The organism is Streptosporangium sp. NPDC020072, from assembly GCF_040631445.1.
Lineage (GTDB): Bacteria > Actinomycetota > Actinomycetes > Streptosporangiales > Streptosporangiaceae > Streptosporangium.
This window is the reverse complement of the sequence record NZ_JBEYAB010000025.1, coordinates 1-57,671: the sequence shown is the minus strand read 5'-3', so window position 1 is coordinate 57,671 and position 57,671 is coordinate 1. Positions and strand designations below refer to the sequence as shown.

Sequence of the window (57,671 nt, the reverse complement as noted above, 5' to 3'; positions counted from 1 at the left end):
TCCGCGGCCGTCACGCGGCGCAGGCGGATCCTGACCTGCTCATCAAGCTCGACCACCCGGGGGCGGCCGTCCCGTCCCGTCTCGGTGACGCGTGCCCACTCCTGGGCGGCCAGGCCGTCGAAGACCGCGTCGGGGTCCAGGCCAAGGCGCAGCAGGGCCGGGCGGACCTGTGCCCGGTCGAACCTGCCCAGCTCGGCGGCGACCGCCAACGCCCGGGTCACCCCCTGGTCGGCGAGACGGCCGATGATCCGGTGCTCGACGTACGGATCGCCCTCGGCGTCGCGCAGCCGCAGAGGGTCGAGCCCGGGTTCGCTCAGCGCCCACTCGGTGTAGGCGGCCAGGTCGAAGGGGTTGAAGACGTCCCCGTTCACCGACCGGGCGAGCACGGCGGACCTGAGCGGCGGCGGCACCTCACGGGCCGTGAGGTAGTCGTCCGCCTCGGCGCGGGTGAAGCCGTGCGTCCTGACCACCCGCAGGTACGGCCTGGGCCGCAGCAGGGGCCCCGCGGACGTCCCGGTCTCCCCGGTCTCCCCGGTGGCGTCGTACGGCGTGGCGAGCCACCGGCGCCCGGCCAGCAGGACCCGGATCGAGGGCGCCCGTTCGCGCAGCCGTTCCAGCAGGCCGAAGGTCATGTCGATCGCCGGTGCGGGCGCCCCCGGCGGGTACAGCTTGGCCAGCTCCTCGCAGGTGTCCAGCACCAGCACCACCGGAGCCGGAAGTTCCCCGACGAACCGGGCGAAGGCCCTCACCATGTGGTCGAGCATCGGGGCCGCCCTGCCGGACAGGCGCCTGCCGCGCGCCAGCTCCTCGTGCAGGCCGGTGACGGAGTCGACGAACCTGCGGTGGGCGTTCTCGGCGTCCCTTCCGGCGCCGAACCCCAGCAGTTCCTCGCCGAGGGCGAGCAGGATCTCCCCGGGACGGTCCTGCGGATAGCGGGGGTCGAGGTGGTCGAAGTCGACCCTGGCCACCGGAACGGGCGCCGGCCCCCGGTCCCGGGCGTAACGGCCGGAGGCCAGGTGGCGCACGACCATCGTCTTGCCCGTCCCGCCCGCGCCCAGCAGGTGCAGCGCCCAGTACGGCGGGTCGTCGCCGAGCAGGTCGGCGAGGGCGGCCTCGATACCCGCGCGAGGCAGGTAGTGGCGCAGGAAACGGGCGTCCTCGGCCTCGCGGGCCGCGCGGTCGACCCGGCGCCGCGCCCGCCGCGCGGCGCCGGCGAGCGGCTCGCCGAGGACCTCACCGAGCATCCGGGAGGTCGCGACGAGCTGGGCGGCCTCGCTCACCGCGCCCGACTCGACGAGGCCGGAGACGTCCGCCATGAGCGTGGCGCCCGAGCGGTCCCCGCGGTAGACGGTCGCGGCGCGCCGCCAGTCGCCCAGCTCGGCGAGGCGGTACGTCAGCTGGAGCAGCTCTCCGGTGACCTCGTCGAGCAGCCGCCCGTGCGCCTGGCGCAGGTGGGAGCCGAGTTCCGGCCGCCTGCTCGCACGCACCCAGAACGCCTCCCGCCCGGTCGGCAGGGTCCGTGACTCGACCAGTCCCAGGTCGTCGAGGTCGTCGAGGAACCCGGGCAGTTCCTCCTCGGGGGCCAGCGAGAGCCGTACGGCCAGCTCCGTGGTCCACTCGGGCAGCAGCACGAGCCTGGCCAGCCGGGCCGGGTCGAAACGGCCGAACTGCTCGGCCCGCCACGCGGCGGCGTGCCGTTCCAGCTCGGCGCCCAGGTCGGCCGGGTTCACGGCTCGTACCTCAGGCCGTGGGTTCGGGCGTAGACGCTCCAGCCCTCGGTGTCGTCGTGGGTGAGGAACACCTTGTGCAGGGCCAGGAGCTGCGCCATCCGGTACAGCTCGGTCTTGATCAGGCCGGGACGCCCTTCGAGGTGGAGCCTGAAGCTCTCCCTGAGCACCGCCGGATCACTGCCCGGCGCGGCGTAGTAGGCCAGGCGGAAGCGCTCCCTCGGGTGCCACGGCTGCAGCAGAACCCACTGGAAGCCGAGCGAGGCCTCCTCGTCGGACAGCGGTTCGAGGTCGTGGAAGGCGCACCACGGCATTCCGGCCTTCTCCTCGCGGAAGCTGCGCAACGGCGGGCACTCACCGAGGGCGGCGGTCGCGACCACGGGGACCGGCCTGGCGGCGGTGCCGAGACCGTCCGGGGTCAGCAGGTCGAGCAGCCCCTGCGAGGGCTCCGTCCAGCCCAGGGCCCCGACCCACAGGTGCAGCGCCTCCGCCAGGACGACCACGCGGGTGTGGGCGCCGAACGGCGGACCGAGCGTCTCCGCCGCACCGGCCAGGTCGGCCAGGTCGGCGGCGAGCAGCGTGTCGACCGCGCTGGGCGCGAGCGGCGCCGCCGCCGTGGCGAACCGGGCGACCGCCGACTTCACCCGCTGCCGTGCCACCGCCTCGTCCTCGTCAGGACCGTGCCGTCCTCCGCTCCGCGGCGGTCCGGACCGCAGGGACCGCAGCCGTGGCACCGGGAGCGAGAGACGCTCGCCCGTCCGCACGACCTGCGCGAGGACCTCCCCGACGACCTGGCGCAGACTGTGCGGCGCGGACTGGACGTCGTTGAACGGCGCCAGCAGCAGGGGGAGGTGACCCGCCTGCAGCAGCCGGAACCCGATCTCCCTGAGCAGCCGGGTGCCGCCCATGCCGCCGAAGGCGCCGCCGCTGGTGACGCCGAGGAAGGTCCGCTCGCTTCCCGGCGCGATCAGCCCGTCGAGGGTGTCGAAGATGGGTCCCCTGCCGACGTAGGCGGGTCCTTCGAGGAGTTCGAGCCTTCCCGCCATGCTCCTGGTGCGGTTGACCTCCCCGGGATCGACGGCCCTGAAGTCCGCGGGCAGCGTCTCGGCGAGGAACAGGGTCGGCATCGCCCAGTCGAGACGGTCGTCGGGGTTCGGCTCGCCGAGAAGGGCGGCCCTGCGCCCGTGCGCGGCGGCCTCGGCGACCGCGTCCCCGTGCAGAAGCGCCTGGACGAACCGCCGGGAGAACAACCGGCACGCGTACTCGGTCACCTCCCCGGCGACGGCGACCACGATGGGTACCCCGCCGCGCACCAGGGTCTCCACCAGCCCCGAGGTGCGGTCGAGGCCGCCGTGCGCGCCGCTGTGGCAGACGCTGAGGACGGCGGCCAGCGGCGGGGGAGCGTCTCCCGAGACCAGCGCCGAGGCAAGGCCGCCGCCCCTGGTCCACTCACCCGCCAGCTCGACCCAGGTCTGCCCGTCCACCGGGTCGGGCCTGCCGTGGGCGACCAGGTGCACCAGGTCGGGCCGGAGGGACGCGCAGCGCCGCCGAAGCCGGTCCGCGGTCGTCTCCTCGGAGATCCTGGTCATCGCGAGCCCCTGCGACTCGCACTCCCTGACCAGGCCGAGGAACATCGCTCCCGGGCGGATCACCGGGTCGGTCAGCTTCGCGCCGGAGGCGAACAGGATCCTGGGCGTTCCCCGCACGGTGCGGTGCCCGCCGGGCCCCGGGGCGGGGATGAGCCGGGTGACGGCCACGAGCAGGCGGGGGTGGGCGGCCAGCGGGCCGTCCTCGGTGTACATCGCCTCCCAGATCAGGGGTTGCAGTTCCATCGGCAGCCGCAACGCCAGCTCGATCCCCCGGCCGTTCCCGGTCAGGCCGGTGACCGCCCGCCAGACGGGACGCAGCAGGGCCTCGAACAGCGCGGTGCCGTACGAGCGGGCGTCGGGGCAGGCGGCGGCCCTGGCCGTCAGCGACGGCCCGGCCCCGCGTTCCAGCGGATAGGAGACGGCGCCGTCGTCGCAGGGCAACGGCCTGCCCTCGTGCAGGACCGTCACCGTGTTCTCCGGACCGGTCACGCTGACGAGCAGCCGGGCGCTCATCGCGTGCTCCCGAGCAGTCGTCCCGTCAGTTCCTCGGCCAGCCGGGCGACCGGCGGTCCGGTGGGGGAGGCGCCGAGCCTGCCCGGCGGGCCGCACCGGGGCAGGTGTCGCAGCAGGTTGGCGTGGAGCGCGGATGGAGCGGCCGGGCCCGCGTCAACGACCGTCGCCGCCGCCGCGAGGAGCAGCCGCGCCGAGTACGGCTCCGCCAGGCGGGGCAGGAACGGGTCGGATCCGGCCAGTGAGCGCGCCTGCGCCCGCACCGTGCCCCGTTCGGCGAACCACCCGGGGGACAGGCCGCTGAGCTCGACGAGCGTACGGCCACCGGCCCGCAGGCCGAGCAGCGCTCCGGCGGCCCCGGCCAGCCCGGGGGCTCCCGCGCCGCCGAGGCCCGCCTGCCTGGCGACCTCGGCCATCAGCGCCAGCCGTACCGGGAGGGGCGGGTAGCCGCCGTGGGCCCGTGTCAGGGACTCGGGAGGGCCGTGGCCCAGTTCCTCGACGATCCACGCGGCGGCGGGGCCGAGCATCAGGACCGAGTAGGCGTCGGCGAAGGACTCCAGCGCCCAGCGGCGCCACCTCTCGTCACCCGTCGCCTCGGCGAGGGCGTCCCTGCTGGCGTTCTCAAGCCCGGGGTCCAGGTCCTTGTGCACGTGGTGGCCGACCTCGTGGGCGGCCAGCGTCAGCCACCACGCCTGGACGGCCGTCCACTCGGGCAGGCAGACCACCGGGACGGGCAGCCGTCCGACGAACTCGGCGACCAGGGAGTCGGCGGGCAGGCGCAGGTCGGGCGGCACGGAGACGCGCGGAGTCGCGAAGGCGTCGAAACGCGGCTCGACGTAGGCGAGCGGCCCGGTCGGCGGCTCACGCCCGAGATCCTCGAACGGCTGCCGCCAGCAGCTGAGCACGACCTCGTCGGCGCAGGCCAGGATCCCGGCCAGGACGGGGTCGCGGCGCTGGTCGTACTTGGCGGCGTACCAGTCGAACAGGCGCCGGATCGTGAACACGGCCCCGTCGAGCTCGCCGCAGCGCCGGTAGGCCTCCCCCGAGGCCGCGCGGGGGTCGATCGCCTCGATCTCACGGACGACGGCGCCGAGCATCCGCGACAGGACCCCGTCGAGCACGTCGAGGTGGCCGGTGAAACGGTGGAGCCGCCGGTCGTCGTGGCCGCGCCGCATCCAGCCGCCGATCTCGTGGCCGAGGCGCAGGGCCGTGGTCGCAGACCGGTCCAGCCTGGCCCGGACCCGCTCGGGATGCACAGCAGCAAAATATGCCGGGGGAACGCGTTCCCGGGGCCGGATGGAAATTCGTGACCGGGTCGTTGCGGGTGCCCTCGCCCGCCCGTTCTCACCTGCCGGGAAAAACCCATTTTGTGCCGTTATTTCGGCTTTTGGGTGTGTAAATGGCCTTGCTTACGGGGCTCTGGAGAAAAAGGGAACGGACCCGCGTCCTGGTGAGACGCGGGTCCGTCCGAAGAAACGACCAGAGGGGTCAGATCTTCTGCCAGAGGCTCGGCACGTTCGCCGGCTCCCAGCCGGGCAGGGCGGTGTGGCCCTGCAGGCAGCGGTAGGTGGAGCCGCCGTAGGTGACCTGGTCACCCGCGCGGTAGGCGGTGCCCGCGGCCCAGGTGCCGCCGGGGTTGGAGGTCGGGGTCACCGTCGGCGTCACCGTGGGGGTAACGGTGGGCGTGGCGGTGGGGGTGGGGTCGGGGTTACCGCCGCCCACCTGTACGTCGACACACGCGTAGAAGGCGTTGCCCGTGTCGGCGATGTTCCAGATGGCGAGGACCTTCTGGCGTCCGGTCCTGCCACCCAGGCTGACGCTGTGGGAGACGGTCGAGCCCGGCTGCCTGCCGCCGTCGTTGAACGAGGCGATCTTGGAGCCGCCGATGAAGTACTCCCACGTGCTGGTGGCGTGACGCGCGGTCAGCGTCCAGGTGAAGTTCACCGTGTTGCCGACGCTGGTGACCGGCCACGCCCTGCTGTCGTCGTCGAGCTCGGTGAAGCGGGAGCCGCCGCTGCACTGCCTCGAACCCTTGGGGGCCTCGACGCTCTGCGGCTCGTACTTGACCTGCCCGCAGGAGATCTTGCCCTGGGCGCAGAACGCCTGACGGCTCGGCGGGGAGGAGATGTAACCGTGTGCCTCGGCAGGAGTCGCCATGAAGACGGTGGTCACCATGGCCAGTATCGAGGCCGATGCGAGGGTTGTCGTTCTCCGCATGTGGTGCTCCTTTGCTGGGGGGTGACTCCGAATATAAAGGAAAGTTTCCTAACAGTAAATCCTCGTGTGGAGTGAGGCCCGGGACGAGGCCGTGACGGGGAGCCGTCACGCGGGGGGTGCTCGCCCCGGGCCGGGGGAGTGTCACGAGGACAGGAGTCCCGCCTGGGAGAAGCCTCCGCCTTTCTCACGTATGTGCAAGGGGTGTTGAACGCTCGTTGAGTGCCGGTTAAGGGATCGTTAAGGGAATCGGGGAACGTTTCGGGGATAGCCGGGAAACCCCTGGGTGGCGCCGGTCGCTCCCGCCGTCCGGTGTGCCCCGGGCGCGAGCCGTACGGTCCGGCGAAGTCAGGCATCCATGGCCATCTCGGGATCTTCCCTGTCAAAGGGTTGTCAGAGATGGCTCTGCGGGCGTAAGAATCCCGTTTGGATCACTTTTTCCGATCGATGGCCGCCATAGCGTGCTTCTCGCGCGGCCACCGCGCCTCGCTACCTGAAGGAGAAGGAGTCCATGGAGATCTCGCGCCGGAACGACCCCCCGCTGCTGGTGCCCGTACGCGCTGGCCGGGGGAGCCTGGCCCTGCGCCTGTTCCGGACGGCGACCGGGGAGAGGACGGCGGTCGCGTTCACCTCGCGGGACCGGCTCGTCCGGGCACTCGGCGACGGCCACGCCTGGATGTGGCTCACCGAGCGCGCGTTGCGGAGGATGCTGGAGGACCTCGGCGTCAGCGGCATCGTGATCGACCCCGCGGGAACCGAGGGAGACCCCAGCCTGCAGGCGGCGTGAGACGGGCCCCGCCCGGAGGTTCCGGGCGTTTTCCCGTCGCTCTCCGCCGGGCCGACACGGGAACAACGGGGAGGGCGGCCGAACGGCCGCCCTCCCTCACGGATCGGACCGCCGGGTCCCGGAGACGTCAGGGCGTCGTCCGCCCGGCCTCCCGGATCCCGCGGGGGCGAACGGGGACGCGGAAAGAGCGGGTGGTCGGAATCGTCCCCGTCGCGGTCCCCACCGGCTGATGCGCTTGCTCGCCACGCCGCTCCTGCCTCGCTCGTATTCCGTCCGCGCGCCGAACGAGCGCACGGGCGGGCCGCTCCCACGGCGCAGGCCGGCCTCTTCCGCCGCGCGGGGGTGAGGCGAGCCCTACCCCAGGCGTTCCGGCGTGTGGCCGGGGAAGGACCACCCACATCGGCTGTACGGCGCGAGGGAGGGTCCAAGGAGGGGCGGATGCCGGAGAAGAGACTCACCAGAGCACGCTGGACGCACGTCGCCCTGCCCAGCGGCGATCTGGACGAGGCGATCGAGTTCTACACCACGATGACCCCGCTGGTCGTCGTCTCCCGGCACGAGGACGACCAGGGACGCAACGCCTGGCTGTCCAACGAGGGGCAGGTCGAGACGCCCTTCGTGCTCGTGCTGGTGGAGTTCGCCGCCGACCGGGGCAGGCGGCAGCCACAGTTGTTCCCGTTCGCGCACCTCGGCATGGAGGTGCCCGAACGTGAGGACGTCGACCGCGCGGCGACCGAGGGGAGAAGGCGGGGCTGCCTGCACTGGGAGCCCATGGACCTGCCCCCGCCGGTCGGTTACGTCTGCGCGTTGCGCGACCCGGACGGCAACGTCGTGGAGATCTCCCACGACCAGCGCGTCTTCGAGGAGGTCCGCACCGTCTGGGGGGACTGACCCTCTCCGCCGGTGTCACCGGTCTGGCATCGTGGCACCGGACAACCCGGGCGAATCAGCGGGAACGCCGGAGCCCGGCGGGGGAGAAGGGGAGCCATGACAGGCGGCGTGGAGGAGACGACGGCTCAGGAGGGGGTCCACGGAACGGCCCGGGGGAGGGGCCGGGCGGAGATCGTGACGACGGTGGTCGCGGTGACCGCCGTCGTCGCGCTGTCCCTGAACCTGCGCCCCGCCCTGGCCGGGTTCTCCCCGCTCGCCGGGGAGGCCGGGACCGAGCTGGGGCTGGGCGCGGGCGCGATCTCCCTGGTGACCACGCTGCCGCTGGTGTGCTTCGGGGTCTTCGCCCTGTTCGCCCCCGCGCTCAGCCGAAGGTTCGGCGCCGAGCGGGCGCTCATGGCGACGATGCCCCTGCTCGCGGCGGGCATCCTGCTGCGCGGCGCGGGCGCGACCACGGCCCTTCTCCTCGGGACCGTCCTGGTCGGGATCGCCATCGCCATCGGCAACGTGCTGCTTCCCGGCGTGGTCAAGAGGCGCTTCCCCACGGCGACCGGGGCGATGACCGGCCTGTACGCCTCCGCGATCGGCGGCGGCGCGATGCTCGCCGCCGCCCTGGCCAAACCGCTGGACGACCTGACACACGGCTGGCGCCCGGCCCTGGCGGTGTGGGCGCTGCCCGCCCTGGCCGCCGCGGTGCCCCTGGCGCTTCTGGCCCGCGCCACCCCGCGCGGCGCCGTGACCGTACCGGGCTCCCAGGTCACGCAGGAGGCGGACGCCGGTCGGCGGCCGGTGCGGCGGCTGACCACGGCGGCGCTGGCGGTCTTCTTCGGGCTGCAGTCGGTCGTCTTCTACGTCGTGCTCGCCTGGCTGCCCCGCGTCCTCACCGAGGCGGGGACCGCCCCGGCCGACGCGGGGTTGCCGCTGTCGTTCGTCCAGCTCGTCAGCCTGCCCACGGGCCTGACGGTGTCGATCCTGGCGCGTACCTCCCGGAGCCAGGCGTGGTACGCCGCGGCCTGCGGGGTCGCGGGCGCCGCCGGGTTCACGGGGCTGCTGGTCGCACCGGGGGCGGCGCCGTACGCGTGGGCGCTCCTGCTGGGGCTCAGCGTCGCCTCGTTCCCGCTGGCCCTGGCCATGATCACAGCCAAGGCGGGCGGGCCCTCGCACGCCGACCGGCTGTCGAGCGTGGTGCAGGGCTGCGGTTATCTCATGGCCGCCGCCGGTCCGCTGGCCGCGGGACTGCTGCGGGACGCGACCGGCACGTGGACGGCGTCGCTGGCCTTCCTGCTCGTCATGGCCGTTCTCCTGGCGCCCGTCGGCTGGTTCGCCGCCAGGCTCTGACCCGCCGCCGGGCCGGCGTTCCTGCGTCCAGCGGGCGGTGAACACACGACCGTCATCGTGGCCGCGTGTTCAGGCCTCCGCTGAAATTCCCGCGGAGGCCGTTTCACGGAAGACACGCTCTAATCGAATGACAAAAGGTTATGGTCACGGCCCCCTCCGGGCCCGGAGAACACTCCCTTCCTCTCACACGCGCGCATTATCATGCGGCAATGACAGACATGAGAAACGGCGTCTGCGCGGCCTGCGGAGGCGAGGAGATCTACACCGCGTCGACCCGTCTGGAGACTCCGACCGCTCTGTTCGGGATGCTCCACACCGAGAAGGTGGATCTCTATGCCTGTGTCTCCTGCGGATTCCTCCAGACCTTCCTCGACCGTACGGACGACCAGGCCCGGTGGATGCGCAACTCCTGGAAACGGGTCTGAGGTCAGGAGCAGTTCAGGCCGGGGTCGTTCCTGGGGCCGCACGGGCCGTGGTTGCCTCCGCCGTCGGTCACCTCGCCCGCCCGTCCCCAGATGAGGAACCCGCCGTTGTCCGTGCCGTCGTTGCGGGCCAGTTCGACCGGCGCCTGTTCGGTGCCGGAGACGTGGACACCGTCCTTGATGGGGTCGCCGTCCCTGTCGACGGCGCCGAGCGGTGCCAGGCCGTTGTGCACGAAGGTGTTCCCGCTGACCGGGTAGGGGGTGACCCCGGTGAAGCGGATGGGGTCGATGAGGATTCCGGCCACCCGGTTGCCCTCGAACTTGTTGCCGCTCACCGACACGTTGGAGAAGCTGACCCAGAAGGTCATGCCGTAGCGGTTGGCCTTGAAGACGTTGTTCTCGACCCTGTTCGGGGCGCCGGTCGAGTGCTCGGCACGGAAGCCGACCTGGGCGTTGGTGAAGACGTTGTCGGTGTAGAGGTTGTCGTTGCTCCGCTCGGTCAGGTTCACCGGGAAGCCGTCGAAGAGGTTGCCGCTGAAGACGTTGGAGCCGCTCTCGGCGAGTTCAAGGTAGCCGTTGCTCAGCACGCTGCCCTTGACCGTCCACCCGTGCCCGTTCGTCCCCTGGAGCCGTCCGTGCACGGTGCACCGGTCGATCGTCAGGACGGAGGAGCCGGTCACGTCGATCCCCTCGGCCAGGCAGGCGGAACGCGGGCCGACCAGGGTCAGGGAGGCGGCCTGGTCCGCGCTCAGCGCGTTGCCTGCGAACCTCACCCTGGAGAAGACGGCCGCGCCGCCGACGACCTCGGCCCCCAGGCGGAACCCGCTGATCACGCCGTCGTGTACGGCGACGCCCTTCCTGTCGCCGACGGCGACACCCCTGCCGGTACCGTCTCCGGCGATGCTGTGGCCCGCGAGGTCGACGGTCACGCCGTCCGCGCCGATCGTCAGCCCGTCACCGGCGCAGTTCAGGTCTCGGGTGAGGGTCACGTCCGAGGTCAGTACGGCGCCGCAGCCGACCTCCTCGTCGGCCGCGGCCGAAGGCGAGGGCACGGCCAGCGCGGCCATCAGGGCCAGGGTGAAGGCGGCCGTTTTTAAAACGTGCCTTTTCCCCGGTTCTTTTCCATAATTCACGGTGGTCTCTTCTCTTTTTTGGGCGGATCGTCCGGGCGTTTTGGCCGGGCCGATGCGAATTCCTTGACCGAAGAACGCGCAAGGCCAAAGACTGCATGATCCGCGCTGATTCGAGAAGTCAGAAAACCTGTGCCGCCAATGCCGTCGTTAAAGCTTTTCCGCTACTGGATCGGAAACGCCGGACGCCTTCTCCCGGCGGGCGACGCGGTAGTGGTAGGCGCACACCTCCTCGAAGCCCGCCCTTCCGTACAGTCGCAGGGCCGGGGCGTTGCCCGGCTCGACCTGTAGGTACATGCGGGCCGTTCCGCGTTCTGCGGCCCAGCGGGCCAGCGCGGCGAGTACCCCGCGGGCCGCGCCCCTTCCCCTGGCCCCGGGGAGGGTGGCCATCCCGAACACCCCGGTCCAGCCGGTGTCGGCGACAGCCCTGCCGACCGCGACGACCCCGCCGCCGGTCACCGCGCAGGCGTAGGCGCACGGCAGGTCCAGGCGGGTGAGCATGTCCCACTCGGCACGGGAACCGCCCCGGCCGTTCACGGCCTGCCAGGTTCGGAACCACTCCGCTGTCGGCCGCTCGTCCAGCCGTATCCGAAGCGGGGCGTCCCCGAGGCGCTCCAGTACCCGTGTGGTGGGCGCGGCCTGTAACGACACCGCGTTCACCCTGAGGTAGCCGCGCTCAGCCAGGAGGGGGTCGAGGTCTCCGGGACACGCCGGGCTGATCTGGAAGCGCGATCTCGTACGGTGACCGGCGTAGAACGCCTCCGCCTCGACGATTCCCCGTGTGAGGTCACCGGGACCGGGGTCGCCGTGGGGCAGCACCGTTCCCGCCCACCAGGAGGGGCCACGGGTGTGGCGCAGCGACCACTCTCCGAGGGGTCTGACGTGCTCGACGGGCAGGGCGCGGGCCGCTCTCTCCTGCAGCTCCCTCACCGGCCTCTCACCGTCCACGGCGACGCACCTCCTCGCCGCGACACCTTAACCGGGACCGTCCTGGCGATCAGTCGTTCGCGTTTCTCAGCAGGGTCAGGTTGTGTTCGACCTCCTGCCGCATGATCTCGCTCGCCCGTCCGGCCTCGCCTCGCCGTACGGCGTCGACCAGGGCGGTGTGGCTGTCGGCGCCGGGGTCGGGGCGGTCGTGGCGCAGGGGGAGCAGCCTGACCAGGTCGACCAGGCCGTCGCGCAGCGCGGGCTCGAAGGCGGAGAACAGCTCGGTCAGCACCGGGTTGTGCGCGGCGGCCACGACCGCGGCGTGCAGTGCGACGTCGGCGGCGACGAACTCCTCGTCGCCGCCGAGGGCCGCGGCGTGCCGGGCGGCCAGCGCGTGGTCCAGGGCGGTGAGGTCGTCGTCGTCCCTGCGCAGCGCGGCCAGCCCCGCCGCCTCGACCTCCAGCAGCGCGCGGACCTCGAAGAGGTGGACGGCCGAGGCGCGGCGCAGTGTGGTCCGCAGATCCTCGACCGGCCGGACGGCGACGACGAACACCCCGGACCCCTGCCGGGTCTGCAGCATCCCGGCCCCGGCCAGCGCGCGGATGGCCTCACGCACGGTCGAGCGGCCGACGCCGAGCTGTTTGGCCAGCTCGTTCTCTCCGGGGAGCCTGGTGCCGACCGGCCAGCGCCCCGAGGCGACCTGTTCGCGCAGCGTCCGCGCCGCCTGGTCGGCCAGCGGGCTGCGGGTCAGGGGATTCAGTGTCACCTGTCCAAACCTCTCAGGTTGTCTGAGGAGTTGTTTCGGGGTTAGTCTACCCGGCATGACACCGCGTGCTCTCCTTCTCGGCCGCCGCGGCGGGGCCTGACCTGACCGGCACCCCGTCGCGGAGTGCCGCTGTGCCGCCGGTCACCACGACGGCCCAAAGGAAACCCCCGTGATCTGGAACACCCAGCGCCCCAGCGCGATGCCCTCCTTCCGTTACCGTCCGGCGCACAAGCGCGTCCCGCTGCCGCCGGTCGAACGCGCCTGGCCTCTTCGCCGGATCGAGCACGCCCCCCTGTGGGTGCCGGTCGACCTGCGCGACGGCAACCAGGCCCTCGCCGAGCCGATGGACCCCGCCCGCAAGCGCCGCATGTTCGACCTCTTCCTCGCCATGGGGTTCAAGGAGATAGAGGTCGGCTACCCCTCCGCCAGCCAGACGGACTTCGACTTCGTCCGCCACCTGGCCGAGGAGGACCTGGTGCCCGACGACGTCACCGTGGTCGTCTTCACGGCCGCCCGCGCCGACCTGATCCGGCGGACCTACGAGTCCGTCGCGGGCCTGCGCCGCGTGGTCGTGCACATGTACACCGCGACCGCGCCGACCTGGCGCCGGGTCGTCCTCGGCCGGGAGCGCGACGAGCTGCGCGACCTCATCCTGGCGGCGGGCCGGGACGTCGCCAGGGGCGCGGACGCGATGCCGGAGGGCTCGGTGCGCTTCGAGTTCTCCCCCGAGGTCTTCAACCTCACCGAACCCGACTACGCGCTGGAGGTCTGCAACGCCATGTCGGAGCTGTGGGACGCCTGCCCGGACCGGCCGGTGATCCACAACCTCCCGGCGACCGTCGAGATCGCCACCCCCAACGTCTACGCCGACCAGATCGAGTACATGGACCGCAACCTGGCGCGCCGTGACGGCGTCATCCTGTCGGTCCACCCCCACAACGACCGGGGCACCGGCGTCGCGTGCGCGGAACTGGCCCTGCTCGCCGGGGCGCAGCGCGTCGAGGGATGCCTGTTCGGCAACGGTGAGCGCACCGGCAACGTCGACCTGGTCACCCTGGCGCTCAACCTCCACGCCCAGGGGATCGACCCGATGATCGACCTGTCCGACATCGACGGCGTCCGCCGTACCGTCGAGCACTGCAACCGCATCCGGGTCCACGAACGCCACCCGTACGGCGGGGACCTCGTCTACACGGCCTTCTCGGGAACCCACCAGGACGCCATCGGCAAGGGGCTGGCCCATCACGCCAGGCGGGCCGCCGAGCTGGGCGTCCCCGTGGAACGGGCCCCCTGGGACGTGCCGTACCTGCCGATCGACCCCGCGGACGTGGGCCGCGACTACGAGGCGGTCATCCGGGTCAACAGCCAGTCGGGCAAGGGCGGCGTCGCCTACGTGCTGCGGACGGCCCACGGCCTGGACCTGCCCCGCCGCCTGCGGATCGAGTTCTCCGGGGCGGTGCAGCGCGCGGCCGACCGCGACGGCGGCGAGATCGGCGCGGAGGGACTGTGGAACCTCTTCCGGGCCGAGTATCTCGACCGGCGGGGACCGGTGACCCTCGGTTCCTGGCGGGTGAGCGAGCCCGAGCCGGGCACGCACCTCTTCACCGGGGAGTTCCGCGTCGGCGGGAAACGGGCCGAGCACACGGGGACGGGGCAGGGGCCGCTGTCGGCCCTGACCCGGGCCCTGGCGGAGGTGGGGATCGAGATCGACGTCCTCGACTTCGCCGAGCACGCGCTGGGACAGGGCCGTGACAGCCACGCCGCCGCCTACGCGGAGTGCCGGATCGGCGGGGTGACCCGCTGGGGGGTCGGACTCGACGCCTCGGTGCTCACCGCGTCCGTGCTCGCCGTGCTCTCCGCCGTCAACGCCGTGCTCTCTCCCGAGGGCGCCCGGGACGGGGCGGCCGCCGGGAGGTGAGCCGGGCCCCGAGGGGGGGGTGGCCCGATCGGGCCACCCCCCCTCGGGACCGGGACGAATCCTTACGGACGCGGCTCTGCGGGGGCGCGGCGGGCGAGGTCGCGCTCCTCGGGGCGGGCGCTTTCGGCTCCGGCCGCTCCCCGGAAACGGGTTAGAAGTCGGTGATCCTGCGTTCCTCCGGCGGCAGCAGGAGCACTTCGAGCGCCCTGGCGCAGGCCCGCGCGTGCATGGCGAACCAGCCGATCCGCGTGTCGGTGATGACCTCCGGCGTCGAGCGCACGGCCAGCGCGTACCTGACCTGCTCCGCCCGGTCCAGGACCGGGACCGCGAGGGTCCTGATCCCGTGGGAGGACTCGCCGTCGTTGAGGGCGTATCCGGCCTTGCGTACCCGCTCTATCTCGGCGCGCAGTTCCTCCGGGTCGACGATGGTGCGTTCGGTCTGCGGACGCAGCGGGCCGAGCGCGGCGATGTCGTCCTCTCCCGGCGGGGCCCAGGCGAGCAGAACCTTCCCGAGCGCGGTCGAGTGCAGCGGCCTGCGCAGGCCCGTTCCGTCATCCGGGTCGACCGAGCCGCCGATCAGGATCACGGCGTGGGGGCCGTTGCGGATCGCCAGGTCGACGGTGGCGGAGGTGGCGTGGGCGAGCTGGCCGAGCTCCGGCGCGACCCGGTGCAGACCCCGCTGGTGGAAGGAGAGACGGCCGAGCTCCGTCATCGAGGGGCCGAGACGGTACCTGGAGGTCCGCGCGTCCTGTTCGAGGAAGCCGGTCGACACGAGCGCGCGGGCCAGCCGGTGCGCGGTCGAGGTGGACAGTCTTGTCCTGCGGGCGAGGTCGGAGGCACTCAGCGTGGGACCTCCGTCCCTGAAGCAGGCCAGCACGCTCATGGCCCGCTGTACGGCCTGCGTGCCGGACGGGACCCCGCTCTTCTCCATATTCCCACGATATAGGAAATATCCGCATGTCACCGGGTTGAGGTCCGGACTTATCGCCTGCTTTGCGTGGTTTTGTTCCCATATTATGGGATAAAGCGCATTTCCTGCTACTTTAGTGGTGAAAAACGGGAGGGTTGGTCCTCTCCTCCCGGGCATGTCCCAGGGCGGCCTGCGCGTGAGGGTGTCTGCCGCGGCAGGATGCTCAAGAAGGTATGGCGTAATGAGATGGCCCGCCGGTGACGACCGGAATCGGACGGGGCGTCCGACCCCATCAGCCATGTTTCAATGCCCCGTCGTTCTATATCGCGAAGTTATGGAAATTCGTGGGGTACTCCGCCATACCTCCTCGGTGTCAGCTTTGGTCCAGCCCAACTGTCAGGGCTCCTTGCATCCCTCTAACCCCCCAAGGGACACCGAGAGGAGTCACCCCGCGTGAATCCCAAGGTCAAACTGGGCGCGGTGGCCATGCTGGCGGCCGCAGCCATGACCACTACGTCGATCGTGAGCGCCACGAGCGCCACCGCGGCACCGGCGAACACCGCGGCCCGCACTATAACGGCGGAGGCACCCGGCTTCACCAAGCCGACCCCCCAGGGGCAGAAGAACGCCATCGCCCTCGCGGGCAAGGCCATCGCCGCCCAGGAGAAGAGCCTCGCCAAGAGTGAGGACGATGTCTTCACCCTGGAGAAGGCGACCTCGGTCGGCGGTGCGCAGTACCTCGCCTACAACCGCACCTACAAGGGGCTGCCGGTCTACGGCGGTGGCGTCGTCGTCGCCACCGACGGCGCGGGCCTGACGGTCTCGACCCTTGAGACCGCGCAGAAGACCGAGCTGAACCTGGACGTCAAGCCCTCGCTCTCGGCGCGCAAGGCCGCGAACAAGGCGCGCACCCTGGTGGCCAAGGTCGAAAGCGTCACCACGCCCAAGCTGGTCGTGCACGCCCTGGCTGAGACGGGCGCTCCCCGCCTGGCCTGGGAAGTCGTCGTCAGCGGCAGCTCCAAGACCGCCCCGAGCGTCCAGCACGTCTACGTCGACGCGCTGAACGGCTCGATCCTGAGCAACTGGGACGCGGTCAAGATGGGAACCGGTAACGGTTTCTACAACGGCCAGGTCACCATCGCCACCACCCCCTCCTACACGATGCGGGACAACACCCGCAGCGGTCTGGCGTGTGGTGGCCAGGGCGGCACGCCGTACACCAAGAGCACCGACAGCTGGGGCAACGGCCAGGGAACCAACCTTGAGACCGCCTGCGTGGACGCCTACTGGGCCGCGCAGAAGGAATGGGACATGCTCAAGGACTGGTTCAACTACAACGGCTTCAACGGCCGTGGTGGTGGCTTCCCGGCGCGGGTCGGCCTGAACCAGGTCAACGCGTTCTGGAACGGCTCCTACACCAACTTCGGCCACAACCAGGCCAACACCCAGCAGGCGACCCCGATGGACGTCGTCGGCCACGAGTACGGTCACGCCATCTACCAGTTCGCCGGTTCCGGCGGCGGTGGCGGCGGCGGCAACGAGGACGGCGGCCTCAACGAGTCCACCGGTGACATCTTCGGCGCCCTGCTCGAGCACTACGCCAACAACCCCAACGACCCCGGTGACTACACCGTCGGTGAGGAAGTCAACCTCGTCGGCCAGGGGCCGATCCGCTACATGTACAAGCCGAGCACCAACGGTGACCCGGACTGCTACAGCTCGCGGATCCCGAACACCGAGGTGCACGCCGCGGCCGGCCCGCAGAACCACTGGTTCTACCTGCTGGCTGAGGGCACCAACCCCGGTGGCGGCAAGCCGGCCAGCCCCGTCTGCGCCGGCCCGTCCAGCCTGACCGGCATCGGCATCCAGAAGGCCGGCCAGATCTACCTGGCCTCGCTGCAGCTGCGGACCACCTCCAGCCTGACCCACGCTCGCGCTCGCTCGGCGACGCTGGCCGCGGCCAAGCAGCAGTTCCCCAACAGCTGCACCGAGTTCAACGCCGTCAAGGCCGCCTGGACCGCCGTCAGCGTTCCGGCCGTCTCCGGTGAGGCCACCTGCACCATCCAGAACCCGAACGACTTCTCGATCGCGGTGAACCCGGCCACGGTGAGCGTCCAGGCCGGCGCGTCCGGCTCGGCGACCGTCAACACCGCGGTCACCGCCGGTAGCGCGCAGAACGTCGCGCTGACCGCGACCGGTGCCCCCGCCGGGACCACCGTGAGCTTCAGCCCGGCCAGCGTCACCGCCGGTCAGTCGTCCTCGGTCAGCATCGCCACCTCGGCGAGCACCCCGACGGGCAACTACACCATCACCGTCAACGGTGCGGGCAGCTCGGTCAGCCACTCCACCACCTTCAAGCTGTCCGTCACCGGCCAGCCCGGCCAGGACGACTTCTCGGTGTCGGTGAACCCGGCCTCCGCGACGGTCAACGCCGGTGGCTCGACGAGCGCCACGCTGTCCACCGCGGTCACCTCCGGTAACGCGCAGAACGTCGCGCTGAGCGCCAGCGGCGCCCCCTCCGGGGTCACCGTGAGCTTCAGCCCGGCCAGCGTCACCGCCGGTGGGTCCTCCACGGTCAACATCTCCGCCTCCTCCAGCGTCCCGGCTGGTAACTACACCATCACCCTCACGGGCACGGGTGCCTCCGCCGCCCACGGCACCAGCTTCGCGCTGACCGTCAGCAGCGACCCGGGCGGCACCACCTGGCAGGAGTGGAAGCAGTACAACGCCGGTGACGTCGTCACCTACAACGGCGCCAGCTACCGCTGCCTCCAGAGCCACACCTCCCTGCCCGGCTGGGAGCCGCCGAACGTTCCGGCCCTGTGGCAGGCGATCTAGTCTCTGACTGATCGTTCACACAACTGAAGACCGGGTACGGCGGGCGGGCATGGCCGCCCGCCGTACCTCTTTTCCAGGAACGGTCACACGCCCCAGGGCGGGTGACCGTTTCGCGTGGGCGGGTCAGCGCAGCAGTACGGCGGCGCCCTCGACGCGGTCGGCGGCCAGGTCGGCGAGCGCCCGGTCGGCGGCCTCGAAGGGATAGGCGACGGTCGTCACCTCGGGGGGATGTCCGGCGGCGAGCTCCAGATAGGCCCGCGCGTCGGCGCGGGTGTTGGCGGTGACGCTGCGCAGCGTCCGCTCCTGGAACAGGTGACGCCGGTAGTCCAGCACGGGGATGTCGCTGAGGTGGATGCCCGCGACGGCGAGGGTGCCGCCCCGGTCCAGGGCTTCGAGCGCGACCGGCACCAGCTCTCCGGCGGGTGCGAACAGGATCGCCGCGTCCAGTGGCTCCGGCGGGGCCTGCGCCGCCCCGGCCGCGGAGGCGGCCCCCAGCCGCAGCGCCAGCTCGCGGGCCCGCGCCGAGCGGGTCATGACGTGCACGGTCGCGCCCTGCGCCACGGCCAGTTGCGCGGTCAGGTGCGCCGAGGCGCCGAAACCGTAGACGCCGAGCCTGCCGCCGGGGGGCAGGTCGCTGCGGAGCAGGGCACGGTAGCCGATGATCCCGGCGCACAGCAGCGGGGCGAGTTTCTCCGCGGACGGCCCCTGCGGCAGCGGGTGGACGTAGTCCTCGGGGGCGGTGAGGTATCCGGCGTAGCCGCCGTCGGCGTCCCAGCCGGTGTAGGTGGACGACGGGCAGAGGTTCTCCGCCCCTCTGAGGCAGTGGCGGCAGCGCCCGCAGGTCGAGCGGAGCCAGGCCACGCCGACCCGGGTGCCGAGTGGCAGCCGGGAGGCCCCCTGGCCGTGCCCGGCCACCCGGCCGACGACCTCGTGGCCGGGTACGGTCCCCGGCCGCCTGGGGGGCAGGTCCCCCTCCGCCAGATGCAGGTCGGTACGGCAGACGGCGCACGCCTCGACCTCGACCAGCACCTCACCGGGACCCGGTTCCGGGACGGGCAGCCGGACCCGCTCCAGGGGGCGCGTGGCCATCGGCCCAGGGCGGGAGACGATCCAGGCGTCCATCTCGGCCGGGCTCCCGCCCAGGGTCACGGGGTGTTCCTGATGCGCCGCCCGGTGATCTCCACTGGGACGATCTTGATGTACAGGTCGCGCTCTCCGCCCGCCCAGGGGGCGACGCCGGACTTGGCCGCCGCCTCCCGTTCCTCGCCGGTGACGTGGTGGGCGCCCCCGCGGGCCAGCACACTCCAGCCCTCGTGGTTGACGTCGTCGATCCGGTCGACCTCGAACGCGATCTTGAACTCGACGCCCCGGACACCCGTGCGCAGGCTCTCGTCCAGGGTGCCGCCCAGGGAGGTACGGAAGATCACCGCGCCCTCGCGCAGCACGTAGTTGACCGGCAGGATCGCGGGACCGCCCGCCTCCTCGAAGGCCACCCTGCCGACGCCTCCCGGGGCGATGAGCCGCAGGCACTCCTCGGTCCCCAGGGGTTCGAGACGGGCATGGGGGCCGGGAGCCCCGTGGCCGGGCGGCAGGTCGACGGTGCCGCCGAGCAGTTCCTCCGGGCTCGTGTCCAGGGCGGCGGCCAGCCGTCTGACGGTCTCCGCGGTCGGGGAGGCGGTCGTCTCCTCCAGATAGCCGAGGTATCCGGAGTCGATCCCGGCCAGCGCGGCCAGCCGTTCGCGGGTCATGCCGAGCTCCTCGCGTCTGCCGGTCACCCGTCGGCCCAGGTCGCCGGGTGCCGTCGCACGTTCGGTCATCGCAGTCTCCAATGGCAGGTGAGGGGCGTCCGGGGCTCCGGCGCGCTCTTTCTGCCTGCCTCCCCCCGGTGGGCCGCCCTAATCCGGCCCCGGCTCCGTGGCAGGGGGCATGGGGGTCTCGCAAAATCTACATTGTAAAGCGAGGGGGTCCTGTCGATTGGAGAAAGGCCGCCGGGGTCGCGCCCGGAACGCGACGGCCGGGTATCCTGTAATGCCACTTTTGGTAATTATGGTGATGTACGTTCTTTTTGAACGGCTTCGTAGTGCCAGGCATGCGGTGTGACCTGCGTCGTGAGGCTTCTCCGCGCGTCCCGGCCCTCTTGGGGGTAGAGTCCGGAGAAGTGGTGATTTGCGGCTTTTGGTGAGCAAGGTTCTGGGCCACGCCCTGGAACTCTTCCCGGGGGTCCCTCGTTTGGGGTAAATGTGGGCCGTACTATAAACCCTCATATATATGCATTAGATCGGTGGGCATATTGCATTGTTCCGGCATGGGCCCCGGGGCGGCCGCACGGAGCGGTGACCGGGACCGGCAGGTGCCTGGGCAGGGCGAGGGGCGGCCTCCGGCGAGGACGGCCGGGGGCCGGACGCCGGGAAGCACGAGACCGGGCCCCACGATGGATTCGACACCGGACCTGAGGTGCTGCTGAGCCGATGACGGAAGACAACCGGTTCCGTGACTACGCCGCGCCGGGGGGCGACTTCACCTGGTCGCCGCCCTCGCGCAACGGTCAGAGCCCCCCGAACCCCCCGGCCTCTCAGGAAGACGAGACCCAGCCCGTGCGGGTGGGCACCGTGCTCACCGGCGGCGACTCCGGCGTCGAGCCCGCGGACGGGAACGGGCCCGCGGACGGGAACGGGGACGGGCGGGAGAGCGGTCCTGAGCATCCCCTGCCCGGCGGTCCCAACGGGACACGCGCCTACCGGAGCCCGGCAGGTCGCCGGGCCGCCTCCGGCGTGGGCGAGCCGGACGACGCGGTGCCGGGCGCGGCGCAGGCCCCGACGACCCCGGAGCCGAGCCCGGGCTCCTACTACAGCGAGTGGACCGCCAACGACCCGACGGACGTGTTCTCCGCGATCCGCGGCGCAGACCGCGATGCCGGCCGTGACCGTCCCGGCACGCGTGAGCCCGTCCACGAGGACGAGGAGGAACGCCCCCGGGGACTCGGCGCCGCCTACGAACGCCTGTCGGGATCGCTCTCCGGGAGGTTGTCCGGGCTGAGACGGCGACGGGAGTCCCCGCCGCCCACAACGCCGCAGCCGGCGCCGGTGCGTGCCCCGTCCCGGCTCGACACCGACTTCACCGGCATCACCGCCTACCGGGTCCCCCGCCTGTCGCGCCCCTTCCTGTGGTGCGCGGGCGCCGACCCCGCCCTCATCCCGAACCGCAGCGAGCTGTACCGGTACTCGACGATCGGCGTCTTCGTCTGCCTGGTCTCCTTCGTCGCCGCCACGATGTTCGCGGTCTTCGCCTCGGTCATCGGCGGTGGCTTCTCCCTGGCCGTCCTGCCGTTCGCGGCCATCTGGGGCGTCCTCATCTTCTGGGTCGACCGGTCGATCGTCGCCGAGCCGAGCTACGGCAAGGTGCTGTCCGGCACCGACGCCACCGGTCTGCTCGACCCGGTCGGCAAGGTCAGGAAGCCCGGCTGGCTGACCTACGTGATGCGTGGAGTCCTCGCCCTGGGCGTCTCCTTCGTCATCGCCGAGGCCGTGACCCTGCTCATCTTCCACTCCGAGGTCCGTGACCAGCTCGCCTTCAACCAGAACGCGCGCGCCGACCGGCTCGACGCCACGTTCAAGGCGGCCGACCAGGACAAACGCAAACAGCTCGATGCCAAGTACGACCGGGTCGAGCTGTGCGCGACCGCCAGGAGCAAGGAGAAGGTGCGCGACGCCGCGCTGAAGAAGAAGCAGGACGAGTCGCTCGGCAGGAGGGGCGAGGGGCTCAGCGGCACCGTCGGGTTCGGCCCGATCGCCACCAAGCTGGAGGCCGACTACAACAAGGCCCAGCGGGAGTACGTCACGGCCCAGGGCAGGTGCGACCTGGCCCGCGACTCGGTCAGCAGGGAGTTCAAGGTCTACGAGGGCCAGGAGCGAGCGAACCGGGAGGCCGAACGCGCCGACGTGCGCAGGAACGTCGGCTGGGTCGCCCAGGAGCAGGCCCTGCACGACTTCATCGACAACAGCGGCAGCGCCGTCGTCGTCGCCCTGCCGTGGGTGCTGCGGGTCACCATCCTGCTGCTCGACCTGCTGCCGCTCAGCGTCAAGCTCTTCGGCGGCCCGACCGTCTACGAAAGGCGGCTGCGCGAACTGGCTTACAGCCAGGCCTACGAGACGCAGCGCCTGCGCGACTCGCACATCGCCAAGATCGACATGAGGTACGACCTCGACCGGTTGAACACACGGGACAGCTACGACCGGGGACGCGAGGACATCCGCGGCCCTGGCCGGAGCGTCTCGGGGACCCGGATCGACCGCAATCCATCTCCTTGAGAACCTGAGGAGTCTCGTTGACCGATTTCCACGCCGGGCAGGGCGGATCGGCCTCCTCATCCGCCACCGGCCACCGTACGGCGATCGCCCGCTACCGCGAGCTGGCCGACCGGGCGATGACCGCGCTCGGCCAGGAGGACGTCCCGCAGGCGGCGGCCTTACGCCAGGCCCACGACCGGGCCGCGGGACTGGCCGTGAAACTGAGGGAGCGCTGCGCGAAACCCGTCTCGGTGGGGATCGTCGGAGAGTACAGCGCGGGCAAGTCCATGTTGCTCGGCACGTTGCTCGGCGCCCCCGGGCTGCTGCCGGTCTCCGGTTCGCCCACCACGGGGAACGTGACGGTGCTGCGCGTCGAGCCCGCCCCGCCGGGCGAGCCGACCCGGGTGCGCGCGGCCAGGATCGAGTACCTCACCCGTGACGAGCTGGCCGAGACGGTCGGCTACATCATGGACGAGCTGGTCAGGACCGTGCAGCGGGCCGGAGGCGGCAGGGACGTCTCCGCGCTGGGCGGCTACAACCCCGTCAGGGACGGCTGGGACGTCCTGAACCGGTGGGCGGAGAACACGCTGGACTGGGCGGCGATGGAGAACTCCAGGCTGCTGGGCATCACGCTCGAACTGACGAGGATCCGTGACGCGCTCAGACTCGCCGGGGAGTTCGTGCTCGACGGCCACACGGGGCTGACCCTGCCGGTCGAGCCGGACATGCTCCGCCAGGCGCTCGACATCGAGGACATCAGGGACCTGCCGCGCGCCTTTCCCAGGACCGCGCAGGGCTTCCCCCTCTCGCCCCGCGACCCGCTGACCGCCCAGACCCTGCGGACCACCTTCACCCTGATCCGCAGGGTGGTCTGCCAGGTCTCGGTGGCCCAGGGGGACTGGGCGGGGCCGCTGCCAGGGGACGGCACCGCGGCGGAGCTGTGCGACCTTCCCGGGCTGGGCGCGACCGCGGTCCGCGACGAGTACCTCAGCGTCAGGGAACTGGACGAGATCGACGCCATCGTGATCGTGCTGCCCTCGCACCGGGCCGAGCGTGACGACGCGCGGCAGTTCTACTCGCTGCTCGAACGCAACCGCAGGGGCAAGGGCGCGCTCAGCGAGTCGATCCTGGTCGCGGCCAACTGCTTCGACCTGCTGCAGCCGCCGGACGTCCCGTTCGCGGGCGTGGCCGACCTGGTGGCCTCCTCCCGTGACCTGTCCTCCCTGCACCGGATGGCCACCACGCTCAACGGGCGCAGGGAGGACCGGGTGGCCTTCACCTCCTCGCTCGTCGCGATCGCCGCCCAGGGCCTGCCGTACGAGACCGGCGGTGAGGAGGGGGAGAAGATCACCGCGTCGCTCGGCGCCGCCGGGGCGCAGGCGGAGCGGTGGAAGCGGATCGCCGCGGACCTGGTCCTGACCGATCCGGGCCACCCGTACACCGCGGCGTTCGGCGGGTTCGGGCGGGACGGAGGCGTCGCGGGGCTGCGGGACATGCTGGACCGGCACGTGCGGACCTACGGCGTGTTCCTCAAGCACGAGGCGGTCGTGCCGATCGCCACCGACCTGCTGGCGGCGCTGCGGGCGCTGGACCGGATGCTGCGCCCGGCGCTCGGCGGCGCCCAGGCGGGGGTGCGTGACACGGGCTCGCTGACCGCGCTGTTCCGGATGATCGAGGAGGAGACCTCCCACACGGTCAGGTCGCTGGGGCTGCTGGCCGACCCGGAACGCCTCGCGGCCGACGGCACGCAGGTCGTCCCCGGCGGCTCCGCGGTCCTCGACCTGGCGCGGGCGGGCGCCACCTACGACGTGTTCACCTGGCGGGAATGGCAGCAGTACCGGGACCGGGTCGGTGACGACGGCCGGATCGGGCCGCCGCTCGGCGGGGGGCGGGCGGCGGGGGGCCGGGGCTTCGGCGTGGCGCGGCGCATGCCGACCGAGGCCGACGCGACCGCCCCCGACACCACGGAACGGCTCTTCGCCAGGTTCGAGCCCACCTGCGTCAGGGCCGTCGGCGAGGCCAGGGAGATCTACCTGGAGGCCGTCGCCGCCTGGGCGGAACGGCGCCACCGGGAACTGGCCCACGTGCGCGAACGGCTGCGCGCCCCGGACACGGCGGAGTCCGTCGGGCGGCTGCTGGCCGCGCTCGACCCGGAGGACGACGGCCAGGCGCGCGGGCACAACCTGCTCAGCCTGGTCTCGATGGACTGGCTGCCCGACGCGGCGGCGGGCCTGCTGCCGGTGCCCGTCCCGCCGTCCAACGGGGACCGCTCCCACGGGGACCCCCAGGGAGGCTCCTATGGGGACTCCTACGAGGACAGGGAACGGATCGCCGAGCGGTTCCCGCTGCGGACCGCGCAGGCGCTGCCCTGGAACGGCGGACGCCGCAACATCGCCGGGGACGCGGGGGCCAGGATCGTCACCCACCAGATGAACATCTTCCGGGTGCGCGGCGACATCGTCGCGGCGGTCGGCCACCACGTACGGCGTCATCTGCTGGCCGACGCGGTCCGGCTGGGCCGGGAACTGCGCGTGGAGCTGCAGGAGCTGCGTGAGGCCGTACCGGCTGAGGAGAGCGTGCGGCGCCTCACCCGGCGGGGGACGCACGAGGGCGGACGGGCCCCGGCGGGCGGCCCGGTCCGTGACCTGCTCGACGAATGGGACGCAAAGCCCGGAGGTAACGCCCGATGACCGTGCGCCTGCTGTTCGCGGGACCCAACGACGGCGAGGGGGACGACGAGACCTCAGCCGGTGTGTTCACGATCTTCGAGGTGAACGGGGAGTACCGCCTGCCCGACGTGTTCGCCGAACCGGACGGGGTGGCGAACGCCGTGGACGTCCACGGGCCGGGGCCGCAGCCACCGGGCGACGAACTGGCCGCGCGGATCGCCGAGCTGTACACGCTTCCCGGCTGGCGCCCGCGCCCGATGCCGGGACGCTACCTGCTCGTCCAGGGGCCCGCCGTCCCGGCCGCCGACCTCGGGCTCGGCGGTGAGCGGACCGTCAGGATCGCCTGGTGGATCGGCGAGGCGGGATCGGCGCCCAGGGAGTTCACGCTCGAACTGCGGCTGATGCCGCCGGGGGCGCGTCCCTCCAGGAGCGGCGTCAACCGGGACGCCACCCGGCGGGTCGCCCCGATCGGTGAGCCCCGGCGGCACGTGAGCTTCTTCGGGCACGCGGCGGTCGACTTCGGCACCTCCTCCTCGACCGTCACGCTGTACGACAGGACGGGCGGCAAACGCGTCGAGATGGACGAGCAGCAGTTCGAGGTGCTGCTCGCCGGGTTCGACCGGCTGCTGCTCGACGGCCCCGCCGGGACGCACGAGGCCGACTGGGCGCAGGCGCGCGAGGACATCGTGCGCGGCCTGACCACCCGGCTGAACTCGCTGCTCGGCCTGTCGGGCACCGGCGACTCCGTCCGGGTCACCGTCACCAGGGAGGGCCTTGAGGTGCTCCAGCCGGGCTTCCAGCACCTGCCGGTGCCGAAGGTCCGCTACCGGGACGTGCTCTGTAAGGAGCTCGACGTGGCGATCTCCCGGATGGACGAGAAACTGGGCACGGCCTACGCCATGAGCCTCGACGGCTGCTACGCCGACGCCTTCGGCACGCCCGCGCTCGGCTCGCTGTACCTGCACCAGGTCGTCTTCGACGGTGACTCGCCGGAGATCTCCAGCGAGATCAAGGTGCTTGAGGGCTCCCCGCTGCGGGCGGTGCTCGGCGACCGGGCCGACCGGGTGACACGCGCCTACCCGGGGCTGAAGCGCGCCTTCTCCCGGCCCCGTGAGCTGCCCGAACTGCGCAGCGAGGGCGGGGCTCCGGTGACGACGGACACGTTGCTGATGCACGCCTACAACGACCTGGTCGACAAGACCATCGAGTACGGTAACGAGAAACGTTCCGCGGAGTGGGGCATCCGCGGGCTGAACCACCTCGTGCTGACCTACCCGACCACACTTCCGCCGTCGGGGCGTCGCGCGCTGGAGAAACTGGCGCAGTCCAGTCTCAGGATGGCCAGGGTGACCACGACGTTCGACGAGGCCGTCGCCGCCGCGCTGTTCTTCGTGATGCGCGACTTCGGCGGTGAGTCCGACACCGGTGTCGAACCGTTCCGTGCCAGGTCACGGCGGGTACGGCCGGGGCGCCCCGCCTGGCGGCAGAACATGCTGGTCATCGACATCGGCGGGGGCACGACGGACGTCGCGCTGTTCGCGCTGCACCTGCTCGACCGGCAGGTGCCCGCCGAGGACGTCCCCGAGGAGTTCTTCGGCCGCCACTACGTGATCCGCCCCGAGGTGCGTGGCTCGACCGGGCACCCGCAGCTCGGCGGCGACCTGCTGACCCTGCGGGTGTTCCACTGGCTGAAGGCGGAGATCGCCGACGCCCTGATGGCCCTGACCACCCGCAGCGGCGGGGACACCGCCGCCGGGAGCGCCGAGGAGGAGGCGTGGCTGGGGCACTGGCCGTCCTCCCACGTCGGCGCCGACGGTGTGCCGCGCCCCATCGCCCCGGCCTTCATCGCCAACCCCGATCCGGGGCCGAGACCCGAGCGGGTCTGGACGGCGTTGCGGGAGCTGCTGCCGACGCACAGCCCGGCGCTGGCGGCGGGCGGGCGCGCCGCGCCGGGGCGGGCGTTCTTCCGGCTGTGGCAGGAGGCCGAACAGGCCAAACGGCTGCTGGGCGCGGGCCGGGAGTACACCCTGCCGAAGAACAAGCTGCAGGAGGTGCTCAACAACGTCGACGCCCGGTCGAGGCCGCCCGCGGCGCTGGTCGAACGGCTCGGGCACACCGTGGTCACCCTGCTGCCCGAGCAGTTCGAGCACCTGGCGACACCCGTGATCACCGCGGCCGTCGACATCGCGCTCACCACCTTCAGCGCGCAGCGCCGCCGGGAGCCCGAGGAGCCCATCGACATCGTCGCGTTGTCCGGCAAGACCAGCACCATGCCCCTGGTCGAACGCATCGTGGCCAGACGGCTGCGCGAGCTGACCCTGAACGCCACGGACGGGACGGACGCCGTCCCGGTTCCCCGCCTGGTCGTCGAGCGCCGCTACGCCAAGCAGGCCACCTCGATCGGCGCGTGCTGGGCGCACAGCTTCAGCCGCTACGCCGACATCGAGAGCGAGGACACGGGCGGACCCTCGGGTGAGGCCGAACGCCACGTGGACGGCCGCGAACGGCTGCGGGCGGGCCAGAACGTCGTCGGCATCGCCGTGGACAACCTGTTCCAGAGCCTGCCGTGCGACTTCTCCCTGCAGAACGCCGACACGCGGGTCGGCATGCTGCTCAACGCGGGCGACCAGCTCGACGTCGCCGACCGCACCGGCAGACTGTCGGTCCGTACGGCCTGGCGCCCGATGAAGGAGGACATCCACATCCACCGCGAGCTGGGCGGCGACCGGGGCGAGTCCATCGAGTGGGGCAGGTTCACCTTCGACAGCAGGCAGGACAGGCTCACCAGGGCCAACGTCGACTGGGGCAGGATCCGCTTCCAGATCGAGATCAACCAGGAGCTGGAACCGGTCATCCACCTGTGCCACGGCGGAAACCCCGTCTACCTCGTCGACGGCGACCACGGCGAGGTCGCGACGGCGCTGAACGGCGGACGCCGGGGCGTCCCGCTGGAGGCCACGGGGCTGCCCGCCGCCATCCACGTCAGGAGGACCCCGGACGCGCTCGACGACAGGGCGACCGTCGAGCTGTTCCCGATCCTGGCGCCGGGCGAGGAGACCCGGCGGCACCTGCGCTCCTACCTGCTGGAGAGCGGAGGCGACGGCCGGGTGTTCAGCGGGGCGATCTCCCCGGCCTGGCTGCCCCCGCCCGCCCAGGCGTACGGCGCGGCGACCTGGGAGTTCCTCTGGGTGGACGGGCGCGGCAACCTCTCCCCGCTGTTCCGGATGTCCGCGCCCCGCAGGGACGCGCACGTGCGCTACCACGTCACCCTCGACCATCTGGGGAGGCTGCGGATCCACGTCGGGTACCCCCGCTACCTGGCCGCCCGCAGTCTCACCGACCTGGCCGACTACCCCGGCGCGGTGTTCACCTCCCCGATGGAGCCGGGGGAACCGTTCGGCAAACCGGAGTGGGAGCCCTTCACCGGTGACCACTGACCTTCGACAGGACGACTCCATGCGAACGCTCGACGATCTGCTCGAACCCCTGCTCGGCCTGGACGGGCGGCCGGCGCCGTTCGCCGGGCCGTTGCGTGACCTGCTGCGCGACGTCGTCACCCGCCTGGACACCCACCTCGACCAGCGGGCCGCGCAGGTGCCGACCGACCTCTACCTGCGGGGACAGGACCTGATCGGCCGGCTGCGCACCGTCTGCCGGGTGCCGGGCAGGCAGGTGCACTGGGCGGTGCAGGCCGAACTGGACGACGCGGCCAGCCCGCTGCGGGTGCCGCTGTGGAGCGCGCTCGGCGACCTGGCCGGGCAGCTGATCATCCTGCTGCACAGGGACGGCCCCCGGCAGCGGGAGGAGGCGGACGGCGACCTGGTGCTCGGCCTGGTCGGCGTGCTGCTCGGCCTGACGCACCCCGCCCCGCACCAGGAGTCCCGCAGGGAACCCCCGGCCGCTGTGGAGCCGGCCGAGCCCGTGGAGTCCGTGGAACCCACGGCCCCCGTCGCGGCGCCCGTCGAGGAGACGGGCAGGAGGGGGCCCGGCGACCTGACCGTACGGCTGCGCGACGAGTACGACCGCCTCTACCAGGACAGCGTCGTCTACCTGGGCGAACCCGACGAGGCCCCGGAGACGGCCGAGGAGCTGTGGATCGGCCTGCACGTGGCCTGCCTGCGGCTGCCCGAGGCCATCGCCAGGTTCCAGCGCGAGCACTTCGCGCGGACCTTCGGCGGTGAGCCGGGCGAGGCCGTCGTCCCGGCGCTGCCGGCGATCGGCTTCCCCGGGCTCGGTGATCCCAAGGGGCCCGGCGGCGACCACTGGCGTTCGGCGAGGACCGAGAGGATGTACGACATCCTGGTGGAGATGTTCGCCGTCGCCGAGCTCGACCCGGGCGTCTACCACGGTCTCGACGAGATGGCGCGCGACGCCCAGGCCCCGATCAGGCTGGACGCCGAGACCCGGCGTCAGTACCGGGAGCGGGCGTGGACCAGGCTGCGGGAGCTCGACGAGCTGCAGCCGGGCAGCGACCTGGAGATCAGATACCTGGCCTGGGTCGACGAGGTCGTCTCCTCGTTCTTCCCGCTGCCGCTGCCCGTGCCGGACAGCTGGTGGGCCGAACGGTACCGGCGCTCCCGCGCCCTGGTGCTCGACGCGGTCAGGGCCGCGGGCGGCAAGGCCGACGTCCTGGACGGCAGGCCGTACGACAGGGCGTTGCGCGGCAGGCTCAGCGGAACCCAGATGATCATGCCGGTCGAGGAGGCCGACGCCGACCGGGTGCTGTGGACGTTGCGGCTGCCGTGGGAGTTCGGCGGCAGCGGCGAGCCCGGCCGGGTCGTCCACGGGGTACGGCGTCGCTGACATGATGGCCGTTATGGCGGTTAGTGACCGTATCGGCGGGTAGGACCGCCACGTGGCACAGGGGGGATGGATCTCCCGCTGGCCGGTTGTCCGGCAGCTCAGGGGAGAAGACGGCAGGTCGCGCGCCGCCCGTTCGGCGCGCACCGACGCGCTGCGCCCCAGGACCGAGCTGGCCGACAGCGTCACCAGGTCCGTCTGCCCCTACTGCGCGGTCGGATGCGGCCAGCTCATCTACGTCAAGGACGGCCGCGTCACCCAGATCGAGGGCGACCCCGACTCGCCCATCTCCCGCGGCAGACTCTGCCCGAAGGGCTCGGCGAGCAAACAGCTCGTCACCCACCCCGGCAGGCAGCGGCACGTACTCTACCGGCGCCCCCACGGCACCGAATGGGAGCCGCTCGACCTCGAAACCGCGATGGACATGATCGCCGAGCGGGTGCTCCGTACCCGCCGGGAGACCTGGCAGCAGCAGGAGGAGGGCAGGACGGTCCGGCGCACCATGGGCATCGCCAGCCTGGGCGGGGCGACGCTGGACAACGAAGAGAACTACCTGATGAAGAAGCTCTACACCGCCCTCGGCGCGATCCAGGTCGAGAACCAGGCCCGTATTTGACACTCCTCGACCGTCCCCGGTCTGGGGACCAGCTTCGGGCGCGGCGGCGCGACGAATTTCCAGCAGGACCTCGTCAACGCCGACTGCATCGTCATCCAGGGCTCGAACATGGCCGAGTGCCATCCGGTCGGGTTCCAGTGGGTGGTCGAGGCCAAGGCGCGGGGCGCGAAGGTGTTCCACGTCGATCCGCGCTTCACCCGCACCAGCGCGCTGGCCGACCGGCACCTGCCGATCCGCGCGGGCGCCGACATCGTGCTGCTCGGCGCGCTGATCAACCACGTGCTGGTCAACGAGCTGGACTTCCGCGAGTACGTGCTGGCCTACACCAACGCCTCGGCGATCGTCTCCGAGGACTTCAGGGACACCGAGGACCTCGACGGGCTGTTCTCCGGCTTCGACCCCGACAGCCGTAAGTACGACCCGTCGAGCTGGTCCTACGAGGGAACCGAGGAGGAACCCGCCGCCGGGCTGCGCGGCGAGCAGCTCGAAGGCGGGGCCTACCACGCGGAGGTGGCCGGTCCCGACCAGTACGGCTCCGGCGGCGCGCGGGAACAGGCCAGGCCGCCCGCCGATCCGACGCTGCGCCACCCGCGCTGCGTCTACCAGATCCTCCGGCGTCACTTCGCCCGCTACACCCCGGAGCTGGTCGAACAGGTCTGCGGCGTCTCCAGGGAGGACTTCGCCGAACTGGCCGGGGCGATCACCGAGAACTCCGGCAGGGAACGCACCACCGCCTGGGTGTACGCGGTCGGCTGGACCCAGCACACCGTGGGCGCGCAGTACATCCGCACCGCCTCGATCCTGCAGCTGCTGCTGGGCAACATGGGACGGCCGGGCGGCGGCATCATGGCTCTGCGCGGCCACGCGAGCATCCAGGGTTCGACGGACATCCCGACGCTGTTCAACATCCTGCCCGGCTACCTGCCGATGCCGAACGCCCACGGGCACGACACCCTCGACGACTACCTGCGGGGGGCCGGAGCGGAGACGGGCTTCTGGGGCAGGAAACGCTCCTACATGGTGAGCCTGCTCAAGGCGTGGTGGGGGGAGCACGCCACCCCGGACAACGACTTCTGCTTCGATTACCTGCCCCGCCTGACCGGCGACCACGGCCACTACACGACCGTGATGGGGCAGATCGACGGTACCGTCAAGGGCTACTTCGTGGTGGGGGAGAACCCGGCCATCGGTTCCTCGGGGGGCAGGGCGCAGCGGCTCGGGCTGGCCAACCTCGACTGGCTGGTCGTGCGGGACCTGACCCTCGTCGAGACCGCCACGTTCTGGAAGGACGGCCCGGAACTGGCCACCGGGGAGATGCGCACCGAGGACATCGCGACCGAGGTGTTCTTCCTGCCCGCCGCCAGCCACGTCGAGAAGGAGGGCACCTTCACCAACACCCAGCGGCTGCTGCAGTGGCGGCACAAGGCACTCGACGCGCCGGGGGACTGCCGCAGCGAGCTGTGGTTCTACTACCACCTCGGCAAGCGGATCAAGGCCGCGCTGACCGGCGACGAGATCGACCGCCCGCTGCGCGAGCTGACCTGGGACTACCCGGAGGAGGGCGAGCGCGCCGAGCCGTCCGCGCCCGCCGTGCTGCGGGAGATCAACGGCACCGGCCCCGACGGGCGGACGCTGTCTGCCTACACCGAACTCAAGGCGGACGGCTCGACCCGGTGCGGCTGCTGGATCTACTGCGGCGTCTACGCCGACGAGGTCAACCAGGCCGCCCGGCGCAGACCGGGCGACGAGCAGAGCTGGGTGGCGCCCGAGTGGGGCTGGGCCTGGCCCGCCAACCGGCGCGTGCTCTACAACCGGGCCTCCGCCGACCCCGAGGGCCGCCCGTGGAGCGAACGCAAGGCCTACGTCTGGTGGGACGCCGAAAAGGGCGAGTGGACCGGCCACGACGTGCCCGACTTCGAGCCGGCCAAGCCGCCCGGCTACCTGCCGCCGCAGGGAGCGCAGGCCGAGGACGCCCTGGCCGGGACCGACCCGTTCATCATGCAGGCCGACGGCAAGGGCTGGCTGTTCGCCCCCGCCGGCCTGGCCGACGGGCCGCTGCCCACCCACTACGAGCCGCACGAGTCACCGCTGCCCAACCCCCTGTACGGCCGGCGGGCCAACCCCGCCCGCCGCGTCTACGACCGCCCGGAGAGCCCGTACAACCCGCCTGAGTCACCACGTTTCCCCTACGTCCTGACGACCTACCGGCTGACCGAGCACCACACGGCGGGCGCCATGAGCAGGCCGCTGCCCTACCTGGCCGAGTTGCAGCCGGCGCTGTTCTGCGAGGTCTCACCGGAACTGGCCGAACTGACCGGTCTGGTCAACGGCGGCTGGGCGACGATCGTGACGACCCGCACCGCGATCGAGGCCCGGGTCCTGGTCACCCGACGCGTCCGGCCGCTGCGGTTGCAGGGCCGTACGGTCCACCAGGTCGGCCTGCCGTACCACTGGGGATGGGGCGGGGGCGGGCTGGTGACCGGCGACGCCGCCAACGACCTGCTGCCCCTCGTGCTCGACCCGAACGTCTACATCCAGGAGGGCAAGGCCGTCACCTGCGACCTGAGGCCGGGCAGGCGCCCGACCGGCCCGGCGCTGCTCGAACTGATCAGGGAGTACCGCGACCGCTGAGCGGACGGGCGGCCTGACGACCCGGGGTGTGTTCCAGTGGCCCTGGACGCGTGACGGCATTCTCGATGATTTCCCGCAGCCGAGGTTGTATAGGAAAAGTATAGCGGTCCGCAGAATATTTCTTCCACTTAACCGGTTCGATGTGCCCGCGGCGGCGAGCTCATGCCATTAATGGAGGAACAATGACCGAACTCAACGTGCCCGCCGGTCTGGCTCCTGCGCAACGCGCCCAGATCAAGAGCCTCATTTGCGAGATCCTCGAGATCGACCCGGACGAGGTCACCGAAACCAGCCTGTTCAGCGAGGACCACGGCGCGGACTCCCTGCGGGCCATCGAGATCCTCGCGGCCCTTGAGCGCACCCTCAAGGTCAGCATCGACCAGGAGGAACTGGTCAGGATGACCAACCTTGAGGGCGTCTACACCGTCGTCACGGAGGCGTCCGCCCGATAACACCTCTGACGGCGGCTGGACAGGAGGGCGTTGATGAGCGGACCGCGAACGGATAAACATTTCAGAAGACGGGTGGTCGTCACCGGTATCGGTGCGATCACCAGTATCGGCATCGGCGTGCAGGAATTCCTTTCTGGATTACGAGAAGGGCGTAGCGGGGTCAAACCCATCACCGCGTTCGACACGACCGGGTTCGAATACGCCAACGCATGCGAGGTCACCGATTTCGATCCGGCCGCGTCGATCGACCGTCTCGATCCGGCCGAGCTCGGCCGGGCCAGTCAGCTGTCGGTGGCGGCGGCGGGGATGGCCGTGCGGGACGCCGGCCTGCAGCCGCGGGAACTGCGCGCGCGACGCGCGCTGGTGTCGGTCGGCACCACCAACGGTGAGGGGCGGGACTTCGACAACCTGGCCGGACAGGGAATCGACCGCGGCCTCGACCGGCTCGATCCCGCGCTGAGCGGGCGCGTCGGTGCCGGCAGGCTCTCGTCGAGCATCGCGCGTGAGCTCGGCATGACCGACGTCGAGGCCGTCACTCTGCCCACCGCGTGCGCGGCGGGCAACTACGCGATCGGCCACGGCTTCGACGCCGTGCAGAGCGGCGACGTCGACGTCGCCTTGTGCGGCGGCGCGGACGCGCTGTGCCGCAAGACCTTCGCGGGCTTCTACCGCCTGGGGACGATCGCCCCCCAGGTCTGCCAGCCGTTCGACCGAGGCCGCAAGGGCATCCTGACCGGCGAGGGAGCGGGAATCCTCCTGCTGGAGAGCATGGAGTCGGCGCTGGCCCGTGGCGCGCGCATCTACGCGGAGATCCTCGGGTTCGGGCTGAACTGCGACGCCCACCACCCGGTCGCGCCCGACCGGGACAGCATCGCCGACTGCATGCGCCTGGCCCACCGGGACGCAGGAGTGAAGCCGGAGGAGATCGACTTCATCTCGGCGCACGGTACCGGGACGAAGGCCAACGACATCACCGAGGCGCGCGCCATCCACCAGGTGTTCGGCACCAGGCCGCCCGCCACCGTCTCGATCAAGTCGATGATCGGGCACTCGATGGGCGCGGCCAGCGCCCTCGCCGCGGCGGCGTGCGCGCTGGCCATCACCGAGGGCTTCATTCCGCCGACGATCAACCACGTCGAAACGGACCCGGAGTGCGCGCTGGACTGCGTGCCCAACCAGGCGCGCCCGGCGGAGCTGAACGTGGTGCAGAACAACGCGCTCGCCTTCGGGGGCAACAACGCCGTGCTCATCCTCGGCAAGTACCGGGGGGCGTGATGGTCGCCGTCTGCGGTGTCGGCGCGGTCGCCAGTGCCGGTGTCGACGTGGAGGAGATCTTTGCCTCGCTGTGCGGGGGCTGGGGAACGGCGGCCGAGCCGCGCGGATTCGATCTGAGCAAGTACCGGACCAAGCTCGCCTTCGAGATCGACGACCGGCCCGAAGAGGGCGGTGACGTGCCGCTGCGCTCGTCCAGGTGGCTGGAGCACGTGGTGGAGGTCGCGGCCCGCGACGCGGGTCTGGGCGAGGACCTGCGTGACGTGCCGATCCTCGTGGGAACCACCCTGCGCGAGCTGCGCTCGGTCGAGTTGAGCTGGCGCGACGGCGTCGCCTTCGACACCGACGAGCTGCACTTCGGCACCGCGCTGCGCCGCCGCTTCAACGCCTCCCAGACCTTCACGGTCGCCAACGCCTGCGCGGCCTCGCTCTACGCGCTCGCGCTCGGCACCGATCTGCTGAACGCCGGCGCCGCCGACGCGGTGATCGTGGCGGGCGTCGACAACATCTCGGAGAGCACCTACGGCCTGCTCGACCGCTGCTATTCCGACCCGCCCGACGCCCTGCGCCCCTTCGACAAGGGACGCAGGGGCATGCTCCAGGGCGAGGGGGCGGCCGCGGTCGTCCTGCGCCGGGCATCGCAGGCCACCTCCGGGAAGGTGTACGGGCTGGTGCGCTCGGTCGCGGTGAACTGCGACGCCTACCACCCCTCCGCGCCCGACGCCAAGAGCATCGCCCTGGCGGTACGGCAGGCGCACGAGCGCGCGGGCCTGACCCCGGGCGACATCGACCTGTTGCTGCTCCACGGTACGGGGACGCCGCTGAACGACGAGGCCGAGGCGCGCAGCCTCGGCGAGGTCTTCGGCGAGGTCCGTCCTTCGCCCTGGATGACGGCGATCAAGTCGATGACCGGGCACACCGCGGGGGCCTCCGGCCTGCACAGCCTGCTCGTCGCGCTGGAGTCCATGCGGACCGGGGTCGTGCCGCCGGTGGTCGGCGTCACGGACGTCATGGACGAGATGGCGGGACTGCGCCTGGTCCGCGACCGGGCGGTGCGCGCCGCGGTGCGATTCGCCCAGGTGAACGCGTTCGGGTTCGGCGGCCTGAACGCGGTGGCCGTTGTGGAGAAGGCGGCGGACCGATGACGGTGATCACCGGTGTGGGAACCGCGATCGGCGGGGTGGCCCGGCCGGCGGACCTGCTGCTGACGACCACGACGCCGGGTGGAGAGGATCCGATCACCGGGCTGAGCGGGCGTGGCCTGCGGTACAAGGACCGGGCGACCAAGCTGGCGCTGTGCGCGGGCAGGGACGCCCTCGCCGACGCCGGCCTGCTGCTCGATCCCGGCCTCGCGGTGCCGGGCGAGAGCATCGGCGTGGTGGTCAGCTCCAACTTCGGCAACGTGGACACGGTGTGCGCCACGGTGTCCACCATCGCCGAGCACGGTTACGGCGCCACCAGCCCCATGATGCTGCCCGCCACCGCGAGCAACGTGACGGCCTCGTGGCTGGCGATCTCGTTCGGACTGCGCGGGGTGAACCTGACCCTGTGCAACGGGCCCACCTCCGGCCTGGACGCGGTGTACTGGGCCGGGATGATGATCGACGCCGGGCGGGCGCGGCGGATGCTCGTGGTCGGCGTCGAACCGGTCAACGAGGTGGTGACCCACCTGGTCGGGCCGCTGTTCGACGGCGCCGCCGCGCTGGTGCTGGAGTCGGAGGAGGCCGCGCGCGAACGCGGGGCCGGGTCGCTGGCCCGGCTGGGCCGCTACGCCAGGCGGGAGACGCACGACGAGGCGGTCGGTCACGTACTGGAGCAGGCCGGACCCGTCGGTCTGTGGTGCCTGCCCGAACAGCCGCCCACGGCGGAGGAGACGGCCGGAGCCGCGACCCATGACCTGACCGCGCTGCTCGGGCGCTGCTCGGGCGCGCTCGGCGTCGTGCAGTGCGTCGCCGGGGCCTCCTGGTTGAGCGCGGGTGGCGACGGCGCCGTACTGGCGAGCGTGAACGCCTCCGACGCCGCGGCGGCCACCGTGCTCACTCCGGCGCCCACCACGGCCGGGACCGGTCGATGACCCCCCGGGTCAGGTGCCGCCGCCCCGCCACCGTCGAACGACCGGTGCGTGTGCTGATGCTGTACGGGCTCGGCGGTGGCCCCTCGACGTGGAACCGGTTCGCGGAGCTGGCAGGCCCGGACCTGGAGCTGTGGGAGGCCGCCCTGCCGTGGTCGGCGGGCGACACCGGAGAGTGGAGCAGGCGGGGCGACGCCACCTCGTGGGTCAGGGCGGCCATCGACGAGGCCGGCGCCGTCGACCTGGTCGTCGCGCACTCCTTCGCGGCCAACGTGCTGCTGGAGGTGCTCGCGCGCGACGGCGGGCCGGCCGCCGTGCTCGTGTCGCCGTTCTACCGGGCCAGCCCGGCCGAGTTCGACTGGGCGACCATCGAGAGCTACCTCCATGGTTTCCACGGCATCCTCGACGACGGTCTGCGGGTCAGCTCGGAGGGCCGGCTGGCCGCCGACGTCCGCCACGACATGGCGCTGAAACTGCGCGAGCGGCTCGGCCCGTACGGGTGGATGCGGTTCTTCGACGCCTACCTGCGCTCACCCATGCTGGACACCGCCGCCGTCACCGTACCCTGCCTGGTGATCAGCGGCGCCGACGACCCCGCGGCCCCGCCGCGGGACGGGCGGACGCTGGCCGAGGCGCTGCCACACGCCCGCTTCGAGATCCTGCCCGCAGGGCACCTGCCGATGATCGAACAGGCGCACCGATTCGCCGAGCTGATCGGTGAGTTCGCCGCGACACACCATCTGGAGAGCACGTGACCGTCACCCGCCTGGAGATCCGGCCCCGGTACGAAGGTGCGAACGTCGGCACCTGGATCGGCTTCAAGCATCTGAACTACCTGGTCGAGGAGGCGGTGCTCGAACACCTGCGCCGGTCGGGGATAAGAGCCACCGATCTCTACCACGATCACGGGCTGTGCGTCGACCTGGTCGACATCGACACCAGGATCCTGAGCGCGCTGCGCATCGACGACCTGGCGACCGCCGAGGTCACCGTGGCCGAGCCCGGGACGCTCACCTTCAGCGTCGTCATCCGGCCCAACGCGGACCCCGGCGCGCCGAAGGCCGTCAGCGCCAAGGTCAAGGTGTCGCTACGGCACGACCCTCGCGGCGGCGCGGGCGAGATCCCGGCCGAACTGCGCCCGTACACGGTGGCTCGGCTCGGGGAGCAGGACAAGAGTGTGCAGGTGCCCGACGGCGCCGACCCGCTCGACGTCCTGACCGGCGGCCGCAACGCCTTCGCCTGGAAATGGCGGATTCCCTACTTCTACTGCCACTTCACCGAGCGCATGCAGATGTCCGGATATTTGCGAATTATGGAGGAGGTTGTGGACCTCTTCCTCGCCGACCGCGGTGTGTCGGTCAAACGACTGCTCGACGAGCAGGGATGGATCCCCGCCGTGCCGCACTCCAGGGTCACGCTGCTGGACGAGGCGCTGATGGAAGAGGAGCTCTACACGGTCCTGACCGTCGAGGACGTCTTCAAACGGTTGACCTACACCTCGCGGATGGACTGCTACGTGCTCCGCGACGGCCTGCTCGTCCCCACCGCCACCGGCCGGATCACCCACGGATACGCCGAGATCTCCGGCCGGTCCGAATGGGGCCTGGTGTCCTTCGACGACCGCCTCTCGGCCGCGCTCTCCGGCGCGTCGCGATGACGGACGTCCTGGTCACCGGCGTCGGCGCGGTCACCTGCCAGGGGTACGGTGCCGCGGTGCTGCGGGCGGCGATGGCCGGAGCCCTGCCCCCGGTTCCCGAGCGCATCCCCGACCCGGGGGCGAACCTGCGTCACCCGCTGATGCACCGGGTGCCCGACGCGGCGTTCGGCGACGGGCGGGCCGGCCGGCTGCTGAACTCGGCGGTGAGCGAGGCGCTCAGGGACGCGGGCCTGGAACGGCGCGACTGGCCCATGCGGATCGGCGTGGTCATCGGCTCGTGCATGGGCGAGGCCATGCTGCACGAGAGCGGCAGGAGCCGGGAGCCGGGCACCGGCTGGAACCCGACGTTCAGGCTCGCCTCGGAGGTGGGCGAGCGGCTCGGCGCGTTCGGTGTCAACGTGAGCATCAGCAACGCCTGCGCCGCGGGCGGGTTCGCGCTGAGCGTCGCCGCCGACATGGTTCGCGGCGGCGAGGCGGACGTGGTGATCGCGGGCGGGGTGGACGCCTACTCCAGGGTCGGCTGGGCGTCGTTCGACCGCCTCGGCGCGATCGATCCGGTCCGGTGCCGTCCCTTCGACCGGGACCGCCGGGGGACCGTGCTCGCCGAGGGCGCGGGAATCCTGGTCCTCGAATCGGCCGAGCACGCCTACGGGCGCGGGGCGGCCGTGTACGGCAGGGTGGCCGGGGCCGGCTGGAGCTGCGACGCGCACCACCTCACCGCGCCGGAACCCAGCGGGGAGCAGATCGTCCGCGCGATGCGGGAGGCGCTGGGCGAGTCAGGACGCCTGGGATGCGTCATCCCGCACGGCACCGGCACGCGGCTCAACGACCTGGTCGAGAGCCGCGCGCTGCGGACCGTCCTGGGCGAGCGGGCCGACAAGGTCCCCCTGTACAGCATCAAGGCGCTCCTCGGGCACACCGGCGGGGCGGCGGCCGCGCTCGGCGCGGTGGCGGCCGCCCTCATCCTCCGCTCCGGCACGGTGCCGCCGAACGTCGCGATCGGGGAGCAGGACCCGGAGTGCGAGGTGTACCTGCCGGTCGACGGCCCGGTCCGCCTCAGGACGCCGCGGATCATGGTCAACGCGTACGCCTTCGGCGGCAACAACGCCTCCTTCGTCCTGGAGGAGGCGGCATGACCGGGGAGATCAGGGATATCAGGGGCATAGGGGACGTGGGGGACATCGTCGTCACCGGTGTCGGGACGGTCGTGCCCGAGCGCCACGGCCCCTGGTTCGACGTGACCACGGAGCTCGGGCCGCGCGGGTACAAATACCTGCCGCCGGCCTCGCAGTACCTGCTCGCCGCCGCGCGGCGCGCCGTGACCGGCGGAGGCGGCCTCGAACACGTGCCCGCGCACCGGCGCGGCGCGGCGGTCGGCACGAACGGCGCGCTGCGCGCCTACTTCGACGACGTCGACCGCGTGGTCACCACGGGACACTCCGACGACCTCAGCCCGGCGGGAGCCCCCTACTTCGCGATCAACGTGCTCAGCGGCCGCCTGGCCAGCGACCACCAGATCAAGGCGTTCAGCCTGACGCTCACCTCGCCGCGGGTGGCCGGGTTCGAGGCCGTCGAGATCGGGTTGAGGGCGCTGGCTGCGGGCCGGGCCGACGTGCTGATCGCCGCCGCCATGGAACACGGCCTGCCACACCACGCGCCGGGACTGGCGGCCGAGCAGGGAGCGGTGGCCATGACCATGGAACCGCGCGCGCTGGCCGAGGAACGCGGCGCGCCCATCCTCGGATCCTGCTTCGCCAGGACCGCGTTCGCGCCCCCCGCTCTGATGACCACCTCCGCCGGGCGGCGCCAGCTGGCCGCGCAGATCGAGACCGCGGTGTCCCGGCTGGGCACCGGTGACGTCGTGGTCCGCCCGGTCCTCGACGACTCGGCGGTGAGCCGGGCCCTGGCCGGCGTCCTCGCCGCCACCGGCCTGACGGTGCGTCCCGCGCTCACCGCCGACGGCGGCTGCCTTGCCCCCCTTCTGCTGCTCGCCCGGCTGTTCGGCGCGGCCGAGAGGCGGCCCAGCCTGGTGATCACCGCGACCGCCGAGGGCAACTTCGCCTTCGGCGGGATGCGTCCCGTCCATTCGGCCCAGCCAACCGGGAGTCGGCAATGTTGACCTCACTCGACAAGAGCTGGGGCCTGGTCCTCGGCGTCTCCAGCGGAATCGGCCGGGCCTGCGCGCTGGCCATGGCCCAGCAGGGCATGAACATCGTCGGGGTGCACTTCGACACCGCCGCGATGGACGAGTCCGTCACCCAGCTGAGGGAGAAGCTGTCCTCCTACGGGGTGCGGGTCCACTTCCACAACGCCAACGCGGCCCGTAAGACCGTGCGGCAGGAGATCGTCGCCGGGCTCGCGGAGCTGACCGACGGCGCCGGGCTGAGAGTCCTGCTGCACTCGCTGGCCTTCGGCACGCTGGTGCGTTACCTGCCCGCCGAGGAGGGCGCGGCCGGGATCAGCGGACCGCAGCTTGAGATGACCATGGACGTGATGGCGAACAGCCTCGTGTACTGGGTCCAGGACCTGGCCGCCGCCGATCTGCTTCCCTCCGGCGCCAAGGTGTTCGCGATGACCAGCGCCGGGGCGGTCCAGCACCTGCCCAGCTACGGCGCGGTTTCGGCGGCCAAGTGCGCGCTGGAGGCGCACGTGCGTCAGCTGGCCTGCGAACTGGCGCCGAGAGGCGTCGCGGTGAACGCGCTGCGCGCCGGCGTCACGCTGACGCCCGCGCTCCGGCGGATCCCGGAACACCACGAGTTCAGCCGGAACAGCGCGCGGAACAACCCGCACCACCGGCTGACCGTCCCGGAGGACGTCGCCGAGGCGGTGGTGTTGCTGTCGAGCACCACCACCTCGTGGATCACCGGCAACACCATCGGCGTTGACGGGGCCGAACTGCTGGCCGCGGGCAGTTCGTGGGCCGGCGGCGAATCCGGGAGCTGAGGAGAGAACATGGATGAGTTGGTCATGTCGGGGTGGTCCGTGGCCTCGCCGTTCGGACTCGGGGCCGGTCCGTTCGCGGCCGGAATCGGCACGGGACGGCAGCCGTCGCCCGTCACGGACGGCGGGCCGTTCGACCGGGCGTATGTCATCCCCGGCTTTGACATTCCCCCCAAACTCGGCGGAAAGAGCACCCGGGGGATGGACCGGGCGACCGGCATCGCGGTGACAGGTGTCGGCATGCTGCTGGAGGAGTACGGCGGCGGGCCCGCCGACCACCCCGAGCGTGTCGGGCTCGTGCTCGGCACCGGGTCGGGGAGCGTCCAGAGCATCGTCGACTTCACCAGGGACTCGATGGTCGGTGAGCGGCCGTACGACGTCGACCCGGCCCGCTTCCCCAACACGGTGATGAACCGTGCCGCCGGGCAGAGCGCCATCTGGTACGGGCTGAAGGGGCCGAACGCCACCGTCGCCGGTGGAGCCGTCACCGGCCTGCTCGCCCTCAACTACGCCTCCAGACTGCTGCGGCGGGGCCGATGCGAGACGATCCTGTGCGGCGCGGTCGAGGAGTTCTCCGAACACCGGGGCTGGCTGGCGTGGCACTCCGGTCAGCGGAGCGAGCCGCTGGGCGAGGGCTGCGCGATCTTCCTGCTGGAGTCCCGGGAGAACGCCGTCCGATCCGGGCGGACCCCGCTGGCCACCGTGCTCGGGTCGCGGTTCGCCGCGTTCGGCCACCAGGAGGAGGCGGGGCGGCGGCTGTCGGAGTGCGTCACGGGACTGCTGACGCGTTGCGATCTCGACCCCGCCGACGTGCGCATGGTGGCCACCTCGGAGACGACGGGAACGCTCGGCGAGCAGGAGAGCGCGGGCGTCACCGACGCGATCGGGGGCGCCGCCGTACGGCTGCGCTGCCGGGAGGCACTCGGCGACACGGCCGCCGCGTCCGCGGCGTTCCAGCTCGCCGCCACGCTGGCCGCCGGGCGGGACGAGCCGGCCGGGAGCCTCGCCCTGGTGACGTCCGTTGACTGTGGCGGCGTTGTCGGTTGCACGGTGCTGCGCCTGGAACCCTGCCCGTGACCTGCGGCTCCGGTTCGGAGCCGCCTAATCCCGTGCTTATGAGAGGGACGGAACATGACCGAACAGATCATCACCGCGGTGGACAAGGAAGAGCTGCGCACGCTGATCGCGGTGACGCTCGACGTCGACGTGGCCGAGGTCACCGACGAGGCGCACTTCGTCGAGGATCTCGGGGTGGACTCGCTGATGGCGCTGGAGATCACGGTCAACCTGGAGAAGAAGTACCAGGTGAGGATCGACGAATCCGAGGTCGCCGGAGTGACCACCTTGGAGAGCACGTACGCCCTGCTGGGAGAGCTGCTGCGGAAGGCCGCCGGATGAGCCGGCCCGCCGCGCTCACGACATCGGCCGTACGGGTCGGTGCCGATGGGGACACGATCACCGCCACGGTGGTCGTCGATCCGGACGAGCCGATGTTCGCCGGCCACTACCCCGGCTTCCCCGTGTTCCCGGCCGTCGGCATGCTGGAGTTCGTCGACCGCGCCCTGCGCGCGTCGTTCGGCGCGGACCTGACGCTGAGCGAGATCGTGAGCGCCCGCTTCCTCAGCCCGGTGCTTCCAGGGGACGAGCTCACCGTGCGGGCCACGCCACGCGACGGCGACTACACCGTGGTGGTCGGCACCGAGCGCGGCGAGTCCGCCCGGCTCCGGCTGCGGTACCGGGAGGCGGCGTGATCGGGGTAGACGAGATCAAACGGTTCATCCCGCACCGGTACCCGATCCTGCTGCTCGACCAGGTCACCGAGGTCTCACCGGGCCGGAGCCTGACCGCGATCAAGGCGGTCACCTGCAACGAGCCGTACTACCGGCGCGTCGGCGCCGACGCGGGCCCCAGGGGCCACCACTACCCGTCGTTGCTGCTCCTGGAGTCGTGGGCGCAGGCCGCCTCGCTGCTCGTCCTGTGGGAGCAGCCCAACCCGGACGTGCTGTCCGGCAAGGTCGTGCTCGGCGGGGTGATGAAGAACGTGCGCTTCCTGCGCCCCGTACTGCCCGGCGAGGTGCTCTCACACCGGGTGCGCCTGGTCCGCCAGGTCGAGGACAGCTCGATCGTGGAGGGGGAGACCCTGGTCGGCTCCGAGGTGGTGCACGAGGCCGGCGCGGTGGTGTCGCTGCGGCCGGCCGAGGTCCTGCGTCAGGCGGCACCGGTGGGAGGCGCGTCGTGACCGGCCGTCCGGTCGCGCTGGTCACCGGCGGATCGCGGGGCATCGGCAGGGCCGTGGTGACCAGGCTCGCCGCCGACGGCTACGACGTGGCTTTCTGCTACCAGTCCAACGCCGAGGCCGCGGACGAGGTGGCGAAGGAGGCGGTCGAGGCGGGAGCGGGGGTGCTGGCCCGTCAGGTGGACGTGACCGACCGCTCCCAGGTGCGCGCGTTCGTCGGCGACGTCGAGGAGGAGTTCGGCCCGGTGCACGCCGTGGTCACCTCCGCGGGGATCACCAGGGACAGGCCGCTGGCGCTGCTGACGGATGAGGACTGGGACCGGGTGCTCACCGTCAACCTCGGCGGTACGCACAACGTGGTGCGGGCCGCGATCTTCCGGATGATGAAACGCAAGCGGGGCGCGGTCGTCACGCTGTCGTCGGTGGCCGGCGTCGCGGGGAACTCCGGCCAGACCAACTACTCCGCCTCCAAGGCGGGCATCATCGGCTTCACCAAGGCGCTGGCCAAGGAGGTCGGCCGTTACGGGATCACCGCGAACGTGGTGGCGCCCGGATTCGTCGAGACCGACATGACCGCCGGCCTGTCCGAGAAGGTCGTCCAGCAGATGGGCGAACGGATCTCCCTGGCCCGTTTCGGCACGCCCGGCGAGGTCGCCGACCTGGTCTCCTTCCTCGCCTCCGGCCGTGCCGCCTACATCACCGGCCAGGTGATCCGCGTCGACGGAGGCATCGCCCTGTGAGGGGTTCGGGAAGGGAGCGAGGGTGAGGTTCTACTTCAGCCTGCGGAGTCCGTACTCCTGGCTGGCACTGCACGACCTGCTGAACGACTACCCCGGCCTGGCCGAACGGCTCGAATGGATTCCGTTCTGGGACCCGGAGGAGTCCATGCTCAGGGAACTGGCCGAGGCCGGTGGTGAGTTCGGCTACGCGACCATGCCCAAGGCCAAGCACCTGTACATCCTGCAGGACGTGCGCAGGCTCGCCCGTGACAGGGGACTGCGGACGTCCTGGCCGCTGGACCGGGAGCCGCGTTGGGAGGTGCCGCACCTGGCCTACCTGGTGGCCGCGGACAAGGGCCGGGGCCGGGAGTTCGTCATGCTGGCCTCGGAGATGCGCTGGGAGCGGGGGCTCGACATCTGCGCCCCCGAGGTGGTCGCGGAGATCGCCACCGCGCTCGACCTGCCGGCCGGCGAACTGGCGGGGGCCGCGGACCGGCTCCCGGTTCGCGAGCAGGCCGTACAGGCGCTGCTGTCCGCCTACCGCGACGGCGTGTTCGGAGTCCCGTTCTTCGTCCGTCGCTACGACAAGTACTGGGGAGTCGACAGGCTGGACGCCTTCGCGGGCTCGCTCGGGCTGCGGCCCGCCGCCTCCCTCAACCCGGCCGAGGAACACGCCGGCGGCTGTGGCTGAACAGTATGGCCGGAGTATAGGGCTCCGGCGGAGCATGCAGGAGAGGTGAGCGGGATGAACGGGGTGACGGGATTCGAGGGCTTCATGGCCCGGCTGGGCGACAACGCCGAGCGCTTTCCCGACCGGCGCGCGCTGGTGTTCTGCCGCGACGGCGGCGAGGAGGAGGTGCACACGTACCGGAGCCTCGATCTGGCCGCGCGGTCCGTGGGCGCCTGGTTGGCCACGAAGGTCACACCGGGAGAGCGGGTGCTGCTGTCCTACCCCTCCGGCCTGGGCTTCGTCACGGCGTTCCTGGGATGCCTGCACGCGGGCGCGGTCGCCGTACCCGTCCCCGTACCCGACACCTACCGGCGGCAGTACGACCGCGTCACGGCGGTCTGCCGTGACGCGGAACCGGCTCTCGTGCTGACCGACGCCGACCGTGCCGAGGCGGTGTCCGCCTGGATCAGCCACAGCGGGCTGGGCGTCGAGGTCGCCGTCGTGGGGCGCGGTGAGCCGGGGCGGCGAGCCGAGCTCTCCCGGGACGCGCTGGCGTTCCTGCAGTACACCTCAGGCTCGACCAGCGAGGCCAAGGGCGTGATGGTCAGGCACGGCGACCTCGTGGACAACATCCTGGTGGGCAGCCGGCTGCTCGACCTCACCGAGGGCCCGCGCTTTTGCAGCTGGCTGCCCGTCTACCACGACATGGGCCTGGTGGCGATGATCCTGCTCCCGCTGTACCTCGGCGGGACCACGGTGCTCATGTCGCCCACCGACTTCCTGCGCCGTCCGTGGGTCTGGCTCGACCTGATCGGCAAGTACGGCGCGGAGGTGAGCGCCGCCCCCAACTTCGCCTACGACCTGTGCGCCCGCCGGGTCACCGACCAGCAGGTGCGCGGCATGGACCTGTCGAGCTGGCGGCACGCGTGCAACGGCGCGGAACCCATCGACGCCGGCACCCTGGCCAGGTTCGCCGACCGCTTCGCGGTGGCCGGTCTGAAACCGGAGGCCCTGACGGCCGGGTACGGCATGGCCGAGGCCACGCTGTTCATCTCCGGCACCGCTTCCGGGCGCCCACCGGTCGTGACCAGGGCCGACCCCGGCGCGCTCGCCCGCGACACGCTGCTGCCCGACGACGCGGGCAGGCCGCTGGTCAGCTGTGGCCGCCCGGGGGTGATGGATGTGCGCATCGTGGATCCGGACACCCACGCGGAGCTTCCAGACGGGCGGGTCGGCGAGATCTGGGTCCGCGGTGACGGCGTCGCGTCCGGGTACTGGCGCAAGGAGGAGGAGACGCGGCACTGTTTCGGCGCGACGACCGGATCCGGGGAGAGCGGCTTCCTGCGCACCGGTGACCTGGGCGTGCTCGCCGACGGCGAGCTGTACGTCACCGGCCGGATCAAGGACATGGTCATCGTCAACGGGCGCAACCTCTATCCGCACGACATCGAGCGGGCGGTGGCCGGCCTGGTCCCGGCCATGGAGAACCTGCCGTCCTGCGTGTTCTCCGTCACCGTGCCACACGAGGAGATCGTGATCGTGCAGGAGATCAGGACCCGCGCCGTGACGGAGGAGACGCTGACCCGGCTGGCCGGCGAGATCAGGTCGGCGCTGGGCCGGCGGCTCGGGGTGACGGTGGCCAACGTCTCGTTCGTCCGCCCGGGCACCATCCCCAAGACCACCAGCGGCAAGATCCGGCGGGGTACGGCGCGCGAGCTGTTCGTCTCGGGGAGGCTCGACGCGCGCCACGAGGACCTGTCCGCGGGAGTGATCGGCCACCACCGCGGTGGCGTGTCATGACCTACCGGCCGTTCGCGCTGGCCGAGCGCATCGAGGACGCGCTCGGCGACCCCGCCGACGAGGGGAACGTCTTCTCCGTCTCCCGCTGCCTGGAGCTGGACGGGCGCGAGGAGTTCCCCGAGGACATCTGCGCGCACCTGGACAAGCTGGGCCTGCCACGGTTCTACGTGCCCGTCGGACACGGCGGTGACCTGGACACCTACGAGAACCTGCTCCAGGTGATCCGGACGCTGTCCCGGCGTGACTTCACCGTCGCCCTGGCCCACTGCAAGACCTACCTCGGCTCGGTCGCCACCTGGGTCGCGGGCACGCCCGGCCAGGCGGAGGACCTGGCCCGGCGGGTACTGCGTGGCGAGGTGGTCTCCCTGGCGCTCACCGAGCGCGACCACGGCAGCGACGTGCTGGCGGGGCGGGTCTCGGCCACCCCGAGCGGCGCCGGGTACCGGATCGACGGAGAGAAGTGGCTGATCAACAACGCCACCCGCGGCGATCTGGTCTGCGTGCTGGCCAGGACCGGCCCCCGGAGTGAGGCACGCTGCCACAGCCTCTTCCTCGTCGACAAGCACCGTCTGCCCTCCGGCGGCTACCACCACCTGCCCAAGGTCAGGACCCACGGGGTACGGGGCGCCGACATCAGCGGCATCCACTTCACCGGGGCGGAGGTCCCCGCGGACGCGATGATCGGAGAACCGGGCGCCGGGCTGGAGATCCTGCTGAAGGGACTGCAGATCACCCGCACGCTGTGCGGGGGGATGTCGCTGGGGATGGGCGAGCACGCGCTACGTTTCGTCGCCGGTTTCGCCGAGCGGCACCGGATGTTCGGCCGCCCGTTGATCGAGCTGCCGCAGACCTCGCGTGTGCTGGCGGAGTCCTACGCGGACCTGATGGTCGCCGAGGCGGTGACCCTGGTGTCGACGCGGGCGATCCACACGCTGACCGCGGAGCAGAGTGTGATCTCCGCGGTCGTCAAGTACTACGTGCCCACGATCGTTGACCGTGCCGTCAACCGGCTGGCCAAGGTGCTCGGCGCGCGCGCCCTGCTGACCGACGGACCCTTCCAGAAGCTTCAGCGGGACCACCGGATCGTCGGCATCTTCGACGGCAACACGCTTGTCAACCTCAACGCGGTGGTCAACCAGTTCTCCGGCCTGGTGCGGGGATACCGGCGGGAACGGGTCGACCACGACGGCCTGGACGTCGCGGCCGGGCTCGACCTGGCGGTGCCCGCGTTCGAGCCGGACAGGCTGAGCCTGCTGTCTCGCGGCGGCTGCAGCCTGGTGCAGGACCTGCCCGCGCGCACCGGCGCCGCGATGGACGCGGCTCCGGAACACCTGGGCAGGCTGCGCCGCTACGCGGACGGGCTGCACGCCGAGCTCGCCCGCTGCCGTCCGGTCGCCCGGGACGTCCCGCCGGAGATGTTCGACCTGGCCAGGAGATACGCGGCGGGTTACGCCGCGGCGGCCTGCCTGCGGATGTGGGCCGACAACGGCCTGGACACGCTGTGGCTGCGGGTGTGCCTGGCCCGCGTGCTGGGCGGGAGGGACGAGGCCGTGGACCGGCTGCTGCCCGTCCTGCGGGAACGGCTCGACGACAGGCGGCCGCTCTCGCTGCTGGCGTACCGATCGACTCATTAGGAGCTGCCATCTATGTCGCCTGACACCATTCGCATGTGGTTACGCGAGCGCGTCGCCTTCTACGTGGAGCGCGATCCCGAGGAGATCGACCCCGATGTCGAGCTCGTCGAGATCGGGCTCGACTCGGTCTTCGCGATGAGCCTCAGCGGTGACATCGAGGACGAGTTCGGGGTCTTCGTCGAGCCGACGGTCGCCTGGGACCATCCCACGGTCAACGCGCTGACCGGTTACCTGCACGATGTGGTCGTGACCATCTGATGGACGGCCTCCGCGAGCTTTCGGTCGGCCAGCAGGCGATGTGGTTCCTGCAGCGGCTCGCCCCCGGCAGCACCGCCTACACGATGATGGTGGCGGTCCGCGTCCGCGGCCCGCTGGACGTGGCGCGCCTGCGCCGTGCGACGGACGCCGTCGTGGCCAGGCACGAGATGCTTCGCTCGGTGTTCGCCGAGGTCGACGGGGTGCCGTACCGGGAGGTCGCGGACCTGCCGTCGCCGCTGGCGGTGATCGACGTGGGCCCGGTGGAGGAGGAGGTGCTCCACGAGCGGGTGACGCGGGCCGGCAAGGCCCCGTTCGACCTGGGCCGGACCGGGGCCTTCCGCGTCACGCTGGTGCGCCGGACCCCGGACGACGCCGTGCTGATGCTCGTGGCGCACCACATCGTGAGCGACGCGATGTCCCAGTGGCTGGTCCTGCGTGACCTGCTGTGGGCCTACGAGGAAGGGGACGACCCCGGCTGGCCGGAGCTCACCCGCACGTTCGACGACTACGTGCGCGCCGAACAGGACCTGCTGGCCTCTCCCAGAAGACCGCGTCTGGAGCGTCACTGGCGTGAGGTGTGCGCAGGGGCGACCGCGGCGCGGCTGCCCACCGACCGCCCGCGCCCGGCCAGGCCGTCGTTGCGGGGGGCGGCGACCGTCGTGTCGTTCTCCGAACGGACGGGCGCGCGGCTGATCGAGGACTCGCGCGCGGCGGGGGTCACGCCGTTCGCCACGGTGTTCGCGGCGCTGCAGGCGGTGCTCCACCGGTACGTCGGAACCGGCGACTTCCTCGTCGGCTGCCCCGCCAGCACACGTTTCGGCGGCGGCATGCGCAACGTGGTCGGTTACTTCGCCAACACGCTCCCGATCCGGGCGAACCTCACCCCGGAGACGACGTTCGGCCAGGCGGCGGTCGCGGCGCACCAGGGGATGGTCCGCGCCATGGCGAACGCCGCGCTGCCCTCCGCACTCATCGGCGACCTGTCGCCGAACCGGGCGCCGCTGTTCCACGTCGCGGTCAACCTGCTGTCGATGGACGCGATGGACCCCGCGCTCCCGCTGGCCGTCGACGGTTCGGTCGAGGGGCCGGAGACGACCTTCCGCGGTCTGCGGCTGGCCGCCTACGACGTATCCCAGATGGAAGGTCAGTTCGATCTGACGGTGGATGTTCGTAAGGCGGCCTCCGTTTTCACGGCGGTCGTCAAATACGACACCGACCTGTTCGACGCCCCGACGGTCGAACGATTCGCCGCGCACTTCCGCCGGGCGGTGGAATCAAACGTTCCAAACCTTCCCGTCGGCCGTCTCTCGCTGGTGGACGAAAGTGAGGCGCGGCTTCTGCTCGCGCTGGGCACGGCATAAGACCCCCCGGAGGCAGGCCGTCATTAATGAATTCAACTGCCTCCCCGGCCTGGTGGCGGCCGGGTGGACGATCGGTGGACTTTAACGGATGCCCATTTCCAGTCACGCTGCACAATGGTAATATAAGGGCCCTGACTTATTACCGGAATATAGTTCGGGAAAATCTGAGCCCGGCTCATATGTGATTGCGTTAAGTTTCGGAAACATGTGTCTGCTTGACGTTTGACTTCGGCGTCCAAGATTCCAGGTCATGACCGAAATATATTACCTGCTGGTATGTCTGGAAGGTAGCCGGAGGAGTCCGCGTGCGAAATGAATCGATTTTCGACGCCATCGTGGAGCAGGTGGAAGAAAGGCCCTGTCAGAACGCCGTTGTCCTGGAGGACGGAGACGGCCGCGAGCACCACATCGGCTACCTCGAACTGCATCTGCTGGCCACGTCACTGGCGGCCTGGTTACAGAGCGTGTGCCGGCCCGGGGACCGGGTCCTGCTGTGCTATCCGACGGGGATCGAGTTCACCAGGAGCCTGCTGGCGTGCCTCTACGCGGACGTCGTCCCCGTGCCCGTACCGCTTCCCGGCCGGACCGACCACCACCTCAGCACGATCACCGGGATCGCGCTCGACGCCGAGGCGTGCCTGGTCCTGACCGACGCCGCGCACTCCGACGAGGTGTACGTCTGGCTGACCCACGACGATCTCGGCATCCACGAGTGCGTCGCCACCGACGTCATCGAGTTCGAGGACGCCTCGGACTGGGTGGAGCCGCTCAGGAAGGGCGAGGACCAGGCGCTGCTGCAGTACACCGTCGGCCCCGGAGGCGGCCCGATCGGCATCACGGTCTCGCACGCCAACGTCCTGCACAACTGCGCCCTGATCGCCGCGGCCTACGGGCTCGGCTCCGGTGTGCGCTCCGGCGGCTGGCTGCCCCTGCACCACTCGATGGGCCTGATCGCCCTGCTCCTGGCACCGCTGATCAGCGGCGGCACCGCGGTGCTGATGCCCCCCGAGACCTTCTGCGCCGACCCGATCAGATGGTTGCGGCTGATCGACCGGCACGATGTGAGGTTCAGCGTCTCACCCACCTTCGGCTACGGACTGTGCGTCAGCGAGATCACCGACGACCAGCTCGCGGGACTGGACCTGTCACGGTGGCGGCATGCGCTGCTGGTGGAGATGACGGGCGCCTCCCCGGCCGAGGCGCGCACCGTCGAGCTCTTCGCCGAGCGCCTGCGCACCGCGGGCCTGCGTGCCGAGGCGCTGCGAACCTCGTACGGCCTGGCGGAGGCCACCCTGCTGACCGCCGTCGGCGCCCCCGGAGGGGCGGTCGAGGCCAGGTGCTTCGACTCCCGGGCGCTCGACAGGAATCTCCTCATCCCCACCTCGGACGCGCAGGGACCGCGGCTGCTGGGCCTCGGCGTGGTCCCCGAGCCCGACCTGCGGATCGTCGACCCGGTCACCGCCGGCGCGCTTCCCGAAGGCAGGATCGGCGAGATCTGGGTGCGCGGGCCGCGCGTCGTGCCAGGTTACTGGCGCAAGGAACGTCTCACCGGGGAACGGTTCGACCAGGTCACCGCGGACGGGGAGAAAGGCTTCGTGCGGAGCGGGAACCTGGGGGCGATCGTCCGCGGCGAGCTGTACGTGACGGGGCTGATGCGGGATGTGTCGAGGTACGGCGGCCGCTACCTCGACCTCGGCAGGGTGGAGCGCGCGATCGTCGGCGGCGGCTCCATCGTGGCCTGCAGCGCCTTCCCGGCGCCGGCGGACCGCGACGAGATCATCGTGGTCGCGCAACCGGCCCGCGCGGAGACGGACGAGGGCTCGTCGCCGCTGATCCGCGAGGTGCGGGACATTCTCGCGCTGCGTTTCGGTGTCCACCGCACAAAGGTGGTGCTCGTCAAACCGGGGCAGGTGCAGGTGATGCCGGACGGGGAGGTCAACCGGCAGCTGACGAGGGAGCTGTTCGTCGCCAACGCGCTGGACATCGTCTACGCCGATGTCGCCAGGGAGTTCTTCTTCGAGGAGGTCGCGACCCTTCCCGGGACCCGCGAGGCGGAGGGCTCGGCTCTGACCTGACCGCGCGGACGGCTCCGGACAACCGGACAGCCGGCGAGCGGGGTCAGGAGGGCCGAAGGGCCGAGACGCCGTCGCCCGCCGCCGGAGAGCGGCCGATCCATCCGCCGCCCTCCGTGGCGGGACGTCACCGGCGCTCCAGATTGGTCATGCGGGTGGCGATCCGGTCGGCGGCGGGATCACGCATCACGTCGACCACTCGCCCGTCGGCCAGGAACATCACGACGTCGGCGTAGGAGGCGGCGACGGGGTCGTGCGTCACCATGATCACCGTACGGTGGTGCTGGTCCACCACGCCACGCAGCAGTTCGAGCACCTCCCGGCCGCTGCTGGTGTCCAGCGCGCCGGTGGGTTCGTCGGCGAACAGCACGTCGGGCTTGGTGATCAGCGCGCGGGCGATCGCGACCCGTTGCTGCTGGCCGCCGGACAACTCCCCGGGCCGGTGCGCGGCGCGCTCGGCGAGTCCGACCGAGGTCAGGGCCCAGTCGACCTCCGCGTCACTGGGGGTGCGCCCGCCGAGCAGCAGCGGAAGCCGTACGTTCTGCGCCGCGGTCAGCGCGCTGATCAGGTTGAAGGCCTGGAACACGAAGCCGATCCGCTCCCTGCGCAGCAGGGTGAGCTGGTCCTCGTTCAGCGTGGCCAGATCGACGTCGGTGAGCATCACCTGCCCCGAGTCCGGCCGGTCCAGTCCCGCGGCGCACTGCAGCAGCGTGGACTTACCCGACCCCGACGGGCCCATCACGGCGGTGAAGCTCCCGGCGGGGAAGGAGAAGCTCAGATCGGCCAGCGCGGTCACCCGGGCCGCGCCGGAACCGTACACCTTGGTCACGGACCGCAGATCGACGGCCAGATCCATGGCAATCACCTTTCTCGTGGTCACTCGGCTGCCACGGCGCGGCCGATGGCGGAGGTTTTCAGGGTCGCCCTGGCCGTCAGGGTGGTGGCGGCCACCGCGAGCAGGGCGCTGGTGGCGGTGAGCGCACCCACCGGCGCCCACGGGATCGCCAGCGAGGCGGCGGGCTCCAGCTGGGTCAGCGCGCTGAGCAGCCCGGCGAAGTTGAGCGAGGAGGCCGCCACGGCCAGCACCGTCCCGACCGCCACCACCAGGACCGACTCGGCCAGCAGCGAGAGCACCGCCTGCCGCGAGGTGGCCCCGGCCAGGCGCAGCATGACCAGATCCCGTCTACGGCCGGACGCCGCCATCACCATCGTGTTGACGATCGAGATGCAGCTGTAGACCACGGAGATGCCGAGCGTCACCATCATGCCGATCACGCTGGTGCCCTGGTCGCTGTTCCGGGAGACGGCGACCCATTCGGCCCTGGTCAGCACCTGCACGCCCTGCCCGGCGGTCTTCTCGCGCAACGGTCCGGCTCCACCGGGGGAGGTCTTCACGTAGGCCACCTCCGGCGTGCTCCGTCCGGCGTGGGAGGCGTCCAGGTAGAAGTCGGCGCCGCCGATCCCGCTCCTCAGCACCGCGGCGACCTTCAGCCGGACCGGCTTCCCGCCGGCCGGCGTGATCTCGACGCGCTGGCCGACGCGGCGCTCCCAGTCCTCGGTCACCACGATGGTGTCCCGGCCCAGGTTCTTCAGCGATCCGGCGACCACCGGGAGGTCCGTCGTCACGGCGAGCATGGCGGGAGCGGCGGCGTAGCCCGACAACTCCTCGACGGTGCCGAACTCGTCGGCCGCGCTGACGGTCACCGGCGTGAGCGCGGCGATCTGGGCACCCGCGACGGAGCGCGCCCGCTCCAGCGCCTCCGGGCGGATACCGGTGGAGCCGTCGGGAACGAGCACGTGGTCGGCGCGGAGCTGGGCGGCCGTCTCGGCCGACCGGGCCTGGCCGATCGTCTCAAGCGCGCCGAGCAGGGTGATCGACAACCCGACGGTGAGGAGGATCGGGATGGCCGTCGCGGCCGTGCGCCGGACCATGGTGAGGGCGTTCTCCCGCACCAGGAGGCCGACCGCGCTGCCGCCGCGAGCCCACGGCCAGGTCAGCAGCCGGATCACCGGAGGGATGAGGGCCGGGGCCAGCAGGGCGGCCGCCGCGATCGGCATCAGCAGCACCCAGAGGTACACCACGGGAACACCGGATATGCCCGGCATGGCGACCGTGATGACGGCCATCCCCAGGATCGCGATGGCCAGGAAGCCCAGGCCGGACAGCGTGCGCGGCGAGCGGAGGCCGCGTGAGAGCGGCGTGTCCATGGCGGACTCGCGCAGAGTCTCGGTCGGCCGTACGGTGGCCGCGCGGCGGGAGGCGGCCGAGACGCCCAGCGTCGCGACCCCGAGACCCATCAGGCACGAGAGCAGGAGCGGCACGGGCGAGACGGCGACCTGGAACCAGGACGGCGCGATGCCCCCCGCCACCAGCGTGGCGGCCAGCGCCGGGGCACCGGCCAGGCTGAGCAGGCAGCCGACGACGCAGGCGACCGTGCCGAGCAGCAGCGCCTCGGCCAGGATCATCCGGCGAACCTGGCGCGGGGTGGCCCCGACCAGGCGTAGCAGGGCCAGCTCGCGCGTGCGCTGGATCACCGCGAAGGCGAACGTGGAGGCCACCACGAAGACGGTGACGAACCCCGCCACGCCCGCCGAGACGCTCAGGAGCACCACGGTCCCCGTCAGGACGGCGCGCGCCCGCTCGTAATTCGCGAGGGCGGAACTCATCACCAACGCGATGGTGGCGATGATCCCGACGCCGAGAGAAAGCGAGAGAAAGGTTCCCGAGAATGTGATCCATCGTGCACGAAGCGTGCTCAGTGCGACGCTTATCACTCGCGAACCTCCATTGTCGACGCCAGGGGGTGGCGGATCCGTCAGGTGATGATTCTGGATCGTGCACCACTGCCGGCGTATATGCGCCGCACGTCGCGAATCAGATTGAGTCTCTTGAGCCAACGATCGTTTCCATCGTATCTGGCGGAGAACGGCTCGCGGCCGTGAACGATCCGGTAGTTGTCGACGAATATCGCCTCCCCCGGTCGCAGCACGATTCTCTCCACCGCCTCGCAGAGCAGGCCGTGCATCACCGTGATCGCCTCCGCCGCCCGCCCGGCCCCCTGGTCGGCCGTCATGAAGTCCCTGTCGAAGCGCAGGTAGGAACGCTCGACCGGACCGAAGACCACGGGGCCGACGGTGCTGCGGCGGCCGGCGAGCCCGTCGCCGTCGACCACGTTGAGGACCTCCCCGGTGTGGGAGTCGTCCGGATAGAACCTGAAGGATTCCTCGGACAGCGCCTCGCGCAGCTCACCGGGGAAGTCCAGCGCGTCGAACCGGGTGATGGTGGTGCCCACCTCGTCGGGGTTGCGCAGGCAGAACAGCGACACGTAGTCGCAGCGGAAGGGGTGGAAGACGTCCTCGGTGTGCAGCGTCAGGGGCTCCGTGCTGCTGGCGCTGGTCAGCGACCGCTCCATGCCCGGAGTGGGGACCACGTCGTGCACCAGGCGCCCGTCCTGCTGGTTGGCCCAGCCGAACGGCTCGCCGAGCACGGCTCCGACCAGCAGCAGCACGAGCTCCTCCCGCCGCCCCGCGCCGTTCTTGGCGGCCATGTCCCAGCCCGCCGGGGTCGGCGCGAGAGCGGGGTCGACCGGCAGGCCGGACACGAGCGCCACGTCCGCCTCCGCCGCGCGCACGTCGGCCAGGAACCGGCGCAGCCGCAGCGGCAGGCCGTGCGCGACGGAGCCCGCCTGCTCGGCGAACCGCAGGGGGTCCCACGACGTCCAGTCCGCCAGCACGTCGTCGACGAGCCTGTCGACCTGCGCCCGTTCCTGCGCCGTCAAAAGGAAATTCTCCACGCTGGTCCTCCCGATGGGTCGCCGTATGGCCGCGCCCGGGCTGTTGCCTTTCAACGGGCGATATGCGAGTGAATGCTGCCTGCGGGAGGATCCAATTTCAATGTTTCCGCTGAATATAGAAGAACTATAGTCGCGCACGGAACGCTCGTCGGTGGAATCGGCCGCCGTGCCGGTGTCCGGTGCTTCATTTCCGGGCGGACGGCACTGATTCTCCGTGACCCCTGTATTCCGGTGGAGGAGAGCGACATGAGCACGGAAGCGTCGGACTTCAGCGCGCGACGGGACGAGCTCATCCGGTTGCGTCTGGCCGAGAAGAAGGGGACGCGGGGAGGCCGCATCCCCCGGGCCGACCGAGAGGGGCCGATCGGGCTCTCCTCCGGGCAGCAGCAGATGTGGTTCCTCAACCGCCTCGACCCGGACAGCCCGGAGTACCTGGTTCCGCTGGCGTTGCGGCTGCGCGGCCGGCTCGACCACGGCTCGCTGGAGCGTGCCTGGCGGGAGGTCATCGCCAGGCACGAGAGCCTGCGTACCCGTTACGTGCTCGTCGGGGAGGACCCGACCCAGGTGATCGACGAGCCGTACGCCGTGCGCCTGCCCGTCGACGACCTGCACGGCGTGGACGGGGAGGGGATGCTGGATGCCGTCGGGGCCGTGGTGGCGACCTCGTTCGACCTGGCCGCGGAGTGGCCCGCGCGGGCCCGCCTGCTCCGGCTGGCCGACGACGACCACGTGCTCGTCCTGGTGTTCCACCACATCGCCTGTGACGCGTGGTCCCTCGCCGTCGTCGTCGGGGAACTGGCCGAGCTCTACAGCGCCTTCACCGAGGGGTCGCCCTCCCCGCTCGCGCCGCTTGAGACGCAGTACGCCGACTACGCCGCCTGGGAGAGCGGTCGCTCCTTCGACCGTTCGCTCGCCTACTGGCGCGAGCGGCTCGCCGACCTGCGCCCGCTCGACCTGCCCACCGACCGCCCCCGGCCCGCCACCAGGGTCTGGACCGGCGACGTCGACACGTTCGAGATTCCGGCCCCGCTCGCCGAGCGGCTGCGGGAGGTGGCCCGGCGGCACGGCTCGACTCTCTTCACCGTGCTGCTGACCGCCTTCAAGCTGCTGCTGTCGCGTCACACCGGCCTGAACGACATCCCCGTCGGCACCATGGTCTCCGGCCGGACCCGGCCCGAGCTGCAGGGGCTCGTCGGATACTGCATCAACAGCCTCGTCGTGCGCTCCCGCTGGGAGGGGGACCCGGCCTTCGCCGACCTGCTCGCCCAGGTCAGGAACACGGTGCTGGAGGCGTTCGACCACCAGGACGTGCCCTTCGCCCAGCTGGTGGACGAACTGCAGCCGGAGCGCGACCTGTCCCGCACGCCGCTGTTCCAGGTCGCCTTCACCTTCGAGCCGGCCTCGGACGGACCGGCCTGGACCGGGCTTGAGGTCGCCCCGCTGCCCGGCCGCTCCCGTGTGTCGCGCTTCGACCTCACCCTCCTCGTCAAGGAGGAGCCGGACGGCTCGCTGAGCGCGACGATCGAGTACGTGCCCGACCTGTTCGACCGGGCCCGGGTGACCCGGATGGGTGGCCACCTCCTCCGCCTGCTCGACGGCGTGGCCGACGACCCAGGTGTGCGGGTCTCACACCTGGAACTGCTCGGCGCCGACGAACTCGCCGTGGTGCTGCCCACCGCTGAGGTGGGGGGTGTTTCGCGGTGTGTGCATGAGGTGTTTGAGGAGCGGGTGGTGGTGTGTCCGGATGCGGTGGCGGTGGTGTGTGGTGA

Annotated in this window: 45 protein-coding genes (1 of these 45 running past the window's edge); 32 read left to right on the top strand and 13 right to left on the bottom strand. The window is 71.4% G+C overall.

Annotated elements, in window-relative coordinates; all coding sequences use genetic code 11:
* From ABZ470_RS40215 to ABZ470_RS40200, 4 genes are all read right to left on the bottom strand, one after another.
* Positions 1-1,730 carry the beginning of a hypothetical protein gene (locus tag ABZ470_RS40215; protein ID WP_362918350.1) on the bottom strand. The gene continues 2,995 nt to the left of window position 1, outside the view, so the window shows 1,730 of its 4,725 coding nt (coding positions 1-1,730); the start codon lies at positions 1,728-1,730; its stop codon lies beyond the left edge, outside the window.
* Positions 1,727-3,829, bottom strand: coding sequence for a CHAT domain-containing protein (locus ABZ470_RS40210; protein WP_362918348.1), 2,103 nt, complete (start codon positions 3,827-3,829; stop codon positions 1,727-1,729). The genes ABZ470_RS40215 and ABZ470_RS40210 overlap by 4 nt, the downstream gene beginning before the upstream one ends.
* The gene (locus ABZ470_RS40205) at positions 3,826-5,082 is read right to left on the bottom strand and encodes a hypothetical protein (RefSeq protein WP_362918346.1); all 1,257 of its coding nucleotides are present in this window, start codon (positions 5,080-5,082) and stop codon (positions 3,826-3,828) included. The genes ABZ470_RS40210 and ABZ470_RS40205 overlap by 4 nt, the downstream gene beginning before the upstream one ends.
* Before the next feature lie 232 nt (positions 5,083-5,314).
* Entirely contained in the window at positions 5,315-6,043 is a 729-nt protein-coding gene (locus ABZ470_RS40200) for a lytic polysaccharide monooxygenase (protein ID WP_352015762.1), read from the bottom strand.
* Positions 6,044-6,551: 508 nt separating this feature from the next.
* On the opposite strand from ABZ470_RS40200, the gene ABZ470_RS40195 reads away from it, so the two are divergent.
* The 4 genes from ABZ470_RS40195 to ABZ470_RS40180 all read left to right on the top strand — a co-directional run bounded on the left by ABZ470_RS40195 (position 6,552) and on the right by ABZ470_RS40180 (position 9,478).
* The gene (locus ABZ470_RS40195) at positions 6,552-6,827 is read left to right on the top strand and encodes an SAV_915 family protein (RefSeq protein ID WP_352015761.1); all 276 of its coding nucleotides are present in this window, start codon (positions 6,552-6,554) and stop codon (positions 6,825-6,827) included.
* A 438-nt stretch (positions 6,828-7,265) separates the two neighbouring features.
* Positions 7,266-7,718: a VOC family protein gene (locus tag ABZ470_RS40190; RefSeq protein WP_352015760.1), complete on the top strand. Its 453-nt coding sequence runs from the start codon at positions 7,266-7,268 to the stop codon at positions 7,716-7,718.
* A gap of 96 nt (positions 7,719-7,814) precedes the next feature.
* Positions 7,815-9,053, top strand: coding sequence for an MFS transporter (locus ABZ470_RS40185; protein ID WP_362918344.1), 1,239 nt, complete (start codon positions 7,815-7,817; stop codon positions 9,051-9,053).
* Between the two features lie 209 nt (positions 9,054-9,262).
* A complete protein-coding gene (locus tag ABZ470_RS40180) occupies positions 9,263-9,478 on the top strand; it encodes a hypothetical protein (RefSeq protein WP_362918342.1) in 216 nt (71 codons plus the stop codon).
* A gap of 2 nt (positions 9,479-9,480) precedes the next feature.
* Here the strand turns inward: ABZ470_RS40180 and ABZ470_RS40175 are convergent, their stop codons facing one another.
* From ABZ470_RS40175 to ABZ470_RS40165, 3 genes are all read right to left on the bottom strand, one after another.
* On the bottom strand, positions 9,481-10,542 hold the full coding sequence (locus ABZ470_RS40175) for a right-handed parallel beta-helix repeat-containing protein (RefSeq protein ID WP_362918340.1): 1,062 nt from the start codon (positions 10,540-10,542) through the stop codon (positions 9,481-9,483).
* A 213-nt stretch (positions 10,543-10,755) separates the two neighbouring features.
* Positions 10,756-11,553: a GNAT family N-acetyltransferase gene (locus ABZ470_RS40170; protein WP_362918338.1), complete on the bottom strand. Its 798-nt coding sequence runs from the start codon at positions 11,551-11,553 to the stop codon at positions 10,756-10,758.
* A 49-nt stretch (positions 11,554-11,602) separates the two neighbouring features.
* Positions 11,603-12,298: an FCD domain-containing protein gene (locus ABZ470_RS40165; protein ID WP_362918336.1), complete on the bottom strand. Its 696-nt coding sequence runs from the start codon at positions 12,296-12,298 to the stop codon at positions 11,603-11,605.
* A gap of 172 nt (positions 12,299-12,470) precedes the next feature.
* Here ABZ470_RS40165 and leuA point away from each other — a divergent pair, with 172 nt between their 5' ends.
* A complete protein-coding gene (gene leuA, locus ABZ470_RS40160) occupies positions 12,471-14,216 on the top strand; it encodes a 2-isopropylmalate synthase (protein WP_362918390.1) in 1,746 nt (581 codons plus the stop codon).
* 151 nt (positions 14,217-14,367) lie between these two features.
* On the opposite strand, the gene ABZ470_RS40155 is transcribed toward leuA, so the two are convergent.
* Positions 14,368-15,147 carry an IclR family transcriptional regulator gene (locus ABZ470_RS40155; protein ID WP_362918334.1) on the bottom strand — a complete coding sequence of 260 codons (780 nt, stop codon included), beginning with the start codon at positions 15,145-15,147 and terminating at the stop codon, positions 14,368-14,370.
* 432 nt (positions 15,148-15,579) lie between these two features.
* Here ABZ470_RS40155 and ABZ470_RS40150 point away from each other — a divergent pair, with 432 nt between their 5' ends.
* Positions 15,580-17,964, top strand: a complete 2,385-nt coding sequence (locus ABZ470_RS40150; protein WP_362918332.1) for a M4 family metallopeptidase — start codon at positions 15,580-15,582, stop codon at positions 17,962-17,964.
* A gap of 123 nt (positions 17,965-18,087) precedes the next feature.
* Here ABZ470_RS40150 and ABZ470_RS40145 read toward each other — a convergent pair whose 3' ends face one another.
* A complete protein-coding gene (locus ABZ470_RS40145) occupies positions 18,088-19,113 on the bottom strand; it encodes a zinc-binding alcohol dehydrogenase family protein (protein ID WP_362918330.1) in 1,026 nt (341 codons plus the stop codon).
* Entirely contained in the window at positions 19,110-19,781 is a 672-nt protein-coding gene (locus tag ABZ470_RS40140) for a pyridoxamine 5'-phosphate oxidase family protein (protein ID WP_362918328.1), read from the bottom strand. Before ABZ470_RS40140 ends, ABZ470_RS40145 begins: the two co-directional genes overlap by 4 nt.
* A 651-nt stretch (positions 19,782-20,432) precedes the next feature.
* Between ABZ470_RS40140 and ABZ470_RS40135 the strand changes: the two genes are divergently transcribed.
* The 25 genes from ABZ470_RS40135 to ABZ470_RS40015 all read left to right on the top strand — a co-directional run bounded on the left by ABZ470_RS40135 (position 20,433) and on the right by ABZ470_RS40015 (position 52,111).
* Positions 20,433-22,271: a DUF4407 domain-containing protein gene (locus ABZ470_RS40135; RefSeq protein WP_362918326.1), complete on the top strand. Its 1,839-nt coding sequence runs from the start codon at positions 20,433-20,435 to the stop codon at positions 22,269-22,271.
* Between the two features lie 17 nt (positions 22,272-22,288).
* Positions 22,289-24,940 (top strand): hypothetical protein, encoded by a 2,652-nt coding sequence (locus tag ABZ470_RS40130; protein ID WP_362918324.1) that lies wholly within the window; start codon positions 22,289-22,291, stop codon positions 24,938-24,940.
* Positions 24,937-28,356 (top strand): hypothetical protein, encoded by a 3,420-nt coding sequence (locus ABZ470_RS40125; protein WP_362918322.1) that lies wholly within the window; start codon positions 24,937-24,939, stop codon positions 28,354-28,356. The genes ABZ470_RS40130 and ABZ470_RS40125 overlap by 4 nt, the downstream gene beginning before the upstream one ends.
* A gap of 19 nt (positions 28,357-28,375) precedes the next feature.
* Positions 28,376-29,722 (top strand): hypothetical protein, encoded by a 1,347-nt coding sequence (locus ABZ470_RS40120; RefSeq protein ID WP_362918320.1) that lies wholly within the window; start codon positions 28,376-28,378, stop codon positions 29,720-29,722.
* Positions 29,723-29,774: 52 nt separating this feature from the next.
* Entirely contained in the window at positions 29,775-32,966 is a 3,192-nt protein-coding gene (gene fdh, locus ABZ470_RS40115; RefSeq protein ID WP_362918318.1) for a formate dehydrogenase, read from the top strand.
* Positions 32,967-33,148: 182 nt separating this feature from the next.
* On the top strand, positions 33,149-33,418 hold the full coding sequence (locus ABZ470_RS40110) for an acyl carrier protein (RefSeq protein WP_362918316.1): 270 nt from the start codon (positions 33,149-33,151) through the stop codon (positions 33,416-33,418).
* A gap of 33 nt (positions 33,419-33,451) precedes the next feature.
* Positions 33,452-34,693: a beta-ketoacyl-[acyl-carrier-protein] synthase family protein gene (locus ABZ470_RS40105; RefSeq protein ID WP_352015744.1), complete on the top strand. Its 1,242-nt coding sequence runs from the start codon at positions 33,452-33,454 to the stop codon at positions 34,691-34,693.
* Positions 34,693-35,835: a beta-ketoacyl synthase N-terminal-like domain-containing protein gene (locus tag ABZ470_RS40100; RefSeq protein ID WP_362918314.1), complete on the top strand. Its 1,143-nt coding sequence runs from the start codon at positions 34,693-34,695 to the stop codon at positions 35,833-35,835. The genes ABZ470_RS40105 and ABZ470_RS40100 overlap by 1 nt, the downstream gene beginning before the upstream one ends.
* Entirely contained in the window at positions 35,832-36,764 is a 933-nt protein-coding gene (locus ABZ470_RS40095) for a beta-ketoacyl synthase N-terminal-like domain-containing protein (protein WP_362918312.1), read from the top strand. Before ABZ470_RS40100 ends, ABZ470_RS40095 begins: the two co-directional genes overlap by 4 nt.
* Positions 36,761-37,516 carry an alpha/beta hydrolase gene (locus tag ABZ470_RS40090; protein WP_362918310.1) on the top strand — a complete coding sequence of 252 codons (756 nt, stop codon included), beginning with the start codon at positions 36,761-36,763 and terminating at the stop codon, positions 37,514-37,516. Before ABZ470_RS40095 ends, ABZ470_RS40090 begins: the two co-directional genes overlap by 4 nt.
* Complete coding sequence (locus ABZ470_RS40085; RefSeq protein WP_362918308.1) at positions 37,513-38,418, top strand: thioesterase family protein; 906 nt, start codon at positions 37,513-37,515, stop codon at positions 38,416-38,418. The genes ABZ470_RS40090 and ABZ470_RS40085 overlap by 4 nt, the downstream gene beginning before the upstream one ends.
* Entirely contained in the window at positions 38,415-39,554 is a 1,140-nt protein-coding gene (locus ABZ470_RS40080) for a beta-ketoacyl synthase N-terminal-like domain-containing protein (RefSeq protein ID WP_352015739.1), read from the top strand. The genes ABZ470_RS40085 and ABZ470_RS40080 overlap by 4 nt, the downstream gene beginning before the upstream one ends.
* On the top strand, positions 39,551-40,537 hold the full coding sequence (locus tag ABZ470_RS40075) for a beta-ketoacyl synthase N-terminal-like domain-containing protein (protein ID WP_352015738.1): 987 nt from the start codon (positions 39,551-39,553) through the stop codon (positions 40,535-40,537). Before ABZ470_RS40080 ends, ABZ470_RS40075 begins: the two co-directional genes overlap by 4 nt.
* Positions 40,531-41,361, top strand: coding sequence for an SDR family oxidoreductase (locus ABZ470_RS40070; RefSeq protein WP_362918305.1), 831 nt, complete (start codon positions 40,531-40,533; stop codon positions 41,359-41,361). The genes ABZ470_RS40075 and ABZ470_RS40070 overlap by 7 nt, the downstream gene beginning before the upstream one ends.
* 9 nt (positions 41,362-41,370) lie before the next feature.
* Positions 41,371-42,435, top strand: coding sequence for a beta-ketoacyl synthase N-terminal-like domain-containing protein (locus tag ABZ470_RS40065; RefSeq protein ID WP_362918303.1), 1,065 nt, complete (start codon positions 41,371-41,373; stop codon positions 42,433-42,435).
* Positions 42,436-42,489: 54 nt separating this feature from the next.
* Positions 42,490-42,756: an acyl carrier protein gene (locus tag ABZ470_RS40060; RefSeq protein ID WP_362918301.1), complete on the top strand. Its 267-nt coding sequence runs from the start codon at positions 42,490-42,492 to the stop codon at positions 42,754-42,756.
* Entirely contained in the window at positions 42,753-43,109 is a 357-nt protein-coding gene (locus tag ABZ470_RS40055; protein ID WP_362918299.1) for a hypothetical protein, read from the top strand. Before ABZ470_RS40060 ends, ABZ470_RS40055 begins: the two co-directional genes overlap by 4 nt.
* Positions 43,106-43,597, top strand: coding sequence for a hypothetical protein (locus tag ABZ470_RS40050; protein ID WP_362918297.1), 492 nt, complete (start codon positions 43,106-43,108; stop codon positions 43,595-43,597). The genes ABZ470_RS40055 and ABZ470_RS40050 overlap by 4 nt, the downstream gene beginning before the upstream one ends.
* A complete protein-coding gene (fabG, locus tag ABZ470_RS40045) occupies positions 43,594-44,334 on the top strand; it encodes a 3-oxoacyl-[acyl-carrier-protein] reductase (RefSeq protein ID WP_362771999.1) in 741 nt (246 codons plus the stop codon). Before ABZ470_RS40050 ends, fabG begins: the two co-directional genes overlap by 4 nt.
* A gap of 22 nt (positions 44,335-44,356) precedes the next feature.
* Positions 44,357-45,004: a DsbA family protein gene (locus ABZ470_RS40040; protein WP_362918295.1), complete on the top strand. Its 648-nt coding sequence runs from the start codon at positions 44,357-44,359 to the stop codon at positions 45,002-45,004.
* A 54-nt stretch (positions 45,005-45,058) separates the two neighbouring features.
* Complete coding sequence (locus ABZ470_RS40035) at positions 45,059-46,783, top strand: fatty acyl-AMP ligase (RefSeq protein ID WP_362772003.1); 1,725 nt, start codon at positions 45,059-45,061, stop codon at positions 46,781-46,783.
* The gene (locus ABZ470_RS40030; RefSeq protein ID WP_362918293.1) at positions 46,780-48,417 is read left to right on the top strand and encodes an acyl-CoA dehydrogenase family protein; all 1,638 of its coding nucleotides are present in this window, start codon (positions 46,780-46,782) and stop codon (positions 48,415-48,417) included. Before ABZ470_RS40035 ends, ABZ470_RS40030 begins: the two co-directional genes overlap by 4 nt.
* A 12-nt stretch (positions 48,418-48,429) precedes the next feature.
* Entirely contained in the window at positions 48,430-48,675 is a 246-nt protein-coding gene (locus ABZ470_RS40025; protein WP_352015728.1) for an acyl carrier protein, read from the top strand.
* Positions 48,675-50,036: a condensation domain-containing protein gene (locus ABZ470_RS40020; RefSeq protein WP_362918291.1), complete on the top strand. Its 1,362-nt coding sequence runs from the start codon at positions 48,675-48,677 to the stop codon at positions 50,034-50,036. The genes ABZ470_RS40025 and ABZ470_RS40020 overlap by 1 nt, the downstream gene beginning before the upstream one ends.
* Before the next feature lie 305 nt (positions 50,037-50,341).
* Positions 50,342-52,111: an AMP-binding protein gene (locus ABZ470_RS40015; protein WP_362918289.1), complete on the top strand. Its 1,770-nt coding sequence runs from the start codon at positions 50,342-50,344 to the stop codon at positions 52,109-52,111.
* A 124-nt stretch (positions 52,112-52,235) separates the two neighbouring features.
* Here ABZ470_RS40015 and ABZ470_RS40010 read toward each other — a convergent pair whose 3' ends face one another.
* The 3 genes from ABZ470_RS40010 to ABZ470_RS40000 form a co-directional block, all read right to left on the bottom strand.
* Positions 52,236-52,964 carry an ABC transporter ATP-binding protein gene (locus ABZ470_RS40010; protein ID WP_352015725.1) on the bottom strand — a complete coding sequence of 243 codons (729 nt, stop codon included), beginning with the start codon at positions 52,962-52,964 and terminating at the stop codon, positions 52,236-52,238.
* Positions 52,965-52,984: 20 nt separating this feature from the next.
* Complete coding sequence (locus tag ABZ470_RS40005) at positions 52,985-54,775, bottom strand: FtsX-like permease family protein (RefSeq protein ID WP_362918286.1); 1,791 nt, start codon at positions 54,773-54,775, stop codon at positions 52,985-52,987.
* 149 nt (positions 54,776-54,924) lie between these two features.
* Positions 54,925-55,902 carry a hypothetical protein gene (locus ABZ470_RS40000; protein ID WP_362918284.1) on the bottom strand — a complete coding sequence of 326 codons (978 nt, stop codon included), beginning with the start codon at positions 55,900-55,902 and terminating at the stop codon, positions 54,925-54,927.
* Positions 55,903-56,148: 246 nt separating this feature from the next.
* On the opposite strand from ABZ470_RS40000, the gene ABZ470_RS39995 reads away from it, so the two are divergent.
* Positions 56,149-57,671, top strand: a 1,523-nt coding sequence (locus ABZ470_RS39995) for a condensation domain-containing protein (protein WP_362918282.1), incomplete at its 3' end; no start/stop codon positions are given.

What these genes read in the sequence shown, in the direction of transcription:
- ABZ470_RS40210 (WP_362918348.1), bottom strand. Translation starts at nt 3,829, where the DNA reads ATGAGCGCCCGGCTGCTCGTCAGCGTGACCGGTCCGGAGAACACGGTG.
- ABZ470_RS40200 (WP_352015762.1), bottom strand. Translation starts at nt 6,043, where the DNA reads ATGCGGAGAACGACAACCCTCGCATCGGCCTCGATACTGGCCATGGTG.
- ABZ470_RS40195 (WP_352015761.1), top strand. Translation starts at nt 6,552, where the DNA reads ATGGAGATCTCGCGCCGGAACGACCCCCCGCTGCTGGTGCCCGTACGC.
- ABZ470_RS40190 (WP_352015760.1), top strand. Translation starts at nt 7,266, where the DNA reads ATGCCGGAGAAGAGACTCACCAGAGCACGCTGGACGCACGTCGCCCTG.
- ABZ470_RS40185 (WP_362918344.1), top strand. Translation starts at nt 7,815, where the DNA reads ATGACAGGCGGCGTGGAGGAGACGACGGCTCAGGAGGGGGTCCACGGA.
- ABZ470_RS40180 (WP_362918342.1), top strand. Translation starts at nt 9,263, where the DNA reads ATGACAGACATGAGAAACGGCGTCTGCGCGGCCTGCGGAGGCGAGGAG.
- ABZ470_RS40175 (WP_362918340.1), bottom strand. Translation starts at nt 10,542, where the DNA reads ATGGCCGCGCTGGCCGTGCCCTCGCCTTCGGCCGCGGCCGACGAGGAG.
- ABZ470_RS40155 (WP_362918334.1), bottom strand. Translation starts at nt 15,147, where the DNA reads ATGGAGAAGAGCGGGGTCCCGTCCGGCACGCAGGCCGTACAGCGGGCC.
- ABZ470_RS40140 (WP_362918328.1), bottom strand. Translation starts at nt 19,781, where the DNA reads ATGACCGAACGTGCGACGGCACCCGGCGACCTGGGCCGACGGGTGACC.
- ABZ470_RS40135 (WP_362918326.1), top strand. Translation starts at nt 20,433, where the DNA reads ATGACGGAAGACAACCGGTTCCGTGACTACGCCGCGCCGGGGGGCGAC.
- ABZ470_RS40125 (WP_362918322.1), top strand. Translation starts at nt 24,937, where the DNA reads ATGACCGTGCGCCTGCTGTTCGCGGGACCCAACGACGGCGAGGGGGAC.
- ABZ470_RS40120 (WP_362918320.1), top strand. Translation starts at nt 28,376, where the DNA reads ATGCGAACGCTCGACGATCTGCTCGAACCCCTGCTCGGCCTGGACGGG.
- ABZ470_RS40110 (WP_362918316.1), top strand. Translation starts at nt 33,149, where the DNA reads ATGACCGAACTCAACGTGCCCGCCGGTCTGGCTCCTGCGCAACGCGCC.
- ABZ470_RS40105 (WP_352015744.1), top strand. Translation starts at nt 33,452, where the DNA reads ATGAGCGGACCGCGAACGGATAAACATTTCAGAAGACGGGTGGTCGTC.
- ABZ470_RS40100 (WP_362918314.1), top strand. Translation starts at nt 34,693, where the DNA reads ATGGTCGCCGTCTGCGGTGTCGGCGCGGTCGCCAGTGCCGGTGTCGAC.
- ABZ470_RS40095 (WP_362918312.1), top strand. Translation starts at nt 35,832, where the DNA reads ATGACGGTGATCACCGGTGTGGGAACCGCGATCGGCGGGGTGGCCCGG.
- ABZ470_RS40090 (WP_362918310.1), top strand. Translation starts at nt 36,761, where the DNA reads ATGACCCCCCGGGTCAGGTGCCGCCGCCCCGCCACCGTCGAACGACCG.
- ABZ470_RS40080 (WP_352015739.1), top strand. Translation starts at nt 38,415, where the DNA reads ATGACGGACGTCCTGGTCACCGGCGTCGGCGCGGTCACCTGCCAGGGG.
- ABZ470_RS40075 (WP_352015738.1), top strand. Translation starts at nt 39,551, where the DNA reads ATGACCGGGGAGATCAGGGATATCAGGGGCATAGGGGACGTGGGGGAC.
- ABZ470_RS40070 (WP_362918305.1), top strand. Translation starts at nt 40,531, where the DNA reads ATGTTGACCTCACTCGACAAGAGCTGGGGCCTGGTCCTCGGCGTCTCC.
- ABZ470_RS40065 (WP_362918303.1), top strand. Translation starts at nt 41,371, where the DNA reads ATGGATGAGTTGGTCATGTCGGGGTGGTCCGTGGCCTCGCCGTTCGGA.
- ABZ470_RS40060 (WP_362918301.1), top strand. Translation starts at nt 42,490, where the DNA reads ATGACCGAACAGATCATCACCGCGGTGGACAAGGAAGAGCTGCGCACG.
- ABZ470_RS40055 (WP_362918299.1), top strand. Translation starts at nt 42,753, where the DNA reads ATGAGCCGGCCCGCCGCGCTCACGACATCGGCCGTACGGGTCGGTGCC.
- ABZ470_RS40035 (WP_362772003.1), top strand. Translation starts at nt 45,059, where the DNA reads ATGAACGGGGTGACGGGATTCGAGGGCTTCATGGCCCGGCTGGGCGAC.
- ABZ470_RS40030 (WP_362918293.1), top strand. Translation starts at nt 46,780, where the DNA reads ATGACCTACCGGCCGTTCGCGCTGGCCGAGCGCATCGAGGACGCGCTC.
- ABZ470_RS40025 (WP_352015728.1), top strand. Translation starts at nt 48,430, where the DNA reads ATGTCGCCTGACACCATTCGCATGTGGTTACGCGAGCGCGTCGCCTTC.
- ABZ470_RS40020 (WP_362918291.1), top strand. Translation starts at nt 48,675, where the DNA reads ATGGACGGCCTCCGCGAGCTTTCGGTCGGCCAGCAGGCGATGTGGTTC.
- ABZ470_RS40010 (WP_352015725.1), bottom strand. Translation starts at nt 52,964, where the DNA reads ATGGATCTGGCCGTCGATCTGCGGTCCGTGACCAAGGTGTACGGTTCC.
- ABZ470_RS40005 (WP_362918286.1), bottom strand. Translation starts at nt 54,775, where the DNA reads ATGAGTTCCGCCCTCGCGAATTACGAGCGGGCGCGCGCCGTCCTGACG.